Here is a 54,867-nt window from a genome sequence, read left to right as displayed (position 1 = left end):
ACGGTTGACCTGACCCAATCGACCGGCGACGCCGCGTTCCGCATGCCGGAAATGTCCGCTACCAGCTTCCACAAGGAAAAACGGCTCACCATCCGGGAGCGGTGCGAACTGGCCGCGCAGCTTGTCGACCACGACAAGCCTGCAACAGTCTGGTGTGAGACCAACGACGAAAGCGCGATGCTCGCCAAGATGATCCCGGGATCGGTGGAGGTCCGAGGCGACATGAAGCCGGAGGTCAAAGAAGCGGCTTTGCTCGGGTTCGCGGATGGCGATTTCCGCGTCATGGTCACGAAGCCGACGCTCGCCGGGTTCGGGCTGAACTGGCAACATTGCGCGCACGTCGTGTTCGCCTCAATCAGCTTTTCCTACGAGCAATTCTATCAGGCGCAGCGCCGGTCGCATCGGTTTGGCCAGACGGAACGTGTCGTGACTGACGTGGTGATCGCCGAGACCGAGGGCACGATCTGGCGGACCATCGCCGAGAAGGCCGCCAAGCATGACGACATGAAGCGACAGATGGCGGCGGCGATGAACCGCGCGCAACGGACGGCGCGGACGCGTATCAAGTACGACCGTCCGCTGGACCTGGCATTTCCAACATGGATCAAGGGAGGCAGCAATGAAGCAGCCTGAATACAAGGGCGCCGGATGGGCGATCCACGCTGAAACCGATTGCGTCGAAGGCATGTGGGCGATGCCTGAAAACAGCGTCGATTGCGTCATCACGTCGGTGCCGTTTGGTGACCTGTTCGTCTACTCGGACAGCGAGCGCGACCTCGGCAACGCGGGCGAGGGTGAGGCATTCGCCAAGCAATACCGCTTCTTCGCAGAGGCGCTGACGCGCATTTTGCGCCCGGGCCGCATAGCCTGCATCCACTGCACCGACCTGCCGATGCGCAAGGGAAAGCACGGGGCAATCGGCCTGCAAGATTTCTCTGGCGATCTGGTGCGGGCGCATACCGCCGCCGGGCTGGTCTACCATGGCCGCGCGACGATCTGGAAAAACCCTGTCGTGGAAATGCAGCGCACGAAGGCGGTCGGCCTGCTGCACAAGCAGATCAAGAAAGACAGCGCGATGTGCCGCGTAGGCATGCCGGACTACATGCTGTTTTTCCGCAAGGATGCGCCGAACGAAAAGCCTATCCAGCACGCCTATGCTGGCGACGGCGACCCGGTGGCAATCGTCCGCGCATGGATGGAGGAATTGCGCGGACAAGGGCTTCTGCGGTCGGTTCCGGACGATGCTGCGATTGCCGCGTTCATGGCCGAAGCTGAATTCAGCATCGACGAATGGCAGGCGCTGGCGTCACCCGTCTGGATGGACATTGACCAGGGCGAGGTTCTCAAGAACTTCCGCGACGCGCGCGACGATGAGGATGAAAAGCACGTCTGCCCGCTCCAGCTTGGCGTGATCCGGAAGTGTCTCCGGCTCTACAGCCGCCCGGGCGATGTGGTGCTGGACCCGTTCAACGGGATCGGCAGCACTGGCTACGAGGCTGTGAAGTCTCACCGCCGGTATCTCGGGTTCGAGCTGAAGGCGAAATACGCCGCCATGGCAAACCGCAATCTGCAAGAGGCCGAACTCGCCTCGCAGGACATTTTCAGCCGGTTCGCGGAGGACGCAGCATGACCGCGCAAGACATTGACCGCATCGTGGCCGAGGCCTTCGCCCGCGTGATGGAGCGCTATGACAGGAGCCGGGCCAATGGTTGACCTTCTCGCAATCTTCCGCGCGGCCCGTGTCATGCGCTGGCACACCAATCCAGCCCTAGCGCACACCAACGACCGCCTAGATGCGCATCAAGGGAGAGTGGCGCGCATCATCCTTGCGCTTCACCCGTCGCCGTCTGTGGCACTTCTCCGGGCCGCACTGACGCATGACGACGGTGAGCACGCTGTTGGCGACGTGAAGGCCCCGGCAAAGGACATGTTCCCCGGACTGCGTGAATGGCTGGACGGCGCAGAAAAGCGCGCACGCGAAAGCCTGTGGGGGCCTGACCCGGACCTGACAGCAGAGGAACGCAAGTGGCTGCACTATGCCGACCGAATGGATGCGATGATGTGGTGCGAGGTCCACGCGCCGAATGAGTTGACCGGCGACGGATGGCCTGAGGCGCGGCGTGATCTGCAAATGATGGCTTGGGAGTTGGGGATAGGCGTTCCGCAGGCAAACACTGACCGTGCACAGGTCGCAGCGCTGGGGGCGAAGTCATGAGCCTGTACCATAGACGCATCCACCGCGACGAGCATGGCATGTCTGACGTTTACGACGTCCTGCGCGCGTATGGCGTCGCCGATCCCGCCGTTGCCCACGCGATCAAGAAACTGCTGGTGCCGGGCGCGCGGTCAGGCGGCAAATCCGCAGCACAAGACCTGCGCGAGGCCGCGTGGAGCATCACAAACGCAATCGCCGCTTTGGAGGGTGACAATGCAACTCCGTGATTACCAATCCGAAGCCGTGGATGCGACATTCGACTGGTTCGCCGCGGGCAAGGGCAATCCGCTCATCGTTGCGCCCACCGGTGCGGGCAAGTCCGTCATCCTGGCCGAACTGATCCGCCGTGCCTGCACAGGCTGGCCCGGCACCCGGATCATGATGGTGACGCACGTCAAGGAGCTGATCGCCCAGAACTGCGCCGCCACAACCCGCCTATGGCCGGAATGCCCTGCCGGTATCTACTCCGCCGGACTTGGGCGCAAGCAGGCGGGCCGTGCCGTCACCTTCGCGGGCATCCAGTCCGTGGCGAAGAAGGCCGCGCAATTCGGCTTTGTGGACTTGCTGATCGTAGATGAGGCTCACCTTATCCCGCGATCTGGGGCGACGCAGTATCAGGCGCTCATCGCCGGTTTGCAGGAAGCCAATCCCGCGCTCAAGGTCATCGGCCTGACCGCGACGCCGTTCCGTCTCGACAGCGGGCGGCTGGACGCCGGGCCGGGCGCGATCTTCGACGGCATCGCGTACAATATCCCGATCCCGATGCTGGTGGAGCGCGGCTATCTCGCACCGCTGGTCAGCAAGTCGCCGTCCTTCGTGTTCGACACCAAGGGTCTGCACACCCGCGCGGGCGACTTCGTGGAAAAGGAGATGGACGCGCGCTTCAACACGGAGGCCGTAACGCGCGAGGCGGTGCAGGAAATCATCGCGCTCGGGCGGGACCGGAAAAGCTGGCTGCTGTTCTGCATTTCCGTCGACCACGCCACGGCGGTTCGGGACGAGCTGCGGCGGCAAGGCATCACGGCAGAAGTCGTCACCGGGGCCACGGATGCGGGCGAGCGGGCGCGCATTCTGTCGGACTTCAAGGCCGGACGCGTGCGGGCGATCACCAACGTGAACGTCCTGACAACCGGCTTCGACGCCCCGGCAACGGATCTTCTCGCCTTCCTGCGTCCGACGCAATCGCTCGGGCTGTACATGCAGATGGCGGGCCGGGCGATGCGCATCGCGGACGGCAAGACCAACGGTCTCGTGCTCGACTACGCGGGCAATGTCCTGCGCCATGGGCCGGTGGATGCGGTCAACGTGCAGGACGCGCCGGGGCGGGCAAAAGACCCTGACGCGGAAAAGGGCGAGGTTCCGGCGAAGACATGCCCGGAATGCCAAAGCATCCTGTTCATTGCGCAGATGCAGTGCCCGGATTGCGGCTTCGAATTCCCGGAGCCGGAACCGAAGATCGAGCGGCGGGCCAGCACCGCGGCGATCATGAATATGACTGCCGAGGACGATTGGCGCGTGGTGACGGACTTCGCGCTGCGACGGCACAAGAAATTCGGCGGCGACCATCCGGTGATCTTTGCGGACTACCTGATCGACGGTCGCGTGGTTTCCGAGGTCGTGTGCATCGAGCACAGCGGTTTCCCGCGCCAGAAGGCCGTCCAGTGGTGGACTGCCATGGCCGGGACAACGCCGCCCGCGACGGTGGACGAGGCGCTGGCGCGGCAGGGTGAAATCAGGAGGCCCGGTGAAGCCGTGATCCGGCGCGAGGGCAAATATGACCGCATCGCCCGGGTGCGCGGCCATCAGGTGCGGGAGGCGGCGGAATGACGGCGCTACAGAAATTCCGCATCGTGAGCGTGCCGCGCCCGCGTGATGAGCAGCTTCTGGGTTGGCTCAGGATGCGATCCGATGGCGTTCCGGCAAACGCGATTGCCCGGCGGTATGGCGTCAATTCCGGCGTCGTCATCATCGCGACGAATAACGTCATGCAGGACGATCTTTGGCTTGCGGAGGAACCGGAAAGCCTCGTCCGGAGGGCGTACTGGTGACGTGCCTTCCCGGATACCCATGCCCGATCTGCCGCCGCCCCGGCGGCTGGGCGACCATCAACATGACCGGCGCGCCGCTGGCAGGCGTGTGCAGCCCGCAATGCGCCGAAATCTGGATCAAGCGAAAGGGGCAACCCAACGTGGAGCAGTTCGAGAGAGAGGCCGTGATGGCAGGCGGCGCAAAGGCCGGTGCGTATCTCGACAGCATCGGCAAGAGCGACCTCGGGACCATGACGCGCGAGGAATGGGCGACGTTCTGCGAGACGCTGTGGCTGGAAACCTGCGACGTGCTGCGCAAGCGCGCCGATGACGACATTCCGTTCTGAGGTGGTGTGATGAAACTCAAGGTTCTGATCGGCTGCGAACAGTCGGGCGTGGTCCGCGACGCCTTCAACGCGCTGGGACACGACGCCTGGTCCTGCGACCTTCTCCCGGCAGAAACCCCGACCAATCGCCACATCGTCGGAGACGTGCGCGACGTGATGATGGCCGATGAATGGGACGTTCTGGCAGTGATGCATCCGCCCTGCACAAGGCTGTGCAATTCCGGCGTGCGTTGGCTGACCAAGGCCCCGCCGGGTCGCACGCTGGACGACATGTGGGCCGAACTGGACGAGGGCGCGGCGCTGTTCTCGGCAGTCTGGAACGTGCCGCACATCCCCTGCGTGGCCGTCGAAAACCCCGTGATGCACAAGCACGCGAAAGAGCGTATCGAGAATTTCCGCCCCGCTACGCAGTCATTCCAGCCGTGGCAATTCGGGACTGACGAGAACGGCCCGGACAACGAGCGCAAGCGGACTTGCCTCTGGCTGCGCAACCTACCCGCCCTCAAGCCGACCGGGACACTGGACGGGAACACGGCGCGCAACAGCGTCCACATCGCCAGCCCCGGCGCGGATCGGTGGCGGGAGCGGTCCCGGTTCTTTCCCGGCGTGGCTGCGGCGATGGCGAGACAGTGGGGCGATGCAGCCGCCCTAAAGATAGGGGCGCGCATTGCATGCTGACCACATCCGCACCATATGCCGCGGTAGCGGCAAGCTATCGAGAGCAGGGCTATCACGTCATGCCTGTCGGGCCGGGAACCAAGGTGCCGGGCAAATACCAGGGTGGGATTTGGAACCCGATGCCCGGCTGGCAGAAGTATTGCCGCGACATGGCGCCGGAATTCGTACACTCCACATGGGAGCGATGGCCGGACGCCGGGGTATGCGTTGCGCATGGGGCGGTGATCGGGCTGGACCTGGACACCGATCGCCGCGACGTGGCCGAGGCGCTGCACAAGGCCGTGACACCGCCAACCGTGCGCCGCCGCGGGCAGAAAGGCTGGCTTGGGTACTACCGACCCGGCGCCGGGCTGGATGGCCTTGTCGCGCGCGTCAGGTGGTACGATCCGAAAGAGGACGGCAAGCGGCCTGTGGTGGAATTGCTGCTGGAGGGAACGCAATCCGTTCTGCCGCCGACGATCCACCCCGGCACCGGGCGGCCTTACACATGGCTGACGCCTGACACGCTGGAGGATACCGAGATCGGAGACCTGCCGATCTTCACCGGTGACGACCTTGCCGCGCTGGACCGTGAATTTTCCGCAATCGGATTGACGAGACAGGCACCGCGCCGGGTGACGCAGGCGGACTATGACCGACCAGCCGCGACCGATCACGACCTTGAGAAGCCGTTCGGGCGCAGCCTGAATGACCGCGCGATGGAGGCGATCGATCAATGGTGGCCTGCGCTGGACATGCCAAAAAGCCGTCAACGGGGCTTCGGGGCATGGGAGGCGGTGCCGTTCTGGCGATCCTCGGGCAGCGGGCGGCCCATCACTGAGCGCAACCCCAACCTTCGGGCGACGCCGCGCGGTATCGTGGACTTCGGCGCTGACCGGTCATACACGCCCGTCGATGTGGTCATGGCGGCACGGGATTGCAGCTTCACCAGTGCGGCGGAATGGCTGCAACAGTTCGTCAGGCCGGAAGTCGGCGGCGTGGGTGAAATGCCGTTGCCGATCCCTAATCCGATGGTGTCGGAAATCCCGACACCATCGCCGAGCCGACCGGAAATTCCGGAGCGTTGGGAGCCGATGCCGGTATTCGCCGGGACGCGCAGCTTCCATGTCATCAAGCCTGTCGCCATGCCGTCAGACGCGGCGTGGGAGGCGATGGTGCCGCGCGAGGCGCCGCCGTTCCCCATTCAGGACTTCGGCATCTGTGACGGGCTTCTCGGGGCTGTGGCGAGCCATATCGACGCCGCATCCGCAACCGCCACCGAGGCGGGCGCGCTGGCCGTGGCCTTGCCGCTGTTAGGTGCGATCTTCGGGCGGGCCTATGCGACCCCCACCAACCTGCGGACCAACGTCTACACGGTAGCGCTCGGGGGATCGGGAACCGGCAAGACGACGCTGGTATCTCCGGCCAAGGAATTGCTGATTACCGCGCAGGCGCGCGACGTGATGGGCGAGGATCGGTTTGCGTCCGGGTCCGGCGTGCTGACCATGCTGCGCCAAGGGCCGCGCCGGGTGTCGTTTCTGGACGAGTTTGGGCACATGCTGCAACAGATCGGCAGTCCGGGCGCGGGTGCGCATTACCGGCAGATCGTGACCGAGTTCACCGCGCTATATTCGGCGGCCAACACTGTTTTCGCCGGGACAGCCTACGCGGACGGTCGGGACACGAGCATCGACTATCCACACCTGTGCCTTTTCGGCATGGCGACGCCTGAGCAGTTCTGGCGGGCCTTCGGGTCATCCAGCCTGGAGGACGGCAGCATCGCGCGCTATCTGGTGTTTCCGCTCGGAGAGACCGGCGCAAAGGAACCGGACGCGAGCGGGATATCGGCGGTCTCGGAGGCGATCCGGGAGGCGCAGAAGGCCATGGCAGCGCGCGTGACCGGCAACCTCGGCGTGGTCGGTATCAAGGTCGCGCCGCTGGACGATTACGCGGAAAAGTCCCGTGCCGCGCTCAAGGAAAAGGAACAGGCTTTCGCGCTCTACGCCGAGAAGAACGGCGTCAGGGGCGGCCCGGCGATCCTGCGGCGGGTGACGGAAAACGCGCTCAAGATCGCGCTGATATCCGCCGTGGGGCGCAACCCGTCCGAGCCGGAAATCGACTCACGCGACATGCAGATCGGTCACGCGCTGGCGTGGTGGTCCGCTTGCGTGATGATCCGAAACATCGCGTCGCACGTCGCAGACAACCAGCTTGAGCGGGACGTGAACGATGTGGAGCGCAAGATTATGGCGGCGGGGTCAGAAGGGATCATGAAAGGCAAGCTCAAGGATCGGTGCAGAAACATCGGCAAACGTGCCTTCGATGAGATTGTGGAGGGCCTGGTCGAGGCTGGAGCGGTACGTCTGGATAAGGTCCAGACAAAGACCAAAATCGGATGGAAGCTAACTTACACAGGAGAGATCGATGAAGGATAAGACATGCGCGCAGTGCCGATTTTTTGCAGAATTGAACCCCACATCCAATATAGGCCATTGCCACAGATATGCGCCGAGATGGGGGCAAGGCGGCAGGGTGGCGGTGGATGATTGGTTCCCGAGCGTCCCTCAGTGGACGTTCTGCGGAGAATTCCAGGCGTCCGAATAATCGGACGGAGCCGCCGAATAATCGGAAATAATCGGAAATAATCGGAATAATCGGAAACCAGAAGGCCCCGGAGCGCAAGCGAAGGGGCCTTTTCGTCGAATAATCGTACGACTATTAAACACATTCACGATTATTTATGTACATGTAAATAAAGGAAAAATATGGAATAATCGAATAATCGGAATAATCGTATCGACCTCTACAAGATCAAGATAATCTGACACCCCCCCTATACGCGTAGATTTTACGATCATTCACCACAACCCGTCGAAGGCCAGTCTACATCTTGCGCCGCCTGCGGCGGGTGTGGCATGATGTGGGTGCCAAACCCCGAGCGCGGTTCCAAATGCGGGATCGAGCTTTGACCTACCACATCGGACAGATCGTGCGGCATGAGCCGCGCATCACTGCGCTCACTGGCCACAAGCTGGATGAGCCGGTTTGGCACATCCTCGGCGTCATGTCCGGGCAGGAGGAACGGCAGGCGGATCGTCTCGCCCTCGCTGGTGTCCACACGGCATACCCGACACGCGAGGTCACATGGCGCGATGCGCGGGGCCAGACGGTCACTCAGGTTCGTGCCGACGTGCCGGGCTGGGTGTTCGCCAAGTTCCGCCATGCGCCAAACTGGCACGAGATGCGGGCGCGGCGGATCATCTGCCGATTGGTTTGCAAGCAGACGCAATTCGGCCCGGTGCCATACGCCGCCAGCGAGGATGATGTTCGGGTGTTCATGGGGCTTCCGACCGTGGCGGAGGAAATCGAGGCGGCACGACGCGAGGCGTTGCGCGTGAAGCCGGGGGATCAGGCTCGAGTGGTCGTCGGGGAAAACCTGTCGCTTGTCGTCACCGTGCGCGACGTGATCGGTGGCCGGGTGTTCTGGGACCATGGCGCGATGAAGGGCGACACGGCAGAAGCGCGTTGCGAGCGGATAGCATGTTGACCGGCTTTGCAACCTGTGGCATCGTCCGCGTCAAAGACCGTGGCCTACATATCGCCACGAAGGGGAAGCCCCGCGGCCTGAACCAAGTTGATGGCGTTGCGGACAGATCGCCCGAAAAGGATCGTGCACGGACCCACGGCGCAGGCCGGATGCAGGGTCGGCACAGCGAAGCTATGGAAACGTCAAGCCCGCCAACTCCCGCCGCCATTCGCACGGCGGAACCTCTCGACATGCTGGAAACAGTCAACCGCTCGGCGGGCACCCATCGAGGTACGTCCTGGGCGGAATGCGGGACGTGCGAAGCAAATACCCATGGGACAGTGGAGAAGGTCGGACAGGCAAATATGCCGTCCGACCGCATTTGCGATGAAAGGAAAACGATATGAGCCGGGATGAAGCAACCGGGCGCTTCCTTCCGGGCAATCGGTTCTGGGAGGCGCGATCCAGCGCAGGGCCGAAGCCGAAGTTTGATAATGGGGACGCCTTGTGGTCTGCATGTCTCGAATACTTCGCATGGTGCCACGACAACCCTCTGTACGAGGACAAGCTGGTTACGTTCCAGGGCATGGCGACACATGAGCCGGTCGCAAAAATGCGGGCCATGACCATCGCAGGGCTGTGCCTGTTTCTGGATGTGACCCAAAAGCAGTGGATCGAATGGCGGGAAAAGCGCGCCGATTTAAGTGAAGTCATCGCGCAAGCTGAGGCGGTGATATACCAGCAGAAATTCGCAGGAGCCGCTGCGGACCTGCTGAATGCGAACATCATCGCCCGTGATTTGGGCCTTGCCGACAAGCAGGACCACCAGTCCACCGACGGCAGCATGACGCCGCAAGTCATCACCCGCCGCGTTGTTGACCTCAAGGGCGATGCTGATTGAGTTGGACATTCCCACCCCCCGGTGGGCTGTTCCTCTGAAAACCGACACCATGCCGGACGGAACGCCGGTGCGGTACAAGGGGGCATGGGGCGGGCGCGGTTCTGGCAAGTCGCACGAAATGGCGGGCGATGTGGTTGAGGCTATGATCGTCAACCCGGATTGCAGCGTGGTCTGCATCCGCGAAATTCAGAAATCCTTGGCCCTCTCGGCAAAGAAGTTGATCGAGGCCAAGATCGAGGCTTTCGGCGTGTCGCATCTGTTCGAGGTGCTGCGCGGGGAAATCAGAAGGATCGGCGGGACCGGGCTTTGCATCTTTCAGGGGATGCAGGACCACACAGCGGACAGCGTGAAGTCGCTCGAAGGCTTCGACATTGCATGGGTGGAAGAGGCGCAAAGCCTGTCGCAGCGGTCCCTTGATCTGCTGCGCCCGACCATCCGCAAGGAAGGCTCGCAGATTTGGTTCTCCTGGAACCCCCGGCGACGGGGTGATCCGGTAGAGAAGCTGCTACGCGGGGCAACGCCTCGGGATGACGCAATCGTGGTCCGGGCGAACTACACCGACAACCCTTTCCTCCCTGACACGCTCAGGAAGGAAGCGGAGAGCGACAAGGCGCTGAACCCTGACGGCTTCGGCCACACATGGCTTGGCGAATACGAGAACGTCAGCAGCAAGGTTGTCATCCCCTCGGCTTGGGTGCGATCTGCAATCGGCCTTGCCGAAAGGCTGGGGCTGGATATCGACGGCAAGACCTTCGCCGCGCTGGACGTTGCCGGGGCGGAAGAAGGCGGAGACGAGAACGCCTTTGCAGTGCGCAAGGGCATCCAGATTCTAAGCGTCGAAACGTGGAATGGGCTGGACACGGCCATTACGACACAGAAGGCCGCGCGAATCGCAGCGACAGTGGGCGCGGCAGAGACATACTACGACAGCGTGGGCGTGGGCGAGGGCGTCACGGGTGAGTGGGCCAGCATGGGGCGGCGGAATGAGCAGCCCAATGGCATCACGTTTCACCCATGGAACGGCGGTGCCGGGGTGCTGAACCCTGACGAGAGGGTGGACAAGACCAACCCCCAGAGCCCGCTGAACAAGGACCAGTACGACAACCTCAAGGCGCAGGCGTGGTTCGGACTGCGGCGGCGCTTCGAGAACGCGCACAAGGCGGCAAAGGGCCTGCCATACGACGCGGACAACCTAATCAGCATCCCCGCCGATCTGCCGGGGCTGGTGCAGTTGGAAGACGAATTGAGCCAGCCGCAGCACAAGGCCAGCGGCAGAGGCAAGACGATGGTGGACAAGCAGCCTGACGGCGCGAAGTCCCCGAACATGGCTGACGCGGTGGTGATGGCATTCTTCCCGGCGAAGCACGAGGTGGCCGTCCAAATGTTCCTGAGGAAGAAACGCGCATGACCAAGATTACGACCGCGCGGGAGTTCCTCGCGAACGCCGTGCGCCGGAACCTGGCAGCCATGTTCCCGGGGCACTTCGATGGGGCCAAGCATAACCACTACGCCGATTATGGCTGGCCGACCTCGGTGACATTCCAGCAGCTCTACGCGATGTACGAGCGCAACAGCGTGGCGACAGCGGCGGTGAACAAGACCGCCCGCAAGGTGTGGGAAACCATCCCGGCGGTGCGTCACGCCGAACAGGGCGACGATGAGACCCCGGCGGAAAAGGAAATCCGTCAGCGGTTCGACGACCTCGGGGTCTGGCGCGCGCTGGCAGAGTGCCACCGCCGCAGCATGGTCGGGCGCTACGCCGGGGCGATCCTGCGCATCGGTGACGGCAAGCAACTGCGCGAGCCCGTGGACAGTGTGACGGGTGGTCTCGACGCGCTGGTCGAAGTCATCCCGGCGTGGGAAGGCCAGTTGACCGTTGCGGAGTGGGACACCGACGAGGCCAGCCCGACCTACGGGAAGCCGCTGATGTTCCGGTTCAACGAAACGGCCATCGGGGAATCCAAGATCGGCCGCATGGCCAGCATCCACCCCGACCGGGTGGTGATCTGGTCGCAGGATGGCACCGTCAATGCACGGTCCCTGCTCATGGCCGGTTACAACGACCTGATCGACATGGAGAAGATCAAGGGCGCCGGGGGTGAGGGATTCTGGAAGAACGCCAAGGGCGCGCCGGTGCTCGAGGTGGACAAGGAAGCCCGCCTCGCCGAGATGGCACAAGCCATGGGCGTTCAGGCCGACGCGCTGCTCGAGGCGATGAATGATCAGGTCGAGGACTGGCAGAAGGGCTTCGACAAGCTGCTGATGATGCAGGGCATGACCGCCAAAACCCTGCCGACCGTTTTGCCCGACCCGGAACCGTTTTTCGGCGTCTCCCTGCAATCCTTCGCGGCCTCGGTCGAGATCCCGGTGAAGGTGCTGGTGGGGATGCAGACAGGCGAGCGTGCCAGCCAGGAGGACGCGGACGAGTGGGCGCGGACCTGCATGGGGCGGCGCTCGGATTCAGTGGTCCCCGCGATCATGGAGATGATCAACCGGCTGGAAGCGTGGGGCATCATTCCCGCCGCTGACTGGTGGCTGGATTGGGAAGACCTGACCGAGGCCGGGATGCCAGAGCGCATGGACCGGGCCGCCAAGATGGCCGCGATCAACGCGCAGGCCTACGACTACACCGAAGGCGGGATCGTCTTCACCGACGACGAAATCAGGGACGTGGTGGGCATGGAGCCTCTGGCTGATGCGGGGATGGCCCGCGAGGACGACACGCCGCCCGAAGATGAGGAATCCGAGATATGACCAAGCGCGTCCGCGTGAACATCCGCACCGCCGCGAACACCGCCAAGGTGCGCCGCGAGAAGCGCAACGGTCGCGACGTGGTGATCGTGCCGTCCGCGACCCTGCCGGACGGGATCGTGATGAACGGGATCCGCTACCCGGCGGATGAGATCGAGAAAAGCTACCTCTCGCTGAACCGTACCCCGGCACCGGCAGGGCATCCCACCATCAACGGGCGGTTTGTCAGCGCATCCGACCCGGAAGGTATCAACATCGGCTGGTTCGGGGCGTGGAATGAGAACGTCCGACGCGAGGGCGGGCGGGTGTTTCTCGACAAGGTGATCGACGTGGCCCGCGCCAACGAATCCGAGACGGGCCGGGCGATCCTGAACGCGATCGACAAGGGCGAGCCGATTCACACCTCCACCGGGCTCTACTGCAACCTCGACGCCTGCAATGATGGCGAGGCCGAACACATCGCCCGCAACATCGTGTTCGATCACGACGCGGTGCTGCTGAACGAGGAAGGCGCTGCCACACCGGAACAGGGCGTCGGGATGCTGGTCAACGCCAAGGGCGAGGCCGAGGAAATCGAGGTCATCAATTCCGTTTGGGAAGACGCCGAACGGGAACTGGAATGGGCCGCCGACATGGCGGTTCGTGCGGTTGATCGCATGGAGCGCGCCTCCATCGTTGACCGTCTCAAGACCGCCATCATGGAAGCGCTCAGGCCTTCCGAGCGGGAAACCTCCACAAACGAAAAGGAGATCGACATGGCTGTTTCTGACGAGCAGTTCAAGACGCTTTCCGACGAGGTGAAGACCCTCTCGGACAGCATGGGGAAGATCGGCGAGACCATCGCCAACGCTGTGACCGAGGCGGTGAAGCCTCTGGCCGACCACGTGGCCGAGGTCCAGGCCAACGCCAAGGCCGCGCAGGACGCGGAGAAGGCGGAACTGGTCGGCAAGATCGTCAAGGCGAACGTTCTGACCGAAGCCGTCGCCAACACCCTCAGCGTTGACGCCCTGAAGGAGCTGGCCGCCAAGGCGCAGCCCAAGGGTGCCGCACCGCTGTCCAACGCCTTCGGCGGCGCGACCAATGAACCGGCATTCAAACTGCCGAAAGCGGAGGCCTGATCCATGGCACGTTTTAACAAGGTTTTCCTCGGTCCTGTCACCGAGGCGTTGCCGCAGGTTCGTGAGGCGCTTGCCTCCGTCGCGGTCACCCCCGGCACGCTGGTCGTGGTCACCTCGGGCGAGTTCGCCCTTGCCGGTGCCGCGACCGTTGGCAAGGTCTGGATCGCCCAGGACAACTACCTGGCGATGAATGGCGTCGATACCGCGTGGGATGCTGGCGACACCATGATCGGCATGGAGCTGCTGCCCAACATGCTCTACGCGGGCCGCATCGCCGATGGCGTGACCGTCGCTGTCGGCACCGCGCTCACCCCGGCGGCAAACGGCCTTCTGGCCGTCGCCAGCACGTCCGACAAGGTGATCGGCTACGCCGAGGAGGCCTACGCCAACGCCACGGGCACCACCCAACTCATCAAGTTCCGTCCGGGTCAGGGCTACCTGACGGCGGCGGCATAAGGAGGCGACCAGATGCGCTATTTCGATGAACAACTGGTCGCGAACTCGCGACCGCACGCCGCATGGTGGGCTGAGGTCTCCGCTGACCGCCAGTGGTTCCACAACACCGAGACCGCCATCGCCCAGGTGCAGAACGCGGCGTCCATCCTTCCACGCGATGCGTGGCTGGATCTGGACGGCATCACGCGCCGCGTCATGCGTGACGACGAGGGGCAGGCCTTCATGGCCGACCTGATGCCGCTGGCCAAGCCGGTCAACATCGGCAAGCTGGTCCACATGAACCGCGTGTCCTCGGATGCCGGGTCGGTGACGCGCTCCATGTCCGGTCAGGTTCCGGTTGGCATGGACAAGGTGACCTACGACTATCGCGGGAACCCGGTGCCGATCTTCGCGACCGGCTACGGGCGCGAGTGGCGCGAGTGGAACACCCTCCAGTCGGAGAACTTCGACGCGCTGGCCGACGACCAGGAAGCCCACACCGCCAAGCTGCGCTCCGACATGGCCGATTACGCCCTGACCGGTGACGAGAACATCGTCGTGCAGGGCTACGGCGCGTTCGGCATCATGAACCACCCGCTGTCCAAGACGATCAACCTCGGCACGGCAGGCGGTGGTGCCAACATCGACCTCACCTCGGCGTCCGTGACCGCCGACCAGATCGACGCATTCTTCACCGGCCCCTTCGGCGCCATGCTGGATGCGAACCTGGTGGCGTCCCCGGTCAACCTGTACATCTCGCCCGAGATCGCGCGGAACTGGGATCGCCCGTATTCCGGCGCGGCAGGCCTGAAGGACGGCACGATCATGGATCATGTCGCCAAGAACCGCCGCATCCGCAAGGTCGTGCCCACGTTCAAGCTGACCGGCAACGCCTTCTTCGGCTTCGTGCCTTCGGCTGACTACATCCGCCCACTGATCGGCATGGCAGTGAATACCACCGCCAAAGCTCGGCAGAACCCGACCGACAACTACCAGTTCCTGGTCATGGGCGCGATGGGTATCGAGGTCCGCGCTGACTTCAATGGCAAGTCCGGCGTGTTCTACTCGACCGACATTGACACCTGACAGGTGACGTGAGCGGTGGGCCGTGACAATGCGGCCCACTTCATGACGACACCGAAACCCACGAGGCAAACCATGAAGATCAAGATCACGAAACCCGGCATCTACGGTGCTGAAGGTGAAATCCCCGTCGGCACCACCATGTCGGTCAAAGATGCACCGAAAGGCTGGGCAGGGCGCTACGAAGAGGTGTCGCTCACCGAAACCTTCACCGCGCCCGCCGTGATTGATGATGCGCGTGCTGAGTTGCTGGCCGCCGCTGCGATGGAGATCGCCGCCGACGCCTTCAACGCGGAAGGTGTCCCGGATGTGCGCGCGCTGAACGCCGAGCTGACCGAGGATGCACCGAAGTTCACCGCCGCCGAGCGTGATGCCCTGTGGCCGGGCGTGGCCGCCGAAGTGACGCTGGCGCGGGGCTGACATGACCGCGAGTGTCGCCGATTGGATCAGCTACGCCCAGGCGCGCGGGACCACCGTGGCCAATGACGCCGCCAGTGCGGCCGCACTGATCCGGGCTGGTGACTACATCGCGCGGTTCTACACCAACCGCCTGACTGTGACGGCCCCGGAATCGGTGATCGACGCCGCGACCTACGAGGCAGCGGCGCTGGAACTGGCCACGCCGGGGTTCTTCTCCAAGACCTTCACCGCGGCGGAACAGAAGGTGCTGACAGGCGTCGGGGATCTGCGCTGGACCGTGCGCGGTGATGCAGCCGGGGCCGACGCCGCGACTCCGATCAGCACCACCATCGAGGCGCTGTTCTACCCGTACATGCAGCGGCGTGACGGTGGCGCGTCCATGCTGCTGACGGTCGGGCGGTCGAGTGGCCTATGACCGGTTCGGATATCGCCCGTGAGGTTGCCGCCGCCATGGCTGAAGCATCCGCCGAGGTCGGGACCGGCTCGCCCCTCACCGCGACCATCACGCGGCGCGCCGAGGGCGACGAGACGACATACCCGCCGGTTCAAGGTGTGCTGACTGACTACACCACGAACGCTCTGGTAAGCAGCTACAGCGCGCGGGACCGGCAGGGCACCAACATCAGCGACCGCGACTTGAAGGTAATGCTGGCCGTGCCGCTGGTGGACAGCTTGGGCAACGAGACCGCGCCCCTCATCGGCGACACTCTGGCCCTGTCCGATGGGCGTGCGCTGCGGGTGGTCAACGTGACCGCGCTCCAACCGGGCGGGGTGGCGATCTACTGGACTTGTCAGGCGCGGGCAGGGGAGTAACCCATGGCCCGCAAGGACAACCGCGCCCGCTTTCTCAAGGCGCTGAAAGAGCATGACCGCGCGATCTACCGGGCGTTCATGAGGGCGACCAACGACGCGGCGAACGCGGCCAGCGGGTTCAAGGTCAACGAGGCGCTGCGCAAGGCGCTGCAAAATGGCTTCTTCACCGAGTCCGATCTTGACGAGGTGATGCGCGCACTGGGCCTTGGTCCCGAAATGTTCGATGGCGTCCAGAAGGCCGTCGAGGACGCATTCCGGGGCGGGGCGGCATACCACATCGCCAGCGCACCGAAGGCGTTGCAGGGCGGTTTGGAACTGGCCTTCCAAGGCTACCATCCGCGTATCATCGAGTGGCTGGGCGAGAACGCAGCGCGTCGAGTGGCCGAGGTTTCCGAGCCGATGCGCGAGGCGGTTCGAACCACCATCACGCGCGGGATGGAGCAACAGCGGGGCTACGCCAAGATCAAGCTGGATCTGGTGGGGCGCATGGACGGCAACCGCCGCGTCGGCGGGGTCATAGGCCTGCTGGATCGTGAGGCCGGGTATGTGGCCGATTTCCGTGATGCACTTTCCGGGCTTCACGTGGGCGTCACGTCGAAGGGCGTCAAGAAGTTCTGGATCAAGGAGGACGGCACGCTCGGGACCGTCTACAGCGACACGACCCGCGACCGGCGCTTTGACCGCACTATCGTCAAGGCCATTCGCGAGGGGAAACCGCTCCCGGCTGAGACCATCGAGAACGCGGCGTCTCGCTATTCGGCGGGGCTGTTGCGCGAGCGTGGTCGCAGGATCGCCCGCACCGAGGGCAACCGAGCCATGGCGGCGGGCAGGGCGGAACATATCGCCCAGATGATTGATCGGGGTGAAGCGGAGGCCGGGGATATCACCAAGACATGGCGCCACACCGCACGCCCTGGTCAGCGCGACAACCATGCCGCCATGAGCGGAGAAAGCAGGCCTTGGGGTGAGCGCTATAGCAACGGCATGATGCGACCGCATGAGGAAGGTGCGCCCGCGTCGGAAGTCGTGAATTGCGCGTGCGTAGAAATCACGTCGACCGACTGGGTGGCCGTCGCGAAGCGGCGCGGGACGTTCTAACCGAAATCTTCGTCTACGATCAGCGCCGCCATGGCTTTCCCGTGGGCCTTGTGGATCGCCTCGAACAACATCTGCGCGTATGCGGTCTGGCAGGTAATGCCAAGGCCTTCCGCCTGCCACTTGGCCAGCAGTTCAAACAGTTCCTCGTCTGAAAGCGGCGGCTTTGGCGGGGTCATGGTGCAGCATAGTGCCAGAGAGGTTACCGGATGGCTACCTTCAAACTGACCGGCGCAACGCTGAAAGGCTGGACCGATCGCCAGCTTCGCAACGCCGACCTGATCGCAGCGGGGGCGGCGACCGACACCTGCAACGACATGCGTCAGGGCGCAGCTGGTGTATCCAAGGGCGGCAGCGTTCAACAGGGCAAGGTTCCCGTGGCCGATGGCGAGCTGATCGGCAGCTACGGCGAAACCATGTCCCCGGAAGCCTTCCGTATGGGTGACACGATGACGGCAGGTTTCAGCGCGCCTCATGGGCCGAGAAAAAATTACGGTTTCAGTGGCACAGATGCTGCGGGCCGCACTTACAATGAGCCGGGCTGGCATTTCCGCGAACAGGCGGTTTCGAACTGGCCCGGCAACGTCGCCAAGAACGCGGCCAAGTTCAAATGAGGTCGGGCATGGCTCAGAAGGTCACGGTGCAGTTTACGGTCTCGCGCATCCGTGCGCGCATCGGGGCAGCTCTGGTGTTCGCGGTGGGCACTCTCGTCGAGGCTGGTTTGCTGCGCTACGAGACTGCCGAAAGGCTGGTGGAGCGGCTGGCAACGTGGGTCGCACACAGCGTTCGGATCGTTAAATGACCACTTCCACCGCCTTTCAGGCCATGGTCCTGCACCTGCTGCAACTTGATACCGACGCAGAGTTCATGATCCCCGGCGGGACCGCCAAGAGCCTGCCGCGCTACTGGGCGCAGAACGCAGGGGCAGGGGTCCGCACCTTCGACCTGGGCGGCGCCGTACAGGCCGATGTGGCCCTTCAGGTATCCGTTGAGACCGATGCCAGCGACGACGCCACGCAGAACGAGGCCATGGTTGCGGCGCTGGAATCGCACTTCCGCCCCGGCACGCGCTTTGGCGGCGTGACCATCATCGAGCCGCCGAGCCCACGCCCCGCCATCCTGGACGGTGGCGTCTACTCCGTCCCGGTCATCATCCGGGGCCGAACCGTCTTCTGAGGAGACCACCATGAGCGACAACCCCACCACCGCCCCGGCGGAACCCGAAGCTGTGACCGAAAAGCCGAAAGCGCCCAAGGCACCGCGCCGCGTGACGCTGACCCACCCCAAGATGAAGGGCGAGGCCAACCCCATGTCCGACGCTCTGGAGCCGTGGTTCGCCGCTGGCTGGGTCCGCAAGTAATCCCACGCCCGCCGGGTTGCGCGGGCACCATCAACGCCCGATGAGGGCCAATTACGGAGGCCAATCACATGGCAACGAAGAACCACATCGGGAAGACGCTCTACGTCGCGCAGGCTCTCCCCGCCACCAACAACGCGGCAGGCTTCGAGGCGCTGACCTGGGTGCAGGTCAAGGGCATCCAGACCCTTCCCGTCCTGGGCGTGACCCACGCGACCATCGACGTGCCGGATCTGGCCACGGGCTTCACCATCGCCGTCAAAGGTGCGGCGTCCGGTCAGGACACCCCGTTCACCTTCCGCGATCTCGGCACCGGCACCCTCGACGCGGGCCAGGCGGACGCCATCGAACAGGCCAACGACGCACAGGGCCTGATGTCCGTGAAGATCGTGACCGGCAGCGGCACCGACAGCGGCGACGGCCCGGCGCCCGTGACCGGCGATCCGGTCGAGTACGCACAGGGCTTCGCCCACAGCTACGTTCCGAACACCGGCGACACCAGCGGGCACGAGGGCGGCTCCGTCACCTTCCGCCAGAACAACTTCACCGTTTCGGCCACCGAGCCGGCGTAATCCCGCGCGGGATAGGGGCGGGATGCGTTCGTGGTCGCGCCCGCCCCACTTCATCACCACGACCCACGACCACCACAATCACGAGGAAAGACCACGATGGATTTTGGACAATTCGACCAGCGCGCAAAGGCCGAGGCTGGCGTCATGGTGCAGCTGCACCAGCCCTACGACAAGACCGCCAAGATCGAGGACGAGAACGGGCCCTGCGGATTCATGGTTCGCGGTGTCGCCGCCAAGTCGGTGCAGGAGCGCCTTGCTGCCCTGCAAAAGAAGGCTGGCAAGGCCAAGGACGGCGAGGATGAACAGGCCGTTCTGGAGCGCATCCACGAGAGCCAGATCGAAGCGGCGATGGGCTACATCATCGAGGCGGTGAACATCTCGATTGCTGGAAAGCCGGTCGCGACCGCAGAGGGCATCCGCGCTGTTCTCGGCATGACATTCCCCGACCTTCGCCTGGTGCAGGATGAGAACGGAAAGCAGATCTACCAGTCGGTGAAGAACGACGATGGCGAGTGGGTGGGCGTGCCCAAGTTCGAAGTGGCCAACGACACCTTCGCGATGCAGGTCATAAAGGCCGCCGAGGATGGTGCACGTTTTTTCGGGAAAACCTCGGCAGCCTGACGCTCTGGGCCGAGCAGCTCGGGTTCCTGCGGGCACCCATCAAGGAGAAGTCAGGCGACAAGACCGTCTGGAAGCCGTCGCGAGCCGATGGCTTCCTTGACCGCAAGACCCCGGTGCCATTGCCTCTACCGCCGATTCCAGACGGCGGCGGCTACCTGATCGACGCGCTTCTCGCCCTCGGCCCGACCCGCTCGGAACCCATGGGCGGGGCGCGACCCACTGACTGGCCGGAGATTGCGCCATTCATGCAGGCAACACGGCGCATCACTGAGCCGTGGGAGGCCGAGGTTCTCCGGGATATGTGCGAGGCTTTCTGCGCGGGGCTGAGTGCCGGGGAAAGCCCCTTCGCGGATTATCCGTGGGATGGTTAGCGCTTCCACACCGGGCGCAGCGCCCAGGTCAGGGCGAGGACGACGAAAAGCGGGATGAAGGCGACCGGAATACGGCGTGAGAGTTCACCGCGAAGCGCAGCGCCGAAATAGTCCGCGCCCCAATCAGCGCGCATCAGGTCGGTGATGAAGCCGAAGAAAAACCAAGCCGCCCACAGTCCGGCCAACCCGATCAGCAGCGCCATCACTCGGCCTGTCACCGTTCCCAACATCTTCAACCTCCTGAGGTACGCCGATGGATATAGCACGCTTAGGTATCAGGATCGACAGCAGCGGCGCAAGAACCGCTGAACGCGATCTTGACCGTTTCGCGCAAGCGGGCGGGCGGGCCGAGAAGGCCGCGCTCGGGATCGGGGCGGCGATGCGCAACGCTATGGGTATGGCGGCGGCGGCATTCGCTGGGGTCAACGTGGTTTCGACTATCCGCGATTTCGAAGCGGGCATGGCACAGGTCAAGGCGATCAGCGGGGCGACTGAGGCGCAGTTCAAGAGCCTGCGCGACATGGCAAAAGACCTTGGGGCTACCACGGAATTCACCGCCACCCAGGTAGCCGGTGGGATGAAGTTTCTCGGGCAAGCTGGCTTCGACGCGGCAGAGACCCTGACGGCCATCCCGACCGTGCTGGACCTTGCCACGGCTTCGGCGGTGGATATGGCGACGGCGGCGGACATCGCGTCAAACATCCTTGGCGGCTTCGGGATGGAGGCGAAAGACCTCACCAGCGTCGCCGACAAGCTGGCGAAGACCACCAGCACCAGCAACACGGACCTCGTGCAGCTTGGGCAGGCGCTTTCCTATGCCGCGCCCCTCGCATCGGCGGCGGGCGTCAGCATCGAGGAAAGCGCGGCGGCAATCGGCAAGCTGTCCGACGCAGGTATCCAAGGCTCCCGCGCCGGCACGTCGCTTTCCGGGGTCATCCGTCGCCTGCAAAATCCATCCAAGGGCGCGGCGGATGCGATCCGCGAAATGGGCTTGACCATGGAGCAGGTTGACCTCAACGGCGAAAGCCTTGCCGAGGTCATGGCGCTATTTGCCGAAAAGGGTTTGGACGCGGCGACGGCGGCAACGATCTTCGAGGCGGAGGCCGCACCGGGCGCGCTGGTCATGGCGAAAAACGCCAAGGCCATCGGTGAAATGGCTGCAGGGCTTGGGAGCGCGGACGGCGCGTTGTCTGCGATGACCAAGACCATGCGTGGCACCATCGACGGCAGCTTCAAGGGGCTGGGTTCGGCGGTTGAGGGCCTGATCATCGCTCTCGGGGACGCAGGGCTTACCTCGGCGATCAAGGGCACGGTGGAGGCGTTCACGTTGCTGATCCGTGGCGTCACGCAAATGCCTGACCTCGGCGCTGTTGCCACAGGATTCGGGCTTGTCGCCGCTGGCGCTCTGGCCATGGCATCCCCGCTTGTTGCGGCATCAGCTGCGATCACCGGACTCGCGGCTGGGGTGGCTTTCCTTTACCAGAATTGGGATACATTCGCCGCATCTTTCCCCGGCATCGCTGGCGCGATCTCCGGCGCGGTGGACGGCATTCGTTCGGCATTCTCCTACATCGGCGAGCGCGCACGCGAAGCCATGGCCGGGATAAACGCGGCGTTCGGCGGTGACGACGGCGCGGCGTTGAAGCTGTACCTTCAGGCGCTGGCGCTGGATGCGAAGGCGTTCGGCGCTGATCTGGTGGCATCTATGCTGGAGACCGGGCAGAGCCTCGGCGAGGCCATCGGTACGTGGTTCGCCGGGATTGACTTCGAGCAGGCGGCCATCGACGGCCTGACGGGCGTACGCGACCTGATCAACGACCTGACCGGGATCAACGTCGCGAGCGATGGCGAGATTGCAGGTTTCGTCTCTGATGTCGCTGACGCGGTGAACAAGGTCGGCACGGGCGCAGGGGCCGCGATGACGGCCCTCGGGGCTGGCCTGAGCGGGTTCCTGAACGCATTCGACGGTGCGTCGGTATCCCGTGACCTGATGAACAGCATCGCGGGCGGCGTGTCGGCACTCGGCTCGGCCATGCAGGGCGTGAACGCGCTGGTCGGGATGAAGCTCGCCAGCATCGGGGCCGGGCTGAAACTCCTGTTCTCGGCCTTCACGGGCAATGGTGACCCCGACGCATTCGGCAGGTGGGTGGCGGGCCTCAGCGAGGCAACGCTGATCGGGATGGGCACGGCGTTTGAGGGGTTCGCCAAGGGCCTGAACGTGGTGGTTCAGGCGGTCAACGGTTTCGCAGGCGGCGATTGGGATGGGTTCAAGGTGGCTCGGAAAGAGTTCTCCGAGTTCCTGTCGATGGACGGCGAGAACCTGATGCGCATCAGCGCCGCGCAGGCCGCAGCCTTGACCGGCAACCTCAAGGGCGCGCTTGAAATCCTTCAGGGCATCAAGGAAACCGCCCCGATCACCGCACAGGAAATGTCGGCTGCGGCTGACAAGGTGCTGGCGGAGATGAAGCCGGGACTCGGGGCCTACGCCGATTTGCAGAAGGCCCTCTCGGACTACGAGCAGGGTGTCACCGACCTTGAAGCTCTGAAATCCCGCGTGGAGACCTTGCAGTCGGACAACGGCGGGATCGCCAATTCCTTCATGCAGAGCGTGACCAGCGACAACGCCTCACAGTCGATCAACGATGTGCTGGACCTGATCAACCGGGTGGACGAGACCGCGACCACGGCTGCGGCGTCCATGCAGAACATCACCGGGGATGCAGCGGCCCAAGTGGCCAGTGTCTCCGAGTCCGTCGCGAACATCGGCACCGCAGCCGAGACGGCGAAGGCGAACCTTTCGGCGCTGGAATCTGCGGCACAGCCGATTGCGACGGCGGTGCAGAATGTCACCACCACGGCGAACGCCTCGCTCGATACCCTTGTCACCGACATGGGTGTCAAGGGCACGGCTGGCATCACAGCCCTTGCCACTGGGATCTCTGGCGGTGCTGGTGCGGTCGTCTCTGGGGTCGAGGGCGTCACGCAAGCGGCACTGGCAGCGCTGGCCGGGTTCGCCTCGCAGATGGAGACGGCGGGACGGCAGGCGATGGACGGCCTCGCGGCTGGTATCGTGGCTGGTGCGGAGTCCGCGGCGAAGGCTGCGGCGGATGCAGCAGCTGGCGTGATCAAGGCAACGAAGGACGCGCTGGATATCCGCAGCCCGTCGCGGGTCATGGCAGAGCAGGGCCGGTACGCGGCGGAAGGTCTCGCGCAAGGCATCGAGGAGGGTTCCGGCGGTGTCATCGCGGCGACACGCAAGATCGCCCAGGCGGCGCGTGACGAGGCGGCTACCCTGCGTCTGGCTGCTGACACACGAATCGCCCTTGCCACCACGCAGACCACCGCCACGGCTGCGATCAATGCCGGGACCACGGCCATGACGAAGGCTGCGCAGGCGGCTTCATCCCACGCGGCGGCGGTCACGGCATCGGTGGGTGCATCCAGCAAGGCAGCAGCGGCCAAGGCCAAGGAGGCAGCTGCAACTCAATCCGCCATTGCCGGCCTGATCCAGCAGACGGAGCGTGAACGGGCGCTTATCGGTCTCGGGCAGGAGGCGCAGCGCGAGCTTCAGGCCCGCTGGCGCATCGAGGACGCGCTGAACGCCGACAAGCTGAAATGGAGCGAGCAGCAGAAGCAGGGCCTCGTTGACCAGATCACCCTGACGCAGCGTCTCGGCGAGGAAGCCAAGGCCGCAGCGGCGGCGCAGAAGGCGGGCGTCCAAGGTCTCACCGGCCCGATCTTCTCGGGGCTGCAAAACGGCGACCTGACCAACGTCGGCTCGCAGATCATGGGCAACGCGCGGTCCAGCTTCTTCTCGGGCGTCCAGAACTGGATGAACACCGGCAAGGGCGGCTTCCTCGGGCTGGGCACGGCGTTCAAGTCGATCGGTTCCGGGACGCTGGGCGGAATCGTGTCCGGCATCATGCCGATTGCCGGTCTGATTTCCACGGCGGTGAACTTCTTCAAGACGACGAAAGAGACCTTGGACCAGGGCGTCAAGCTGACCGTCTCGGGGATAAACGCCAGCCTGGAAAGCTGGGAGACCGTCCGCAAGACGCGGTTCATGGGCCTGTCGTCCAAGGTGTCGACGCACTACGACCCCTATGTCGGTGACACCACCGGCCTGCGTCTCGCGGTCAAGGGTATCCAAGACGGCGTGATCGACGCGGCCGAGGCGCTGGGGATCGGGGCGGAAGCCTTCGACGGTTTCGCGTACAGCGCCAAGGCCAGCGCCAAGGGCGGCGATGCTGCGGCTGCGCTGGAAGCCGAGCTAGAAAACATGGCCGATAAATTCGCTGCCATGACCCCCGGCCTGTCCAAATTCGTGCGCGCTGGCGAGGGTGCTGCCGATGCAATCGAGGCGATGGCGGGGAGCCTGAACGCCTTCAACGCGGTCATGGACACCCTCGGTCTTCAGGTCGCGGATGCAACGCTGGCCTCTGGCGACATGGCGCGGGCGATCGGTGAAGCGATGGGCGGTATGGAGGCCTTCGCCGACGCCGCCAACTTCTACTTCGACCGGTTCTACTCGGACGCCGAGAAAATGGTGGTCTCGGTTGAGAGCCTGACCAGCATCCTGACCGACGCGGGCGTGACGGCGATTCCGCGTACCGTCGCGCAGTTCCGCGAGTTGGTTTCGGCCATGTCCGACGCGGGCTTGCACGAGGCCGTTGCCGCGCTGATCTCGGCGGCCCCGGCGTTCTCGGACGTGACGGATGGCATCGAGGCGACCTACAACGCCACGGCCAAGATCATCGATAACACCTTGCGCGACGTGGAGCGTGCGCTGTCACGGCTGGATCGGCAGGGAGAGGCCAGCGCGCAGGCGTTCGCTCGCTCTCTGGCATTCCTCAGAGCCGGGGATACCTCCGACGCTGACGCGCTGGGGCGCGCCCTGGACGGCATCAGCGCCCTGTCCGAGGACATGTTCGGCAGCGCGGCAGACTACCGCCACGCGCAGAACGCCAGCCGCGCCGCGCTCGAAAACATCCAGTCCGGCGGGGAAACCCAGCTGGACCAGCTGAAGGCCATGGTGGACGGCCTGTGGTCTGTCGACGAGGGCGTAACCTCGGTCGCGCAGGGCATCGCCCTCCTGACCGCGCAGATCGCGTCAATCGGCGACGGGACGTTCGACGTCAACGGGGCCGTGGCCTCGGCAGGTGTCATGGCGCAGATCAACGCGGCACAGCGCGAGCTTGCGACCTTGATGGGGCAGGTGGCGCCCAGCCTCTTGGACGTGAACCACGTCAACGACTCCGGCGGCAAGGAGCATGCCCTCGAGTTCTCGGACGGCTCCCGGCTGCTGGTGACGTCTGGCAGCAAGCGCAACGACACGCAGGTTCTGAACGACGAAGCGGGGACCATCGCGGCCTACATCGCCACATGGCAGACGACCCGTGACGCGCAGGCCGCGGCTCTGCGGGCACAGATCGAGGCCCTTGGCGGTATCCCGGCCTATGCCGTGGGGACCGACTTCCACCCCGGCGGTCGGGCTCTGGTCCACCGTAACGAGGTGATCGATCTGCCGCGCGGATCCCGTGTCCATCCCGCCCGCTACACCCCCGACCTTATGGGCGGAAGCGACGATGTGGTGGCCGAGCTGCGGGCGCTTCGCCGTGAAATGCAGGACGCGGACAAGGAACACCGCCGAGTCCAGTCGGCCATGTTGCGGCGCATCGAACAGCTCGCCCGCGTGCAGGACGAGTGGGACCAGATCGGCCTTCCGGCAGAGAGGACAGAAGCGTGAAGATCATACCGCTCTATCCGCTGATCGACAGCGACGTGACCGCGACCAGCATCGCAGAGGATGACGCGCCGGAATGGGATGTGGGCACTACCTACGACGCAGACGAGGACGTCATCAGCGCCTCGACGCATTGGGTCTACCGATCCGTGCAGACGGCGAACACCGGCAACGACCCAGAGACCGATGACGGGACGTGGTGGACGCCTGTCGTCAAGACCGCGCCCTATCGCCCCTTCGATGGCGTTATCTCCTCGTCCGTGTCCTTCGCCGGGCCGGTGACGATGACCATAACCCCGCGCAGCGTGATTTCAGCCTTGGCCGTGTTTAACATGGGCGCGTCTTGCGTGACGCTCGAAGTCGCCACACCCGTGCCGACTTCGGGTTACAGTTGGTACGACTTCTATTTCTCCGAGCCTGACGGGCGCGAGACCTTCTCGCAGACCGTCGAGATGATCGACATCGGCGCCCATGTTTACGACTACTGGACGTATTTCTTCGGGGACTTGAGCGCGACGACGACGCGCGAGGCGCTGATTACCGGATTCACCGCGTTCCCAGGGCAAGAAATCCGCCTGACCTTCGGTCGCGAGGGGGAAACCGTCGAGATTGGCGAAATCAAGATGGGCGTCCCCCGGTCCCTCGGCACCACCATCACCGGGACCGAAAGCGAAATCCGCAGCTACACCCGCGAGACGGTCGATGACTTCGGCGGCGTGTCCCTGCTGAAACGAGCGCCCGCCCGTCCGATCACCTTCGAATTCGCCTTTCCCTTCGAGCGCGAGGGCGATGTGCTGGGCCTTCTCACGCGCATGGAGGGGCAGCTTGCCCTGTTCTACGCCGACGACGACCTCGTGGGGCGCGGCCTCATGACCCTCGGATATTACACCGAATTCCGCCTCCCGCATGAGGCGGCGGGCGTCACGAAAACAGCCCTGACAGTAAAGGCCGTGGTATGACTCTTGACCTCTCATCCGTCCCCGTCACCGATCCGCCGGACCCCAACGACCGCGACGGCTTCCAGGCTGCGGCAAGCGCGTATTTTCTGAGCTTGATTGCGAGGATTGAGTTTCTTGCCGCCGCGACGGGCGAGGACTGGCTTGACGGCATGGTGGGCAGCGAAGGCGGTGTGCAGGGCTTCAATGCCAACCTTGCCGCGCTGGCGGCCCTGACGCTCGCTGCGGACAAAATACTCGGGACAGACAGCAGCGGGAATCCCGCGCAATTCGATGTAACCCCGTTCTCCAAGACCCTCCTTGACGATGCGGACGCGGGTGAAGCGCTGACCACGCTTGGGGTTTCGACGTTTGCCAAGACCCTCCTTGACGACGCGGATGCTTCCACCGCGCGGGCCACGCTCGGGGCGGGACCCCAGCCGACTACTTCGAGCAGCGTAGGGCAGATCATCAACATCAACACGACCGGCGTTGATTACAGCCTGCCTGCGGGAGGGACGTGGTTCTACAGCTACACGGGCTACACACCTGCGGGGGCGGCTTACACCCAGGATACGAGCATCGTCGCGGGCGGCACCGTGATTTTCCCCGGCGCGGGAAACACCAACGTCGCGCGCGGTTTCGCGCTGCGCACCAATTGAACGACCACCCTAAAAAATTGAATTGAGGTAGACCATGGCACTCAAGCCCACCCTCACCACGCCACCGACTCCTCCGAGCCTTGAGGATTCGGCGGCTGTTTTCCGCACCCGCGCCTCTGCATTTGTCGACTGGCAAGTGGAGCACGCCGGGGAAATGCAGGAGGCCGTTGACTACATCGAGGCGGCGTCCGACGCCGTCGAAACCCAAGCGCAGGAAGTCGCCGACACCGTAGCTGCGGTTGGTGACCTTGGCGCGGCTGTAACCGCCGCAGCGGGGTCAGCAGAGGCTGCGGCGGGCAGCGCCACGACTGCCGGGGAGGCGGCAACAGCAGCGGGTGAAGAGCGCGCCCTCGCACAAACTGCCGCCGCGAACGCGCAATCATCCTCCCGTGCTTGTGCGTTGTGGACCACGTTGCAGGGCTTCACTGGCACTGTGAACGGCGAGGGCGCGACCGTCCTTGACACCGACACCGGGACGCATTCGGCAGCATCGGCCACCGGGTACGATGGGGCGACGGTGGACAATGCGGGGCGGTATTCGTGGAACGCCACTTGGTCGCGCTGGGTGCGGATCGGGGATAACGCCACCGTGTCTCTGGACGACGCCGCCCTGACCGGGTCCAGCACGGCGGAGGATTTTGCGGTTTCCGGTAATTTGACCGTTGACCAATACAACATCAGTTGGCGGGCTAAACGAGACGCCTACTTGCAGACGGCGCGGGAGTCCCGCGTGTCACTTCCCAAGGCTGCTGTTGTGCTGCTTGTTGGACAGAGCCTCAACGCTGGCCGTGGCGGGTCTATCGTCAAGACCTCATGCAGCGTCAATGCGCTCATGTTGAACGGCGGCGCGCATGTGTCCGCCATGGATTTTTGGCCTACCAATGTGCAGCATTGCATGGACTGGAACGAGACCACCAGCGCCGTGACGCTGGCAGAAGGCGGGGAGGGCCAATCCCCCTGCGTCGGCATCGCCTCTACGCTTCTCGGCGGGCGGTTCGAAAAGGTCTATATTTGCTCTGTGGCTGTTGGCGCACGGTCTGTTGCAACCCTGTCTGCGGGTGGTCCGCTGGCAAATGCAGACGCGGCATTCACCCGGCTTGTTGCACTGGCAGTTGCAGACGGCTACGACCCTGAGTGTTTCGTATATTGGGCGCATGGTGAAGCGGATGCGGCGGCATCTACGGCTGAAAGCACGTATGTCACCCGCGCGGTATCTCTATTGACAACATACCAGATGTTTGCCCGCCGCGCGATGGGAAAGCCTCACGCCGCTGTTCCTGTAGCTATTACCTACCCGGCAGAACACCAGTATGGTGACGATGAAACGGCCATCAAGGACGCGCTGCGGAGTGTCGCCAAGCGTGTTCCCGACTGCATTGATCTTGGCTCTATCTATCAATGGCCCATGGAAACTGACCTCGTGCATCCGACGCCTGCGGGATATGTGATGCGTGGGGAAATGGTTGGGCGGGCATTCCGTGATGGTGCGCAACGGGCGCTTGAAATCACGGATGCAACATGGGACGGCGCGACGACTGCTGTCATCACCTTCAACCAACCGATCACGCGGGACGCGACCTTGGGCAAGGGTAGCGCTCTGAATGGAGTGGATGGGTTCCGGTGGTTCGACAACGGTACCGAGGTTACGATTTCCGGCGTGGCGTTCTCGGGCTGGCAGGCCACGCTGACGCTATCGACCACACCAATCGGTACCACGGCACAACAGGTCATCACCATCGCTTGTCAGGACAACACGCCCAACGGCACAGTGCCGGCTAATATTTCCGGCTCCAACGTCCGCGCGGCTGTCGATGGCTGGGTGAGCCTCTACGATCCGACGTATACCAACTATCCTTACGCCTCCCCCGGCTCTTTCGAGGTACGTGACGCATGACACCTGAGATTTTTGATATCCCAAACTACCGCGCGGGGTTCCGTTTCTCTGATGAGAGCGAGGACTATTACAACGGCTCGGACACATTCCACGATCTGGCGGGGTATGGCCCTTTTGCGGCGCTGGAAATTACCGCCGGAACGCCTGCTTTCGTCACCGACGCCAGCGGGCAGCGCGGCATGACGCTGGACAATACGTGTCAGGGCCAGTTTCGCCAGCCCATCGCTTGGGAAGGCACGATCATTGCCATCATGAAGGCGTCAATGGGGACAAATGGTTTTCTCTATCCGCTAATTTTTGGCGGGTCTGGACCAATTGTTAACAACGGACGGCTGCAAGTGCAGCGGATTAACTCGGCATCGTACCGATACCAGTTTTCATCGGCAAGCGCCTCACAATTCGGTGGGGTGAATACAGCGGACAGCAACGTGATTGCGGTAGCCCTTGGTCTGTCGCAGGAGACCCGAGAGGGATACGGCACAGAGGATGGCACGACCATCACAACGACAACGGCTATCGCAGACGATAACTTTGGCAACAAGGTGTCGCCAGCGTTTTACACCGGGCCAACGTTTGATGGTCATTTTGTGCGCTTCGGGAACCTGTCCGGAACGTTGGCCGATACCGTCGCCACGTCAAACACCATGACGATTTTCGAGGCGCATTTCTTCGGCGGCAATCCGATCATCGACAGTCCAACCGAGGTGCAGGCCGCGCTGGCGGCGCTTCGGGCGCGGTATGGGGTGGCGTGATGGGGCAGACCCGCGCTGTGTGTATCATCCTATCCGGCACGTCAGAGCATCTACGGCGGGGAGATACGATCGTCTCGACAGAGCCGCCCAAAATCTGAAGCGCCACCGACGCGGGCGGCAACCCGCGCCGATGGCTACCACATCACGCCAACAGGGGGCGCAACATGGTTAACGAGGTAATGGCCGGGGATTCCGGCGAATTTTGGGCGGTGCCGCCGCCGCGAAAGAATAAGGAGGCCCGCGTGCCATATTCCCGCAAGTCGATGCACAAGGATCGTCGCATCGAGTGGTGGTTTGCCACAATCACCAACCTGTTCGGTTGCTTCCTGCTGGTCCCTGCGGTGAGCATGGACGCCAAGGCCTTCGAGGCGCTGATCTCATGGATGCCAGAGGCGGCTTGGGGGTTCTTCTTCCTCGCAACCGGAGCGATCCACGTCATCGCGCTGAATATCAATGGGCGGGCGTGGTGGACGCCTTTGACGCGGACGCTGATGGTGGCACTGAACACCTTCATCTACGCCGCTTTCGGGGTCGGAATCTGGGTAGCCGATCCATGGTCGACCGGGGTGTTTACCTACCTGGTCGGGATCTGCGGCGCGGCCTCGATCTGTTTTTATGGTGCGGTAAGGGACAGCGTGCATGCGCTGGCGGTGCGGAATGCAGCTTCCTGATCCAGATACTATCAATGCACTCGGGGTCGCAGTCCCTGCTGTCATCACGGCACTTCTGGGTGGTCTCGCCGCGCTGGCTGTAAAGCGACAGAAACGCGAGGACTCCGGCGGTGTCACTCGGGAGCCGACCGCGACGGAAGTGCTGGCCGAGTTGCGGCGGGGCTTCGACGCCAACGACCGCCACCATGCTGAGCGCGAGTCAGAGGCTGACAGAACTCACGAACTGCTTATCCGCATGGATGAGCGCACCATCCCGCCGGGGCGGCGCTGACCATGCGCCCGGTCCATTGCATCGAGGCGGCCAGCATGGCGGCGATGTACGTCGGGTCGGGCGGGATGCTCCAAATCAGTCTCTGCGCGTGCGCTTGGCTGATGCAATGGCGGATGTGGATCGCGGTCTTCGACCTCGCGTGCCGCCCTTACGAACCACACCACACCAGGGCCAGCTTTGCCCGGTGCTTTCCTCCTGACACCTGAGAGGTGATGACATGCGACTGATCAAGAACGCGCGGGCCGTGGCCCTGCGCGCCTTTTCCATGTGGTGCAACTATCTGGGCATCCTCGCCCTGATCGCGCCCGAGCTGATCTTCTACACGACCGGGCGTGATACCAATCCGCACCTCTGGTGGTGGCTCGGCCTCGCGCTGATCGTGGCTGGCATCGTCGGGCGTTTGCTGGATCAAGGCGGGCTGGACGGCGATCCGAGCACGCGCTGGACATCGCCCATCGCTGTGATCGCTGCTTTGGCGCTCATGGGCCAGTGGGGGCAGGCGGTGGACAGCACGCCCGCGATTCCGGCCGATCCGCCAGTGGTGCAGCTGGTCGGCCCGCCGTCCGACGCCGCTTTCCTCGCTGTCGCGGTGCCCCTGGTGGGCAAGTGGGAGGGTCTGCGGCTGGAGCCTTACCGCGATATCGTCAACGTTCTGACGTGGTGCTACGGCGAGACGCAGGGGACGCCCAAGGCCAGTTACACCAAGGCCGAATGCGATGCCATGCTTGGGAAGCGCATCCTTCAGTATCGCGCCGGGATGCACAAGCGCTACACGCCCGAAACGCTGGCCCGCCGCCTGACCGCTCAACGGGACGCTGCGCTGTCCTCGGTGGCCTACAACGTCGGTGTTGCCGGGTTTGGCGGATCGACCTCGGTGAAGCGGCTGAACGCGGGTGATATTGCCGGATCATGCGAGGCGCTGACCTGGTGGAATAAAGCGGGCGGGCGCGTCGTGCGCGGCCTCGTGAACCGGCGAGCGGAGGAATACGACCTCTGCATGTTCGGGGTCAGAGGGTGACCCGTGCCGCGCCCTACCTGATCGGCGGCCTGTTCATCGCGGGCCTGATCCTCGCGCTGGTCCAGTCTGTAGAGCGCCGGACGCGCGCCGAGATCGACGCGGAAGGCGCCGAGGGGCGCGTCACCAATATCGAGGCTGCACAGGAGATGCGCCATGAGACCGACGATCTGGCGGCTGATCCTGCCGCTCTTGGCGCTGAGTTGCGTCGCAGGCTGCAAGTGGAAGATCCCGGCCCCCGCTGACGACGCGCTGTTCCGGGACGTGTCCCGCCGCCCACCTGACGCTGCACCGGCCACCATCGAGGCGCTGACCGCAGATCCCGCGTTCGGTGCTTGGGTGGTCTACCAGGACCGCGCCTGCGACCGCTGGGGCTGCGCGCAGTAGCCCGCCCCCCGCCGCACGACAAAGCCCGCCTCGGTTCGCGCCGGGGCGGGCTTTTTGTGTTTCAGGGGTCGGGTTACTGGATTCAGGCTACAGGCTCAGTCTCCCGCGCCAGAACGAGGCGCGCGAGTTCCTTGATCCTGCCTTCGTTGATCGGCGTGGCCTCTCCCATTCCACCATATGGATTCAGGATACCATGGCTCTGAGAGGCCTTTAGGCCCAGCGTTGCCATGATCGCCGGATCGGAGCCGCCGTCCGTGTGTAGATAGTGGGCTGTGACAGGTCGCCCTTGCCCACGGCGATGCAAGCGTCCGGTAAACTGCGTGTGGACCTGGGGCGACCAATCCAACTCGGCGTATACGATGTGCGCTGCGCGCTGCTGTAGGCCGTCCAGACCGGCCCCCGCGCGCAGCGACATGAGCATGACGTTAGTCTCACCGCAGACGAACGACGCTTTTGACGCCTTCTTTGCAGCCGCGCTCTCGCTTCCAGTGAACATGACAGGTTTCAGGTCCGCCAGTCGTTCATTCAGGATGCGATAGACCTCTCGGTGCCAAGCGCCTACCAGGACAGCCTCCCCTGCCTCCGCCAAGGTGCGGACGTACGCGGCCACGGACCGTGCCTTGGCGATGCCAGTCTCTTGGCGCATCAGCATGTCCAATTCGCGGGCGGCTTGACCGCGATCATGGAACCCGCCGGACAATACACGCTGCGCCAGCCGACGCTGTAGATCCCGGTCGGACATCACAGCACCATCGTCCCACTCGACTTCAATCACGGTTTTAGAAAGCGCGGGCAGCGTCGCGGCGACCTCGGCGTCCTCGTGTGTGCGGCGCAGGGTGATACCTTCTTCTTGCAGGTATGCGCCCAAGGCCTCGGGGTCTTTCACGATCCAATGGGTGCCGTGCGTCGTGCACCAATTGATCTGAAATTCCATCCACGACCCAAGTGCGCCTGGGGCGATGCACTCGACAACGTTGAATATTTCAGACCCGTAATTGTAGATTGGGGTAGCAGTCAGCCCCATCCGGTTCTCTACTGCCTCGCAAATCGAGGCAGCGGCGCGGCCCTTATCCGTGGCTTGCCCGTGCCGCAGCTCTTGAATTTCATCGAAGATCACCGTCTTGATTCCCATCGGTTCGATCATGTCCACCCACGCGCTGATGTTGCTGTACCGGAAGACGTAGATGTCTGCGGGCGGCAGCCGTCTCGCGTTCCGGTCCTTGACCTCGACCGCCCTAAGGTGGGTGAACCTTTCGATGTAGTCGATCACCCACTGTGCAGACAGATGAGGCTGAACCACCACGGCGGCGGGCAGCCCCCAGCCGTCAGAAATAGACGCCAGAGCAGATACGGTCTTGCCCAGCCCGACATCATCAAGAAGAAGTAGCCGACCGGTAGCGCGCAACATCTCGGCAGCGCGCCGCTGATAGGGAAGGGCAGACTCACCATCCTTGAAACCCGAGCGCACGGGGGGCGAGTAGGTTTCATCTCGCAACGCCTCGATTTGCGCCTGACCGCGCCGGTATTCCCGCAAGCTGGTATTCAGACGACACTCGGTCTCGTGATCCATCGACAGCGGGAACCGCTGCATGAACCATTCAAGATCAGCCGCGATGTCGGGCCGGTCCCGCAGATGGAAGGGCGGCACTGTTCCGGTAGGGATGCCTTTGAACACGTCCTTGAACCGGATCGACACGTGCGGTTTCAGGTCCGCAACTACCCAGCCCGTTGTGGTGCGTATCAACCGTCCGTTGCTCATAGCCATCCCCGCGACAAATCGACGATCGTTAGCGGCTTTCCTCCGACCTCTTTGATGTCAGGGAAAGCTGTCCCGGTGACCAGCACTAAGGCCGCAATTTCCGGCAGAGAGGAGTACCGTTCCAGTTGCCGCCATATATCGCGGCGGCTGTGCCCCACCTTGACCTCGACGCCCACAGATCCGCTTAGGATGTCGATGCGCTCGGATGCGGTTAGCCTCGCCTCGTTCACATGCTCGATACCGGCAGCGGTTAGGGCGGCGCTGATCGCACGATGCGCCGCACCCTCAGTCGTTACGTTCACACGGGTGCGACTGATCGTTGTGGCGATGCAGCGTGCAAGGATCGCAGGTTCTGTCATTTGCGCTCCGGTGGCGGTTGTTGGATTCAGGCGGCTTTCGCCGCGTCGATGTTCTCGCGTGCCACAGTGAAGGTGTAGGCCGCGACGTGCGGGTTCACGTCCCAGCCATAGCCGCGCTCTGCGTTCAATCCGTCCCACAGCGTGCGGAACCAGTCTCGCGGGTTCGCTCCGTCCGCCATGTTGGCGTGCGGGCATCCTTCGGACATGGCGTCGCCGCGGCTGATGTCCTGGAGCCACTGCACCCGTACCTCGGTCACGGTCAGCGTCAGCCGCGAGTAGGCGCGCGGCATGTGGATGGAGGGCTTGAAGGTGTCCACGAAGGCATCGCAGGCCCTGCAGTTTCTGGGCAGGTTGATGAGTTCCTTGTGGTTCACGCAGCCGCATTCCGGGCAGTAGCCGAAGGTCTCCCGAACCCAAAGGCGGTCCCCGCGCCGAAACCTCGGCGCCTCGAACGCATCGCCCTTGGGCTTCAGCACGCGCCTGGTCTGGGTCTTCAGATCGTAGAAGATCGCGCGCACCATGGGGCCGCTGAACAGGATCGGTTTGTCGGGCATAGAGGCTTCCTCGGCGGTTGTTGGACTGGTGGCCGTCTCTCCGGCCTGTCACGGTCATGCGTCCGACGCCACCGTCGCTGCGCTCCCCGGGCCGCATTCCCGCGAAGGCCTGCGCCGTGGGATGGGATCAGGCCGCCAGCTGGTCGCGCAGGCGGAACCCGAGAAACGGCCACAGCTTTTCGCGGGCGTTGGTGCGCGCGATCTTCTTGCCGATCTCGGCGTCGAAGTTCTCTGGGCTGGCGCAGGCGCTCTCGCCGGTCACGGTGAACCCGTTGCGCAGCGTCAGGCAGCAGACCGTCAGGCATGATCCCGGGAAGACATGGTAATCCTCGGCAACGATCTCGGCGTCCAGGTCGGCGGGCGTGATGCGCGGCGCTGTCAGGCCCTTCTCTTTGATTTCGGCCTCGATGGCCGCTTCGTCTTTGCTCATGGGTATCTCCTTTCTGAGCCTGTTGATTGTTTCCGGAGGTCCGAGCGCATCATCCTCGGCGCTGCATATCGGGCAGAAGCCTGCACATTCTGGGTGGTGGCACGCCATCGGTGCTTCCTCGGCGGTTGTTGGATCAGAAGTCCGGTCCGGTGTCTTCCGGCATCGGGAACGTGCGGTGGAACATCCGCGCGGCTTCGGTGCGCGCTTCCTCCACGTCGCTGAAGGCGCGGACGTAGAGGGCGGTGTGGCAGTGTTCCGCAACCAGCACCGCGCCACCGTCTTTCATTTCGTCCAGGTGAACACGGCTCGGGTGGACGGTCTCGGGTTCGGACATGGGGTCTCCGTTTCGCTGATGCTTTCTTATCGAATACAGAAAGCATATTCCGTTGACCGCTGCAAACCCTTTCTGTACGGATACAGAAAAGCGACAGAAAGCGGGACGGCATGGGCGACGGTAAGGAAGCGGAGCACTTCAACGGCAAATGGGCGGTCGTGACCGTCAACGAGCGGCTTCCGTCGAAGGGTGAGCAAGTTGCCCGCGCCCGCGCCTGGGGCGTGAACGAAAGCATGATGGGGCCCCACGACATCAGCGCCCTGATCCTCGATGACGTGACCGGCGTGCGCACGACCAACTGGCCGTCCAAGCTGCCAGAGCGGGAGCGGTTCCTCGAGGTTATGGGCGAACTGCTGCCCTCCGGGGATCAAGTGTTTTTCGCCACGCCGCTGTGCATCGGATTCAGCCAGGATCACGCGCGACAGGTGATCGAACGGCTGTGGTCCTGTGGTATGCTGGTCTACGTCCACACGGTGCGCGGCAACGGCCAGGCGCTCTATGCCGAGGGCGACGACATCACGGAGCTGCTGGAAATGGTGGCGCAGGAGCAGAACAAGGCCTCGGTGAAGAAATACCGCGCCGCCAAAGTCCAGTAAGGGAGGCCCATCTGATGAAATGCACCGGATCGCCGGACCATTATGCCAAGTACACCAGTCCGCTCGGTACGGTGCATGAGTTTTGGGGGCCGGATTGCTGGCAGCGCGCCGTGGCCTTCAAGGCCGATCTGGAGGCGGCGCTGCAGTCGGCCACCACATCGACACCTGCCGACCGTTCCACAGGGTGACCGTCACCCGCTCCAACTCTTGTTCTCTGTACGTTCGCATGGCATCGGTATCGCTGATTCCAGTTGAGACGAGGTGAACATGCCCTGGCCTTCTATCGTACCACCTGACCTTCGCCGCGCCCTTGCCGACCTCGAGGGGATGCGCGATCCCGCAACGTCACAGGACCGATGGCAGGTTGTCAAAGAGTGGTTGGAGCGGCACCAGATCACTGCGCCGGACGGGCTTCCAATGGAGGTGGAGCGGCGACCGGATATGGATCAGTGAGGAGCAGAAAACGGTTCCCAGATTCCCGGTCTGTTCCGGCCTTTTGCGGGCCTATCCGCGAAATCGTTGGGAACACACTTTAACTGAATATCATATGCTTAGCCTATATGTGGCTTCGTTTACACCGAAGATGTCGGGGGTTCGAGTCCCTCACCACCCACCATTCCACCTGCATATGATGTCTTTTTCTGGCCACGTCGTCCGGGCGCCCTTGCGCGTTGCGGCAGCCTGTCGTCAGAGTAGGGCGGCGCGTGACTGTGAGGGGTGTCAATGGGTTACGAGGTGGCTGAGAGCGCGGTGCGCTGGAAGGGCAAGGCGGTGAAGGGCGCGGATGCGGCGTCGTTTGTCGTGCTGTCCGACAGTCTGGCACGCGATGCGCGCACGGTCTGGATGTCGGGCCGCGCGGTCAAGGCGGATGCTGCCAGTTTCGAAGTGCTGTCAGAGACTTACGCGCGGGATCGCGACGCGGTCTATTGCATCATGGCGTCGAAGCTGAAGCCCCTGCCCAGGGCGGACAGCGCCAGTTTCGAAGCGGTTGGCGCGCAGTTCGGGCGCGATGCGGGACAGGCGTTCTTTCGCGACAAGGGATTGCGGTTGTCGAAGGGCGGGGCCTTGGCACGGTTGCGGTCTCTGGGCCACGTCTATGCGACGGACGGCGCGGTTTTGTTCTTTACCACCAAGGCGGTGCAGCCCCCGGTCGCGGATGTTGACTGGGCTTTGGCCGGGCTGAAATGGCTGGAAGAGGATGGGTATGACATCAACCTTCCGCCACTGATCCTTGGGGATGGGGCGCGGGTGTGGTTTCACTCAGGGATCGGGACAGGGGCCGGGGAGTGGGCGGCCTTGGAGGGGGCGTCTTTCGAGGCGGTGGAGCCTGTGCCGGGGGTGCCACCGGGCGATGCGGCGTTTCTGCGGGACGAGGCGCAAGTCTGGTTCCGCGACGGGACGCGTTTCGATGGGGCCGATCCCCGGCAGGTGACCCAGTTGGGCAGCGTGATGCTGCGCCAGTGCGACCGGATGTGGGTCGGGGCAAGAGCGCTGGATCTGGAACCGGACAAGGTGCGCTGGATCATGGCCCATGGCACGGGATCGCCCGAGTATTATCGCGGGGATCTTGTGCATCTGGGCGACCGGGTGGCGGTGCTGGATCCGTCGAAGGGGATGCTGGAGATCGCGCGGGCGCAGCCGGAGGCGGGGACGCTGGACGAGATCGCGGGGCTGGCCTTGCGCCCGTTGCTGGCGCGTCTGGTCACGGCCTTGCAGAGGTTTCTGCCGATCATCACCGCCCCGGGGGACATGGCCGAGCCGCTGGCGGGGGACCTTGCCGAGGTGCCCGGTTTCGATCTGCGGATCGAAGGGCGCGAGGTCGTGTTGGCGCTGGGGGATGGCACGGTGCTGCGCCAGCCGGTGACGTGCTGGTACACGCTGGGCTGCCATCTGTGGTGTCATATGCACGGGTTGGAGGCGCAGGTGGTGCCCTTCACCGCGGCGGGGATCGTGCTGCCGCGCGGGACCGAGATGGCGCATATGCTGCTGCATCCGGTGCGGCTGGAGATGTGGCGGCTTGCGGCAGCCTTGTTCCGCGGCGGAGTCGGGGCCGGGGCCAAGGATGAGGCGCATCTGCTGGCGCATGACCTTCTATTCCGCGAGACGGGGCCGCACGCATTGGCGCGGCACCCAGAGTTGGTGGCGGCGCTGGCCGGTTTGCCGGGGGCGCTGGCCGAGGAGGTGCGGTTCAGGCCACCCCGGCACGGGTTCGACGTGACGACGAACCTTGCCGTGGCGCGGCTGATCTTGCGCGACGGCTGGCTGGAGGCCGAGGACCCGCGCGACCGTTTGGACGTGGCGGGCGTGCTGCATGGGGCGCTGATCGCCACGGACAAGCGGGCCGTGTTCCTGACAGAGATCCTGCCTGCGGTGATGGCGCGCTTTGCGGTGGAGCCCGTGGCAATGGTGCGCGAGCATCTGGGTTTCGTGCTGGAGGCGGCCTGTATCGGGGGACAGGTCGATTTGGAGGTAAGCCGGATCTGTCACGGCGCGCCGCTGTTGGAGGTAATCGACTTTTGCCGGACGCACGGTCTTCACACGCGGTTCAACGACGCGCGGCGGGTGGAAGTCTTGTGGTCGATGGACCGCGTCGCAGAGGGCGATGCGGCGGCGGAGGCCCTGGTCGCGCGGTATGGCGATGCGGTGGCCTGGCCCGGTGTCTACGCGCATCGGATCGGCTGGCGGACGACGCGGCTTTGGCTGCTGGGCGCGCGGACGCGGGTGAACTGGCGGCCATCGGGCTGCGCGGATCGGGCCGAGGGGCTGGCGGTGCATGGCGCGCGGTTGGAGGCGATGGGGACGACACTGGCCGCGCTGATGGCGGAGTATGGGCCGCAGGCCGAGGCGTGGGACGAGGTCGTGTATCTGCGCGAGGAGATGGCCCGTTACGCGGCGGCGCTGGAAGCCTCGTGACGGCTACAGCCCGTCGCGGAGCGTGACGAAGTAGCTGTCCGATCCGACCTGACCGCCTTTCAGCGCGATCTCGAAGGGCGCGGTCCGGTCGCGGTGGGCGCGGCAGACCGGGGAGCCGGGGGTCTCGGGCAGCGGGCGGCGGAGCGTCAGGGCGTAGGTGTCGAGTTCCGACAGCGCATGGCTGGAGGTGTCGCCACCGGCCACGACAACGCGGCGCAGGGGATGGGTGGCCATGAGGTCATTCAACAGCTTGCCCAGCGCGCGGCCGACTCGGTCGTTGGCGGCGTCGGAGAGCGTGGCGGTGCTGTGGCCCTTGGCGGTATAGACCAGCGGGCTGGTGCCCGCGCGCAGGGCGGTGGAGGCCTGTTCGAAGGCGTCGGACAGCAGGCTTTCGGCGCCCTGACCGCTGGCAAGCGCCGTGTAATCCAACGCGATGCCGGTGAAGCCATGGGCCAGCGCGGTCTCGATCTGCCGCCCGGTGGTGGGCGAGCAACTGCCGGAGACGACGGCGATGGCGTGTTCCGGACCCAGCGGTTCCGGCGCGGGCGGCGTGGGTAGGCGGCCCGTGGCGCGCCATGCCTGGATCAGGGCGTATTCCACGCCGGAGGACCCGACGATGAAGGGGCCGGTGTCGGACAGGGCGTCCTCGACCAGATGCCCGGCGCGGGTTTGCGAGGCCGCGTCCCAGACGTCGATCAGGGTCAGCACGTCCCCGGCCGCGCGGCGGGCGTGCAGGGCGTCGAGGGGTGTCGCAGCGAGCAGAGTGTCGGGGTTCAGCGTGCCGGTTTGCAGCGCGGTCTGCGCGGCGAGGTGGCGGCAGACGTCGGCCTCGGCCATGGGGGTGGCGGGGTGGCGCGACATGACCGGGTGACGGTCGATGCGGTAGGTGTCGGTCTGGTAGCTGGCAAAGAGCGTGCCGAACATCGTGTAGCGGCGCAGTTGCGGCGCGCCGACGACGATATGGGCGTGCGTCTGGTCGAAGGCGGCAAGGCCCAGTTCCGTGGCGCGGCCGATGTTGCCGATGTGGGGCGCGGAATCGAATGTCGAACAGGTCTTGTAGTGGCAATGCCGCGCGCCCAGCCCGCGCAGCCATGCGTAGATCGCGGGGAGGTTCGCGCCCATCCAGTCGGGCGACTGGCTGCGGCTGGTGCCTGCGAGGCCCACGGCGCGAGCGTCGGGGAAGGCGGCGCGCTGCGCCTCGGTCGGCAAGCGGGTGAAGAGGACGGTGGGCAGACCGTTGGAAGACAGCGCCTCCATCACGTCGGTGGAGCCGGTGAAATCGTCGCCGTAGAAGCTGAGGTCGAGGGTCATCTCAGTCGCTTACCAAAGGCGGCGAGGGCGGCGGCCAGTTCCGGGTGGTCGCGGGCGTGGTCGGGCAGGGAGCGACCTGCGCGGGTGGCCTCGGCGGCCTGACGCATGGCGGTGACGCCACCTGCAACGCCCATGGGGTGGCCGATGATGCCGCCTCCTGCGCAGATCAGCACGTCCTCGGACCCGGCGGCGGCGAGGGTGCCGGGGATCTGAAGCGGCGTCTGGCCGGAGGAAAACACCGGCATGGCCTGCATGGGGGCATCGTCCCACAAGGGCGTCAGCACGGCGCGGGCCGAGGCGGCGACCGAGGCGTCGGGTTCCGAGAACTTGTTGGCCAATCCGTTGACGTGCAGGTGATCGGCCCCCGCCAGCCGCCAGACCTGCTGCCAGACGGTGTAGTCGATGCCCATGTCGGGCGAGCGTTGATACAGCCCCCAGCCCGCGCGGTGCGCGTGGATCGGCAGGTCGGAATGGCGGCGCAGCGCCACCATCCCGGCAAGGCCCACGCAATGCATCGACACCATGACACAGGTGCCGCCCGCCGCATCGCGCACCAGATCGTGGCCGCGCCGCATCTGGTCCAGATCGCCGGTGATGTTGAAGGCCACCATGGGTTTCTTGCCGGTTCGGTCGGCGTAGGCGTTGACCACCTGCATCACGGCGCGGACCCGGTCGGCCAGCGGGCATGCGGGGCCATCGGCCTGAAGCTCGTCATCCTTGATGAAGTCGATGCCGCCCTCGATCAGGTCGCTCACCAGCGCGGCGGTGGCCTCGGGCGTGAGACCTACGGAGGGTTTGATGATGGTGCCAATCAGCGGGCCTTGGGGAACGTTGGTCAGGGCACGCGTGCCGGTGGTGCCGAAGGCGGGGCCGGGGTTGGCCCGCGCGAATTCCGGCGGGAGCGAGAGGCCGGTGAGGCGCAGGGCCGAAACCTCGGCCAGCTCGAACAGGTTGCCAGCGATGGTCGCCAGCAGGTTCGGCAGCGAGGGGCCGAGGTTGGCGAGCGGCCACGAAATGCGGATGGTGCCGCGTTCGTACCGGGTGGAGGACAGGCGGCAGGGCAGGGACGGCGTGCCGCGCACCTCTTCGACCGTGACGCTTTCGACCATCGCACCGGAGCGGGCGCGCAGGTCGTCGGTTTCACCGGGAAGGCGCAGGAAGGTGCCGGAGGACTGCTCTCCGGCGATGACCTCGGCGGCCTTGGCCAGCGGGACCGGGCTTTCGAGCGTGTAGTCGGCGGTGATGCGGGACATGGGGCCTCTGACTTATCATCTTGTCATACAAGTTGATAAGGTGATACGTGAGAGGAAATCAATTCCCATTCGGAGTGACGGCATGAAAATCGCGCTGATCGGTGCTGGCGGCAAGATGGGGGTGCGGCTGTCGCTGAACCTCGCGAAATCGGATCACGAGGTGGCCCATGTGGAGGTCAGCGAGGCCGGTCAGGCGCGGCTGCGCGAAGCGGTGGGCGCGGACTGCGTGCCGCTGGCCGAGGCGCTGAGCGGCGCGCAGGCGGTGGTTCTGGCGGTGCCGGACACGCTGATCGGCAAGGTGGCGCAGGGGGTGGTGCAGGACCTCGACCCGGGCACCATCGTCATCATCCTTGATGCGGCGGCGCCCTATGCGGGGCACCTGCCCAAGCGCGAGGATATAACGTATTTCGTCACGCATCCCTGCCACCCGCCGATCTTCAGCGACGAAGAACGCGAGGACCGCAAGGACTACTTTGGCGGGATCAGCGCAAGGCAATCCATCGTCAGCGCCCTGATGCAGGGGCCGGAGGAACATTACGCGGCGGGCGAAGAGATCGCTCGGGTCATCTGGGCGCCGATCCTGCGGTCGCACCGGGTGACAGTCGAGCAGATGGCCCTGCTGGAGCCGGGCCTGTCGGAAACCATGTGCGCCACGCTGCTCAAGGCGATGAAGGACGGTCTGGACGAGGTGGTGCGCCGCGGCGTCGACCCGGTGGCGGCGCGGGACTTCCTGCTGGGGCATATGACCATTCTTGCGGCAGTCACCATGAACGAGATCGACGGAGTCTTTTCCGATGCCTGCAACAAGGCTATCGAGAACGGGTATCCGCAGATCCTGCGCGATGACTGGCTGAAGATCTTCGAACCCGAGGAAATCGCCGAGAGCATCCGCCGGATCACCTGAGACCTTTTGGGGAGGGGCCGCCATGGATCTGGCCGATCGCACGCAGAACACCCGTATCGTCCGGCAAAAGCTGTCGGATCAGGTGTTGGAGCGGTTGCAGGAACGCATCGCCTCGGGGCTGCTGGCTCCGGGCGACCAGATGCCGTCCGAACGCGAGGTCATGGAGGAATTCGGCGTCGGGCGGCCCGCCGTGCGCGAGGCCATGCAACGGCTGAGCGATGCGGGGCTGATTACGGTGGCGCAGGGCGGGCGCGCGCGGGTCAACGCGATTGCCGCCGATACGGCGGTGCGCAGCATGGACACGGTGGCGCGGCTGCTGATCGCGGAATCGCCCGAATACCTCGAGCACCTCAAGGAGGCGCGCATCCGCTTCGAGATCGGCATGGTGGAGACCGCAGCCGAGCGTGCGGGGCCGGAGGATGTGGCGGCCCTGCGCGAGTTGATCGTGGCGCAGAGGGCGCGGCTGGAGGCCGGGGACGCGCAGGGATTCATCTACGCGGACATCGACTTTCACCGCCAGATCGCCGAGATTTCCGGCAACCCGATCTACGTGGCGTTGAGCGAGGCGATGCTGAACTGGCTGTGCGCCTATCACACGCATCTCCTGCGCTGGACGGGCAATGAGCAGACCACCTTGCAAGAGCACGAGCGCATCGTGGAGGCCATCGGGTCCGGTGCGCCCAAACAGGCGCGCGCGGCGATGCAAGCGCATCTGGAGCGCTCGGCGCCGTTCTTCAGTCACGAGGGGTAGGGGCGCTCATTCTGCCGCGAGGGGCGGTGCCTGTCGGGCGAGGATCGCCTGAGCTGTCGCATTCGCCATGTCGTGCGCGTTGACCAGACCCTGAACGAAGGGGTGGCGGCGCAGCAGGACTGGCAGGGCAAGGCAATGGACCCTGCCGCGCGTTTGCTCGGCCAAGGGCAGGATGTAGGTTTCGAATCGCAGCGGGGCCTTCAGGCGACTGTTGGTAAGCGCGGGAAAGCCCAAGGTCCCGAGGCCGTGGGCCCGCTGCCCGCGTGCGTCGATCACCGCGTCGAAGCGGCGGGGCGGTGTGGTGTCCAGCGTGATCTCTTGCCCTTCGGAGCGCAGCGCCGCATCCGCGCCGGTGGCGACCACGTCTAGGTGCCCGGCTCGGTGCAGCGCCAGAAGACGGCGGATCGAGGTATGGGGCACGCAGGCATAGCAATCGGCAAAGACCGGGCGCAGGGTGGCGTGGAAACGGTCGAGGTCGGCCTCGGTGAGGCGCGGGAGGATGTCCTCGAACAGTTCGTGGGCGCGCAGAAGGGCGGAACGCCAAGGTGTAGCGCGGCGGGATTCGAGTGTGGCCTCGGCCTCTGTCAGGTTCCGTGCCGCATGGTCGAAAGGGTCCGCGCCGAGGCGCGGGGCGTAGTAGGCGGCGGCGAAGTTTGTCAGTGGTAGGGGCAGGCCGAGGGTGGCGGCGTAGGTGGCGTCGGCCTCTGCCAGGTCCGCCGTGAAGGCCGCGTAGGCTGCGTCCAGATTGACGTTCGCCCCCTTGGTCAGCGCGGCGAGGCGGGGCAGGTCGGGCAGGGGGAGGTCGTACCAGTAGTCGGCCTCGGGCAGGAGGCCCTTGCGCGAGATCAGCGTGATGTGCAGCGGGTCGGCACCGGGCCGGGGTGCGGCGGTGTAGACGGTCTGGTCGTCGGAGAAGATCCCCCGGGCCGAAGCGATGGCCACCGCCACGTCGATGGCCGACAGAGACGACCCCAGCACGCCGATGCCGTCATGCGGCAGGCGGGCGATCTTTTCGGCGGGCCAGGGAGAGAGCAGCGGCACCTCGTCCGCGCCGTCCTCGGAGCGGTCGGGCCAGACGTGGCCGGTGGCGAGGACGACCTCGTCGAAAAGGGCGCTGTCCGACCGGTCTGGCGAATCCCAGTGCAGGCGGATGCCCTCGGGCTGCGGGGAGACGTCGGTGACGCGGTGGCGCAGGCGGGCCTCGATCCGGTGGCCGCGCCGGCGGCCCTGCGCGATCAGTTCGGCCATCTGGGCGGTAAACCATGCACCGATCACCACGCGCGGGTGAAAGGCGTCCTCGTCCTGCGGATCGGCGGCGAGGTGCAGCGCCGCAAGCTGGTCGACCGGCAGGTCCGAAAGCCAGCCGTGCAGGCTGTCGATCAGGGGCGGCAGTTCGCGCGAGGCGATGTTGGACAGCATGGCCGGGTCGTTCATGGCCGCATTGTACGGCATCCCCGGCCCCATCTGGCGACCCTGTTCGAAGATCGTGATGTCGAGCGCCACGGGTGCGTCGATCAGCGCAGCGAGCGTATAGGCCGAGGTTGGCCCGGCACCGACAAGCGCGATGCGCGGCAGGGCGGGGGATATCGGGGAAAGCATCTGTACTGGCATGGGGTATCCCTCGCTGGCTGTCAGCCAAACGCCGCCAGCGGGGAAACGTTCCGCGTTTTCCGGCGTGTCTGAGCGTGGCGGCGCGCATGGCGGCGCAGGCATGGAGAAGTGGACTTGGCGCAGGGCGGAGGGGCGGCTATGACGGCCTTCCCTGACCAAGGAGACCTGACCCGTGACCCAGACCGCCGCCCCCTCTGCGACGCAGGTTGCCGACCGCATCGCCCGCACCATCGCCACCGAGATCGCCGCCGCGCCCAAGCAGGTCGTGGCCGCGGTGGAGCTGTTGGACGGCGGCGCAACGGTGCCCTTCATCGCACGCTACCGCAAGGAAGTGACCGGGGGGCTGGACGATACGCAGCTGCGCACGCTGGGCGACCGGCTGGTCTACCTGCGCGACATGGAGGCGCGGCGCAAGACGATCGTCGATTCGATCACGTCGCAGGGCAAGATGACCGATGCGCTGGCGCGCTCCATCGCGCAGGCGGACACCAAGGCCGTGCTGGAAGACCTGTATCTGCCCTACAAGCCCAAGCGCCGCACCAAGGCGATGATCGCGCGGGAGAACGGGCTGGAGCCGCTTCTTGTGCAGATCAAGGAGTATCGCGGCAAGGACCCGGCGGCGCTGGCCGAGGCCTTTGTGTCCGAGAACGTCGCCACGGCGAAGGATGCGCTGAACGGCGCGCGGGACATCCTGGCAGAAGAACTGACCGAGAACGCGGCGCTCTTGGGCGGTTTGCGTGACTTCATGATGCGCGAGGCGCGGATCACGGCGAAGGTCGTGCCGGGCAAAGAGGTCGAGGGGGCTAAGTTCTCGGACTACTTCGCGCACGAGGAAGCCTGGGCGACGATTCCCTCGCACCGTGCGCTGGCGATCCTGCGCGCCGCCAAGGAAGAGGTCGTGACCATCGAGATCGCGCCGGAGCCGGAGACCGGCCAGCAGCGTGCCATGGACATGGTCGCGGCGGCGGTGGGCGTGCCGGGTAATGCGCCGGGGGACAACTGGCTGCGCGAGGCTGCGGGCTGGACCTGGCGGGTGAAGCTGTCGCTGTCGATGTACGTGGACCTTCTGTCGGACCTGCGCCGCCGCGCGCATGAGGAGGCCATCGCGGTGTTTGCCCGCAACCTGAAGGACTTGCTGCTCGCCGCGCCTGCGGGGGCGAAGGCGACGCTGGGTCTGGACCCGGGCATTCGCACCGGGGTGAAGGCGGCGGTGGTGGATGCTACGGGCAAGCTGCTGGAAACCGCGACGCTGTACCCCTTCCAGCCGAAGATGGACCTGCGCGGCGCACAGGCCAAGATCGTCGAGATGGTCAAGAAGCACGGCGTGCAGCTGATCGCCATCGGCAATGGCACCGCCTCGCGCGAGACAGAACGCATGGTGGCCGAGACGCTGAAGATGATGCCGGGTTCGGGCGAGAAGCCGACGAAGGTGGTCGTTTCCGAGGCCGGGGCGTCGGTCTACAGCGCCTCGGAACTGGCGGCGAAGGAATTTCCCGATCTGGACGTCAGCTTGCGCGGGGCGGTGTCCATCGCGCGGCGCTTGCAGGACCCGCTGGCGGAACTGGTGAAGATCACCCCCGAAAGCATCGGCGTCGGCCAGTACCAGCACGACGTGGACCAGCGGCAGTTGGCCAAGGCGCTGGAAGGCGTGGTCGAGGATGCGGTGAACGCCGTGGGTGTCGATCTGAACATGGCCTCGGCGCCGCTGCTCGCGCATGTGGCGGGGCTGTCGCAGACCCTCGCGCAGTCCATCGTGACGCATCGCGACATTCACGGGGCGTTTGATTCCCGCAAGGCGTTGCTGAAGGTCTCGGGCCTTGGGCCGAAGGCTTTCGAGCAATGCGCGGGCTTCCTGCGCATCCGCGAGGGCAAGGAGCCGCTGGATGCGTCCTCGGTCCACCCCGAAGCCTATGACGTGGCGCGCAAGATCGTGCAGGCCTGCGGGCGTGACATTCGCCAGATCATGGGCCAGCCCGAGGCGCTGAAGGGCCTGCGGGCGGAGCAATTCGTGGACGACCGGTTTGGCCTGCCGACGGTGCGCGATATCCTTGGCGAACTGGAGAAGCCCGGGCGCGACCCGCGTCCCTCGTTCAAGACCGCGACCTTCACGGATGGGGTGGAGGACATCAAGGATTTGCGGCCGGGGATGGTGCTGGAGGGGACGGTGACCAACGTGGCGGCCTTTGGCGCCTTTGTCGACATCGGCGTGCATCAGGACGGGTTGGTACATGTCAGCCAGCTGGCGGACCGTTTCGTCAAGGACCCGCATGAGGTGGTCAAGGCGGGCGACGTGGTGAAGGTCACGGTGACCGAGGTGGACGTGCCGCGCAAGCGTATCGGCCTGACCATGAAGAAGGACGGCGGTGCCTCGGCCAAGGCGGATCGGGATGCACGTGGGGGCCGCAATGAGGGGCCGCGCGGCGGTGGTCCCCGTGGCGGTGGTCCGCGTGGGCCCCAAGGCGGCGGGCGTCCGCCGCGTGGTCCTGCGCCGCAGGGTGGTGCCTCGGGGGGCGGCGGCAACGGCGCGCTGGGCGATGCGCTGATGGCGGCGATGAAGAAACGCTGAGTCGAACGCGACTCGGGACTGGGGAAAGGCGGGCCGGGTGCCCGCCTTTTTTGTTGCACCGGCGACGGGATGATCGGTCGTCGCATGCCACCTTTGGCAGGCTGCCTCATCGGCGCCACAGTGGCGACGCGGGGTGGTCATGGCGGGGTCTGATGGCCTCATACCTTGGTATGACGGGGCTCAATCCCTTGGTCGTAAAGGGTTTCATACACCCCATGGCGGATAGGCCGGGGCGGGGTTTGGCGGCAGGGTCGATGGTGTTCGCCGGTGGTGAGAGGCCGGTGTCGACAAGTGTCGGAGACAGAGAGACCCCGGCACGTGCAACCCGAAAAGAGAGAGACCAAACCATGATCCTGATTGCAAAAGCCCTTGGTAAAGCCCGCCGCTTCTGGGGCAACGAAAGCGGTGCGACCGCCATCGAATACGGCCTGTTCGCCGCCCTCGTGGGTGCGGTGATCGTCGGCACCGTCGCCACGCTGGGTGGGCAGACGAACTCTGGCTTCCAGAAGATGAGCACGGCCATGTCCGACAATGGCGTGACCGCACCGGCAGCGGGCAGCGCAGATCCAGGCACCTGATCCGCCTGAACCTTGGGTCGGGGGCAACCCCGGCCCGACATCTGGCTCAAAATTTGGCCCGACATCTGGCCCGACATCCGGCCTCAAAACTTTGGCCGGACCGCCGGTCCCGCTGCCGACCCGCCTGCAAGCCTTCTCCCTTCATGTCCTGTCCCGGAGCTACCGCCATGTCCCTCCTTCCCAAGACCCGGCCCGTGGCCGGCGCTGAAACGCCCGCTTGGGCCGCCTATGTCTGTACCGATCAGGGGGCCGAACTGGCCCGCGCGGTGTTTGACCGCATGGGGCAGGGCGACGGCACCCTGCGCGGCGGCGGCCTGTCCGGCGCGGCGCGGGTCAGCGGGGACGGCCCAGTGGCGCGGCGCGTGCTGGCCGAGATGGGCAACCTGCCGGTCGAGGCCGCCTGCGAGGGCGTGGCCGAGATCCGTGGCAGCGGGGCGGAGGTGATCGTTCTGGGCCATGCCTCGGACCTTGGCACCTACCGCGCGCTGCGGCAGGCGGGAGCGCTGGAGTATTTCGCCTTCCCGGTGAGCGCGGAAGAGATCGCAGCGTTGCGCATGGGGGCGGTGAACGACACGGTGCCCGTGAGCCGCGCGCCGGTGATTGGTGTGCTGGGCAGCAACGGCGGCGTCGGCGCAAGCCTTCTCGCGCAGAATCTGGCGTTTCACGGCGCGCGGGTCGGACAGCGCGTGGCGCTGGTGGATGGCGATCTGCGCTTTGGCAGTCAGGCGCTGGACCTGGACGTTCTGGAAACACCGGGTCTGGTGGAGGCGCTGGCTGCGCCCGACCGGGTGGATGGCACCTTCCTCGACGCCACGATGATTTCCCTGTCCGAGCAGCTGTCACTCTATGCCTGCCACGCGGCGGGCGAGGATGTGACGGCGCTGGAGGCGGCCTTTCCCCGGCTGATGACGCCGCTCAGGGCGCAGTTCGGCGCGGTGGTGCTGGATCTGCCGCGCGCCACGGTTCTGGCGCGGCCCGAGATCGCCGAGGCGCTGGACGTGCTGGTGATGGTGGTGCCCGCTGGCTATGCCGGGGTGAGCGCCGCCAGCCGGTTGCGTGCGCGTCTGCAAGCTGCGGCCCCCGATTTGCGCCTGTTGCCCGTCCTGTCAGAGCTGCGTCGCGACGCGGGCCTGTCGCGCCGGGACATGGAACACGGGCTGGAGATGCCTCTGGCCGCTGTCTTGCCGCGCAGCGAGGCGGCGCTGGGACGCGCGCATCGCGCTGGGCGATCCCTGGTCGAAATGCAGCCCCGCGCGCCCTACGCGCGGGCGGTCTCGGCGCTTTGGGCGCAGGTCACGGGGGCCGAGGCAGCGCGTCGCCGGAGGCTGCTGGGATGAACGCCCATGTCGGTCAGCCTTCGTTGAGGGCGGCGCTGGACGAGGTGCTGGACCTCGCGCGCCGCATCGACGGCGAGGGGATGACGCACGAGGACCGGGCCAATACGGCGGTGTCGCTGGTGCTGGAACGCGCCGCGAAGGATTGGCCGCTGGCCTTTCAGAGGCAGGTGATGGCCGAAGCCGCGCGCCAGTTGGCCGCGACGGATACCGGGCGCGCGGTTGCGGTCGTGGCGGCGAAGCCCGCGCCGGAGCCGGGTGCCGATCTGCAACAACTCTCGCGCGAGATCATCCGGGCGCTGTCCGAGGATCTGGATTTTGCCGGGTTGGCAGACCTGCCGCGCCCGGCGCAGGAGGCGCTGATCCGCGAGGCGATCCAGAGCCATGGCACGGAGCAGAAACTGCGGGTGAACGGGCGCGAGGTGGCCTCGCTGGTCGAGATCGTGCTGGCCGATATGATGGGGCTGGGGCCTTTGGAGGCGCTGCTGGCGGACGAGAGTGTCACCGACATCATGGTGAACGGCGCGCGCGACGTCTGGGTCGAACGTGGTGGCAAGCTGGTGCGCGCACCGGTGCGATTCCGCGACAACGCGCATGTCATGGCGGTCGCCGCGCGCATCGTCGGCGCGGTGGGGCGCAGGATCGACGAAAGCCAGCCGCTGGTGGATGCGCGCCTGAAGGACGGCAGCCGCGTCAACGTTGCCGTGCCTCCGCTGGCCATCGACGGGCCCTCCATCACCATCCGCAAGTTCCCCGGAGAGCCGGTGAAGCTGGACCGGCTGGTGCAGGGCGGCAGCCTGACGGCACATATGGCGGCCTTCCTTGGCCTCGCCGCTTACCTGCGGCTGAACATACTGATTTCCGGCGGCACCGGGTCTGGCAAGACCACACTGATGAACGCCATGTCGCAATATATCCCCGAGGGCGAGCGCATCGTTACCATCGAGGACGCCGCCGAACTGCGCTTTCAGCAAGGCCACGTTGTGCGTTTTGAAACCCGCCCGCCGAACGTCGAGGGCACCGGAGAGGTGACCATCCGTACCTTGGTCAAGAACGCGCTCCGGATGCGCCCGGACCGCATCGTCATCGGCGAGATCCGCGGCGACGAGGTGCTGGACCTGTTGCAGGCGATGAACACCGGGCATGACGGCTCCATGTCGACGCTGCACGCCAATTCCCCGCGCGAGGCGCTGACGCGGGTCGAAAGCATGGCGGCGCTGGCGGGCTCCGATCCCTCCACCGGGATCGTGCGGCGGCAGTTGGCGGATGCGGTGCACCTGATCGTGCAGGTCTCGCGGATGCGGGACGGCAAGCGGCGCGTGACCTCGATTTCCGAGATCGCCGGGATCGCCGGGGATGCGGTGACCCTGCAGGAGCTGTTCGCCTACCAGGTCGATCCCGACAGCCCGCGCACCGAGGTGCGTGGCCGGTTCGTCACCACCGGCTACCGTCCGAAGTTCGCGCAGCGGGCGGCGGAATACGGCGTGGGCGACGACCTCGACGCGATCCTGAGGGGGGTGTGATGTCCCTGACCGTTCTGGTGTTCGTCCTCGGATTCCTGGTTACGGCGGCGCTGGCCCTGCTGGCGCTGATCCTCGCCGACCGGCACCGTCGTCGTCACCTGGCGCGCATGGCGCGGGCGCGGCAGGAGGTTGCGCGGGAAGAGGTCGCCGCCCTGCCGAAACGTCGCCGCGTGCGGGCGCATTGGCTGCTGCGCTGGGAGCGGCAGCTGGCGCAGGCGGGTCTACGGGTGTCGGTGGGGCGGCTGGTGGCCGGGGCGTCTCTGGCGGTGCTTGGCCTGTATGCCCTGTTGTTGCTGACGCCGCTGCACCCGGCCCTTGGTGCGTTGGTTGCGCTGGCCCTGCCGGGGCTGGGAGTCACGGCATGGGTGGCGCAGGCGCGGGCGCGCTACCGCATGGCCTTTACCAACGGTCTGCCCGAGGCGCTGGACGTCTTTGCCCGTGGTCTGCGCGCGGGGCGGCCCGTGGCGGACAGCCTTGCCATCGTGGTGGAGAACGCCGAAGGCCCAGTGGCCCGCGAATTCACCCGCTGCCGCGACGAGATGCGGCTGGGCACCACGCTGGCCGACACTCTGGCGCGGCTGAACGCGCGGATGCCCACGGCGGAGGTGAGCTTTTTCGCGGTGGCGACGGCGCTTCAGGCGGAGACCGGCGGCAACCTGATCGAGACCATGGAGAACCTCGCCATCCAGCTGCGCGAGCGGCGCAAGCTGCGGCGCAAGGCGCGCGCCCTGTCCTCCGAGGCGCGGGCCAGCGCGGGCATCCTCGCGTCCTTGCCCTTCGCCGTGGCGGGGCTGCTGCTGTACCTGAATGCGGGATACCTGTCGCCACTGTGGACCGATCCGCGCGGGCAGGCGATGAGCGCGCTCGCGGTGCTCAGCATCGGCGCGGGGATCGCCCTGATGATGCGGATGGGGAAGCTGAATGTTTGAGGCCGCGACCATAGGCTGGGCGCTGGCCCTGGGCTTTGGGCTGAGCCTGTCGCTGGCGGCCATGGGGCTGCTGGTGCAGGCAGAACGCGCCCGGCAGCGGCGGTTGGCCCGGATGGGCCGGGCGCGGGGCCTGCGCGAGGTGGCAGAGGTCGTGGAGCGCGGCGAACCCCGCCATCCGCTGCGCCGCATGGCCCGGCTGACGGGTGAGCGGCTGGCGGCGATGCTGGGCGGCGAGGCGCGCGAGACGGCGGCGGAACTGGCCTCGGCAGGCTATCGCGGGCGTGACGCGCTGCTGGTCTATGCCTTTGCCAAGACGGTGCTGCCGCTGGCGGCGCTGGTCGCCGGGCTGATGCGGGTCTGGGCCGTCTACCCCGTGGGCGTCGCGATGATCCTGCCCGTGGCGCTGGTGCTGGCCGCCGCGCTGGCGCTGTCCAAGGGGGTCGACATCTGGGTCGACCAGGCGCGGCGGCGGCGGCTGGCGGGCATCCGGGCGGGCTTTCCCGACCTGCTGGAACTGCTCGTCATCACGTCCGAGGCAGGGCTTGGCCCGCAACCGGCGCTGCATCGGGTGGCACGCGAGATGGCGCTGAGCAACCCTGCGCTGGCGGCAGAAGTGCTTGAGATGGTGTCGGAAATGCGCCTGACCAACGACCGGCGGCAGGCTTATGCGCGGCTCAACGCCCGCGTGCCGCTGCCCGAGATCGGCGTGTTCACCCAGACGCTGGACCAGTCCGACACCTATGGCACGCCGTTTTCCCGCGCCATGCGCACCCTGATCGGAGAGGCCCGCGCCAACCGCCTGATGCAGGTCGAAGAGCAAGCCGCCCGCCTGCCGGTCCTCATGACGCTGCCGCTGATCTTCTGCATCATGCCTGCCGTTTTCGTCGTGCTGATCGGCCCGGCGGCGCTGAGCGTGCTCGACAACATCCTGGCCGGAGGCTGACATGGGTCTGAAACGGTTTCTTATGCGCGAGGAAGGCGCGGTGGCGATCGAATTCGTGCTGATCGCGCCGCTACTGCTGACGCTGCTCTTTGGCACCATCGTGGTGGGCTACTACATGGGCCTCAGCCATTCGGTGCACCAACTGGCGGCGAGCGCGGCTCGGGCCTCGGTGCCGGGGCTGGACGCCGAGGAGCGCCGCGATCTGGCCGAGGCCTACCTGTCCAACGCGGGCCAGCACTACCCGTTGCTTGTGCCCTCGGCGGTCACGCCCACGGTCACGATGGAGGACGCGCCGGGCATGACGGTTCAGGTGGTCTATGCGCTGGACGGTGGGATTTTGGACATCGCCAATGGCTTTCTGAAGCTGGGGATCGAGGACATCCGGGGGCAAGCCTATGTCGCGTATTGATTTTTGGCAGGACGAAAGCGGCAATGTCGCCGTCATGGTGGCGCTCACGCTGACGGTGCTCATGGGGTTTGTCGCACTTGGGGTGGACGGCGGGTCGATGTACCGCGCCCGCGCGCAGGTGCAGGCGGTCAGCGACCTCGTCGCGGTCTCCGCCATGCGGGACACGGAGACGGCGCAGGTCAGGGCGGACGAGGTGGCCCGCGCCAATGCCCTGCCGGAAGCCGTCCAGAGCGTCGAGGTGGGGCGCTATCGCCGCAATCCGGCGCTGCTGCCCGAGGCTCGGTTCGAGGTGCTGGAGCCGGGGATACCCGGTGCCAATGCGGTGCGCGTGACCCTGACGGACGATACGCCGCTGCATTTCGCGCAGGTCATCAGTGACCGGTCCTCGGTGCGGCTCACGACCTCCGCCATGGCGGCGCGGACCGGGGCGGCGCGGTTTTCGCTGACCTCGCATCTGGCGCGGCTGGACGGTGCGAAGTTGAACGCCGCGCTGAGTGCGGGGCTTGGCGTGACCGTGGCGCTGAGCGCGGGCGAGATCGACGCTCTGGCCGCGACGCGGCTGTCGCTGGGCGAGGTGCTGGCGGTACTGGGCCAACAGACCGGGCTGGCAGAGCGTAACCCGGCGGCGATCCTCGACAAGGTGACGACTGCGGGAGCCTTGGCGCGCGCGGCGCGGGAGCTTGCGCCCGAAGCGTCGGGGTTGGACGTGGCGCTTGGGTCAGCGGTGACGTTGCCTTTGGCGGAGCTTGTGGCTGGCGCGGATACTTCGCTGGGCCTGACGGTGTCCGAGGCGCTGGCCGGGGCAGAGATTTCGGCGCTGGACCTGTTGCGCGCCATGGCGGCGGTGGGCCTGTCCGATCACGGGGTCGAGGTGGACACAGCCGCCGACATTCCCGGCCTGACGGACGTGTCGGCGCGGGTGCAACTGGCTGACAAGCCTGCGGTTTCCGGCTGGATGATGCTGGGCGAAGAGGGGGTGACACTGCACCGCCCTGCGGCCCGCGTTTTTGCCTCGCTCGACGTGGCACCCGCCCTGCTGGGCGCTCTGGCCTCGGGTGTGACGGTGACGAAGGTGAACCTGCCCGTAACGGTCGAGCTGGCGGGGGCAACCGCCACGCTGGACGAGATCACCTGCGATGCACCCGATCCCGCGACCGAGGTGGCGCGTTTC

At 65.4% G+C, this 54,867-nt stretch carries 59 protein-coding genes and 1 tRNA gene (2 of these 60 running past the window's edge); 50 read left to right on the top strand and 10 right to left on the bottom strand.

The window, feature by feature from the left end; genetic code table 11:
• The 20 genes from ACP16H_RS02565 to ACP16H_RS02470 form a co-directional block, all read left to right on the top strand.
• Positions 1-633: the 3' end of a helicase-related protein gene (locus tag ACP16H_RS02565; RefSeq protein WP_425070667.1), read on the top strand. The gene continues 705 nt to the left of window position 1, outside the view; the window shows 633 of its 1,338 coding nt (coding positions 706-1,338); the start codon falls outside the window, past its left edge; the stop codon is at positions 631-633.
• Complete coding sequence (locus tag ACP16H_RS02560; protein WP_425070666.1) at positions 620-1,630, top strand: DNA-methyltransferase; 1,011 nt, start codon at positions 620-622, stop codon at positions 1,628-1,630. Before ACP16H_RS02565 ends, ACP16H_RS02560 begins: the two co-directional genes overlap by 14 nt.
• Before the next feature lie 75 nt (positions 1,631-1,705).
• Positions 1,706-2,215: a hypothetical protein gene (locus tag ACP16H_RS02555; RefSeq protein WP_425070665.1), complete on the top strand. Its 510-nt coding sequence runs from the start codon at positions 1,706-1,708 to the stop codon at positions 2,213-2,215.
• Entirely contained in the window at positions 2,212-2,442 is a 231-nt protein-coding gene (locus tag ACP16H_RS02550) for a hypothetical protein (protein ID WP_425070664.1), read from the top strand. The genes ACP16H_RS02555 and ACP16H_RS02550 overlap by 4 nt, the downstream gene beginning before the upstream one ends.
• The gene (locus tag ACP16H_RS02545; protein ID WP_425070663.1) at positions 2,429-4,042 is read left to right on the top strand and encodes a DEAD/DEAH box helicase family protein; all 1,614 of its coding nucleotides are present in this window, start codon (positions 2,429-2,431) and stop codon (positions 4,040-4,042) included. The genes ACP16H_RS02550 and ACP16H_RS02545 overlap by 14 nt, the downstream gene beginning before the upstream one ends.
• Complete coding sequence (locus ACP16H_RS02540) at positions 4,039-4,263, top strand: hypothetical protein (RefSeq protein WP_425070662.1); 225 nt, start codon at positions 4,039-4,041, stop codon at positions 4,261-4,263. Before ACP16H_RS02545 ends, ACP16H_RS02540 begins: the two co-directional genes overlap by 4 nt.
• Positions 4,260-4,589: a DUF6511 domain-containing protein gene (locus tag ACP16H_RS02535; RefSeq protein WP_425070661.1), complete on the top strand. Its 330-nt coding sequence runs from the start codon at positions 4,260-4,262 to the stop codon at positions 4,587-4,589. The genes ACP16H_RS02540 and ACP16H_RS02535 overlap by 4 nt, the downstream gene beginning before the upstream one ends.
• Before the next feature lie 9 nt (positions 4,590-4,598).
• Complete coding sequence (locus tag ACP16H_RS02530; protein ID WP_425070660.1) at positions 4,599-5,267, top strand: hypothetical protein; 669 nt, start codon at positions 4,599-4,601, stop codon at positions 5,265-5,267.
• Positions 5,261-7,681: a bifunctional DNA primase/polymerase gene (locus ACP16H_RS02525; RefSeq protein WP_425070659.1), complete on the top strand. Its 2,421-nt coding sequence runs from the start codon at positions 5,261-5,263 to the stop codon at positions 7,679-7,681. The genes ACP16H_RS02530 and ACP16H_RS02525 overlap by 7 nt, the downstream gene beginning before the upstream one ends.
• A gap of 530 nt (positions 7,682-8,211) precedes the next feature.
• Positions 8,212-8,793 (top strand): transcription termination/antitermination protein NusG, encoded by a 582-nt coding sequence (gene nusG, locus ACP16H_RS02520; protein WP_425070658.1) that lies wholly within the window; start codon positions 8,212-8,214, stop codon positions 8,791-8,793.
• A gap of 382 nt (positions 8,794-9,175) precedes the next feature.
• Entirely contained in the window at positions 9,176-9,673 is a 498-nt protein-coding gene (locus ACP16H_RS02515) for a terminase small subunit (protein WP_425070657.1), read from the top strand.
• A 49-nt stretch (positions 9,674-9,722) separates the two neighbouring features.
• Positions 9,723-11,081, top strand: coding sequence for a PBSX family phage terminase large subunit (locus tag ACP16H_RS02510; RefSeq protein ID WP_425070656.1), 1,359 nt, complete (start codon positions 9,723-9,725; stop codon positions 11,079-11,081).
• Positions 11,078-12,427 (top strand): anti-CBASS protein Acb1 family protein, encoded by a 1,350-nt coding sequence (locus ACP16H_RS02505; RefSeq protein ID WP_425070655.1) that lies wholly within the window; start codon positions 11,078-11,080, stop codon positions 12,425-12,427. Before ACP16H_RS02510 ends, ACP16H_RS02505 begins: the two co-directional genes overlap by 4 nt.
• On the top strand, positions 12,424-13,542 hold the full coding sequence (locus ACP16H_RS02500; RefSeq protein ID WP_425070654.1) for a hypothetical protein: 1,119 nt from the start codon (positions 12,424-12,426) through the stop codon (positions 13,540-13,542). Before ACP16H_RS02505 ends, ACP16H_RS02500 begins: the two co-directional genes overlap by 4 nt.
• 3 nt (positions 13,543-13,545) lie before the next feature.
• On the top strand, positions 13,546-13,998 hold the full coding sequence (locus tag ACP16H_RS02495; protein WP_425070653.1) for a hypothetical protein: 453 nt from the start codon (positions 13,546-13,548) through the stop codon (positions 13,996-13,998).
• Positions 13,999-14,010: 12 nt separating this feature from the next.
• Entirely contained in the window at positions 14,011-15,063 is a 1,053-nt protein-coding gene (locus ACP16H_RS02490; protein ID WP_425070652.1) for a major capsid protein, read from the top strand.
• Between the two features lie 72 nt (positions 15,064-15,135).
• Positions 15,136-15,480: a hypothetical protein gene (locus ACP16H_RS02485; RefSeq protein ID WP_425070651.1), complete on the top strand. Its 345-nt coding sequence runs from the start codon at positions 15,136-15,138 to the stop codon at positions 15,478-15,480.
• A gap of 1 nt (position 15,481) precedes the next feature.
• Positions 15,482-15,895, top strand: a complete 414-nt coding sequence (locus ACP16H_RS02480; RefSeq protein ID WP_425070650.1) for a hypothetical protein — start codon at positions 15,482-15,484, stop codon at positions 15,893-15,895.
• 35 nt (positions 15,896-15,930) lie between these two features.
• Positions 15,931-16,293 carry a hypothetical protein gene (locus ACP16H_RS02475; protein ID WP_425070649.1) on the top strand — a complete coding sequence of 121 codons (363 nt, stop codon included), beginning with the start codon at positions 15,931-15,933 and terminating at the stop codon, positions 16,291-16,293.
• A 3-nt stretch (positions 16,294-16,296) separates the two neighbouring features.
• Entirely contained in the window at positions 16,297-17,391 is a 1,095-nt protein-coding gene (locus ACP16H_RS02470) for a hypothetical protein (protein ID WP_425070648.1), read from the top strand.
• Here ACP16H_RS02470 and ACP16H_RS02465 read toward each other — a convergent pair.
• The gene (locus ACP16H_RS02465; RefSeq protein WP_425070647.1) at positions 17,388-17,567 is read right to left on the bottom strand and encodes a hypothetical protein; all 180 of its coding nucleotides are present in this window, start codon (positions 17,565-17,567) and stop codon (positions 17,388-17,390) included. The genes ACP16H_RS02470 and ACP16H_RS02465 overlap by 4 nt on opposite strands.
• Before the next feature lie 30 nt (positions 17,568-17,597).
• Here ACP16H_RS02465 and ACP16H_RS02460 point away from each other — a divergent pair, with 30 nt between their 5' ends.
• From ACP16H_RS02460 to ACP16H_RS02430, 7 genes are all read left to right on the top strand, one after another.
• Entirely contained in the window at positions 17,598-18,002 is a 405-nt protein-coding gene (locus ACP16H_RS02460) for a hypothetical protein (RefSeq protein ID WP_425070646.1), read from the top strand.
• An 8-nt stretch (positions 18,003-18,010) separates the two neighbouring features.
• Positions 18,011-18,190, top strand: a complete 180-nt coding sequence (locus ACP16H_RS02455; RefSeq protein WP_425070645.1) for a hypothetical protein — start codon at positions 18,011-18,013, stop codon at positions 18,188-18,190.
• A complete protein-coding gene (locus ACP16H_RS02450) occupies positions 18,187-18,564 on the top strand; it encodes a hypothetical protein (RefSeq protein ID WP_425070644.1) in 378 nt (125 codons plus the stop codon). The genes ACP16H_RS02455 and ACP16H_RS02450 overlap by 4 nt, the downstream gene beginning before the upstream one ends.
• A 10-nt stretch (positions 18,565-18,574) precedes the next feature.
• Positions 18,575-18,748: a hypothetical protein gene (locus ACP16H_RS02445; protein WP_425070643.1), complete on the top strand. Its 174-nt coding sequence runs from the start codon at positions 18,575-18,577 to the stop codon at positions 18,746-18,748.
• A 68-nt stretch (positions 18,749-18,816) separates the two neighbouring features.
• Complete coding sequence (locus ACP16H_RS02440) at positions 18,817-19,317, top strand: hypothetical protein (RefSeq protein ID WP_425070642.1); 501 nt, start codon at positions 18,817-18,819, stop codon at positions 19,315-19,317.
• A 96-nt stretch (positions 19,318-19,413) separates the two neighbouring features.
• Positions 19,414-19,938: a hypothetical protein gene (locus tag ACP16H_RS02435; RefSeq protein WP_425070641.1), complete on the top strand. Its 525-nt coding sequence runs from the start codon at positions 19,414-19,416 to the stop codon at positions 19,936-19,938.
• Between the two features lie 113 nt (positions 19,939-20,051).
• Entirely contained in the window at positions 20,052-20,309 is a 258-nt protein-coding gene (locus ACP16H_RS02430; RefSeq protein ID WP_425070640.1) for a hypothetical protein, read from the top strand.
• Here ACP16H_RS02430 and ACP16H_RS02425 read toward each other — a convergent pair.
• Positions 20,306-20,539 carry a hypothetical protein gene (locus ACP16H_RS02425; protein ID WP_425070639.1) on the bottom strand — a complete coding sequence of 78 codons (234 nt, stop codon included), beginning with the start codon at positions 20,537-20,539 and terminating at the stop codon, positions 20,306-20,308. The genes ACP16H_RS02430 and ACP16H_RS02425 overlap by 4 nt on opposite strands.
• A 23-nt stretch (positions 20,540-20,562) precedes the next feature.
• Here ACP16H_RS02425 and ACP16H_RS02420 point away from each other — a divergent pair, with 23 nt between their 5' ends.
• The 9 genes from ACP16H_RS02420 (at position 20,563) to ACP16H_RS02380 (ending at position 32,639) form a co-directional block, all read left to right on the top strand.
• Positions 20,563-26,055 carry a phage tail tape measure protein gene (locus ACP16H_RS02420; RefSeq protein ID WP_425070638.1) on the top strand — a complete coding sequence of 1,831 codons (5,493 nt, stop codon included), beginning with the start codon at positions 20,563-20,565 and terminating at the stop codon, positions 26,053-26,055.
• The gene (locus ACP16H_RS02415) at positions 26,052-27,011 is read left to right on the top strand and encodes a hypothetical protein (protein WP_425070637.1); all 960 of its coding nucleotides are present in this window, start codon (positions 26,052-26,054) and stop codon (positions 27,009-27,011) included. Before ACP16H_RS02420 ends, ACP16H_RS02415 begins: the two co-directional genes overlap by 4 nt.
• On the top strand, positions 27,008-27,649 hold the full coding sequence (locus ACP16H_RS02410) for a hypothetical protein (protein ID WP_425070636.1): 642 nt from the start codon (positions 27,008-27,010) through the stop codon (positions 27,647-27,649). The genes ACP16H_RS02415 and ACP16H_RS02410 overlap by 4 nt, the downstream gene beginning before the upstream one ends.
• A 34-nt stretch (positions 27,650-27,683) precedes the next feature.
• On the top strand, positions 27,684-29,543 hold the full coding sequence (locus ACP16H_RS02405) for a hypothetical protein (protein ID WP_425070635.1): 1,860 nt from the start codon (positions 27,684-27,686) through the stop codon (positions 29,541-29,543).
• Positions 29,540-30,295, top strand: coding sequence for a hypothetical protein (locus ACP16H_RS02400; protein WP_425070634.1), 756 nt, complete (start codon positions 29,540-29,542; stop codon positions 30,293-30,295). Before ACP16H_RS02405 ends, ACP16H_RS02400 begins: the two co-directional genes overlap by 4 nt.
• A 242-nt stretch (positions 30,296-30,537) precedes the next feature.
• Entirely contained in the window at positions 30,538-30,966 is a 429-nt protein-coding gene (locus tag ACP16H_RS02395; RefSeq protein WP_425070633.1) for a hypothetical protein, read from the top strand.
• Complete coding sequence (locus ACP16H_RS02390; protein ID WP_425070632.1) at positions 30,953-31,237, top strand: hypothetical protein; 285 nt, start codon at positions 30,953-30,955, stop codon at positions 31,235-31,237. The genes ACP16H_RS02395 and ACP16H_RS02390 overlap by 14 nt, the downstream gene beginning before the upstream one ends.
• 217 nt (positions 31,238-31,454) lie before the next feature.
• Complete coding sequence (locus ACP16H_RS02385; protein ID WP_425070631.1) at positions 31,455-32,255, top strand: lysozyme; 801 nt, start codon at positions 31,455-31,457, stop codon at positions 32,253-32,255.
• 153 nt (positions 32,256-32,408) lie between these two features.
• The gene (locus tag ACP16H_RS02380) at positions 32,409-32,639 is read left to right on the top strand and encodes a hypothetical protein (protein WP_425070630.1); all 231 of its coding nucleotides are present in this window, start codon (positions 32,409-32,411) and stop codon (positions 32,637-32,639) included.
• A gap of 82 nt (positions 32,640-32,721) precedes the next feature.
• Here ACP16H_RS02380 and ACP16H_RS02375 read toward each other — a convergent pair whose 3' ends face one another.
• The 5 genes from ACP16H_RS02375 to ACP16H_RS02355 form a co-directional block, all read right to left on the bottom strand.
• Positions 32,722-34,398 (bottom strand): SNF2-related protein, encoded by a 1,677-nt coding sequence (locus tag ACP16H_RS02375; RefSeq protein ID WP_425070629.1) that lies wholly within the window; start codon positions 34,396-34,398, stop codon positions 32,722-32,724.
• On the bottom strand, positions 34,395-34,757 hold the full coding sequence (locus ACP16H_RS02370; protein ID WP_425070628.1) for a hypothetical protein: 363 nt from the start codon (positions 34,755-34,757) through the stop codon (positions 34,395-34,397). The genes ACP16H_RS02375 and ACP16H_RS02370 overlap by 4 nt, the downstream gene beginning before the upstream one ends.
• A gap of 26 nt (positions 34,758-34,783) precedes the next feature.
• Positions 34,784-35,311, bottom strand: coding sequence for a hypothetical protein (locus ACP16H_RS02365; RefSeq protein WP_425070627.1), 528 nt, complete (start codon positions 35,309-35,311; stop codon positions 34,784-34,786).
• 127 nt (positions 35,312-35,438) lie between these two features.
• Positions 35,439-35,741 (bottom strand): Gp49 family protein, encoded by a 303-nt coding sequence (locus ACP16H_RS02360; RefSeq protein ID WP_425070626.1) that lies wholly within the window; start codon positions 35,739-35,741, stop codon positions 35,439-35,441.
• Between the two features lie 133 nt (positions 35,742-35,874).
• Positions 35,875-36,075, bottom strand: a complete 201-nt coding sequence (locus tag ACP16H_RS02355; RefSeq protein ID WP_425070625.1) for a hypothetical protein — start codon at positions 36,073-36,075, stop codon at positions 35,875-35,877.
• Between the two features lie 110 nt (positions 36,076-36,185).
• Here ACP16H_RS02355 and ACP16H_RS02350 point away from each other — a divergent pair, with 110 nt between their 5' ends.
• The 4 genes from ACP16H_RS02350 to ACP16H_RS02335 all read left to right on the top strand — a co-directional run bounded on the left by ACP16H_RS02350 (position 36,186) and on the right by ACP16H_RS02335 (position 39,584).
• Complete coding sequence (locus tag ACP16H_RS02350) at positions 36,186-36,671, top strand: hypothetical protein (RefSeq protein WP_425070624.1); 486 nt, start codon at positions 36,186-36,188, stop codon at positions 36,669-36,671.
• A 14-nt stretch (positions 36,672-36,685) separates the two neighbouring features.
• On the top strand, positions 36,686-36,859 hold the full coding sequence (locus tag ACP16H_RS02345; RefSeq protein WP_425070623.1) for a hypothetical protein: 174 nt from the start codon (positions 36,686-36,688) through the stop codon (positions 36,857-36,859).
• Positions 36,860-37,192: 333 nt separating this feature from the next.
• Positions 37,193-37,287 (top strand) — tRNA-Val (locus tag ACP16H_RS02340).
• Positions 37,288-37,394: 107 nt separating this feature from the next.
• Positions 37,395-39,584 carry a DKNYY domain-containing protein gene (locus ACP16H_RS02335; protein WP_425070622.1) on the top strand — a complete coding sequence of 730 codons (2,190 nt, stop codon included), beginning with the start codon at positions 37,395-37,397 and terminating at the stop codon, positions 39,582-39,584.
• 3 nt (positions 39,585-39,587) lie between these two features.
• Here the strand turns inward: ACP16H_RS02335 and ACP16H_RS02330 are convergent, their stop codons facing one another.
• Together ACP16H_RS02330 and ACP16H_RS02325 are read right to left on the bottom strand one after the other, a co-directional pair.
• Positions 39,588-40,895 (bottom strand): four-carbon acid sugar kinase family protein, encoded by a 1,308-nt coding sequence (locus tag ACP16H_RS02330; protein ID WP_425070621.1) that lies wholly within the window; start codon positions 40,893-40,895, stop codon positions 39,588-39,590.
• Positions 40,892-42,148 (bottom strand): ribulose-bisphosphate carboxylase large subunit family protein, encoded by a 1,257-nt coding sequence (locus ACP16H_RS02325; RefSeq protein ID WP_425070620.1) that lies wholly within the window; start codon positions 42,146-42,148, stop codon positions 40,892-40,894. Before ACP16H_RS02325 ends, ACP16H_RS02330 begins: the two co-directional genes overlap by 4 nt.
• Here ACP16H_RS02325 and ACP16H_RS02320 point away from each other — a divergent pair.
• Both ACP16H_RS02320 and nanR read left to right on the top strand, forming a co-directional pair.
• The gene (locus ACP16H_RS02320) at positions 42,138-43,052 is read left to right on the top strand and encodes a phosphogluconate dehydrogenase C-terminal domain-containing protein (protein ID WP_425070619.1); all 915 of its coding nucleotides are present in this window, start codon (positions 42,138-42,140) and stop codon (positions 43,050-43,052) included. The genes ACP16H_RS02325 and ACP16H_RS02320 overlap by 11 nt on opposite strands.
• Before the next feature lie 22 nt (positions 43,053-43,074).
• Positions 43,075-43,803 carry a transcriptional regulator NanR gene (gene nanR, locus ACP16H_RS02315; protein WP_425070618.1) on the top strand — a complete coding sequence of 243 codons (729 nt, stop codon included), beginning with the start codon at positions 43,075-43,077 and terminating at the stop codon, positions 43,801-43,803.
• A gap of 6 nt (positions 43,804-43,809) precedes the next feature.
• On the opposite strand, the gene ACP16H_RS02310 is transcribed toward nanR, so the two are convergent.
• The gene (locus ACP16H_RS02310) at positions 43,810-45,414 is read right to left on the bottom strand and encodes an FAD/NAD(P)-binding protein (protein WP_425070617.1); all 1,605 of its coding nucleotides are present in this window, start codon (positions 45,412-45,414) and stop codon (positions 43,810-43,812) included.
• A 172-nt stretch (positions 45,415-45,586) separates the two neighbouring features.
• Between ACP16H_RS02310 and ACP16H_RS02305 the strand changes: the two genes are divergently transcribed.
• From ACP16H_RS02305 to ACP16H_RS02270, 8 genes are all read left to right on the top strand, one after another.
• Positions 45,587-47,980 (top strand): Tex family protein, encoded by a 2,394-nt coding sequence (locus tag ACP16H_RS02305; RefSeq protein ID WP_425070616.1) that lies wholly within the window; start codon positions 45,587-45,589, stop codon positions 47,978-47,980.
• A gap of 347 nt (positions 47,981-48,327) precedes the next feature.
• On the top strand, positions 48,328-48,558 hold the full coding sequence (locus tag ACP16H_RS02300; protein ID WP_425070615.1) for a Flp family type IVb pilin: 231 nt from the start codon (positions 48,328-48,330) through the stop codon (positions 48,556-48,558).
• Positions 48,559-48,725: 167 nt separating this feature from the next.
• On the top strand, positions 48,726-49,895 hold the full coding sequence (locus ACP16H_RS02295) for an AAA family ATPase (protein WP_425070614.1): 1,170 nt from the start codon (positions 48,726-48,728) through the stop codon (positions 49,893-49,895).
• Positions 49,892-51,415, top strand: coding sequence for a CpaF family protein (locus ACP16H_RS02290; protein WP_425070613.1), 1,524 nt, complete (start codon positions 49,892-49,894; stop codon positions 51,413-51,415). Before ACP16H_RS02295 ends, ACP16H_RS02290 begins: the two co-directional genes overlap by 4 nt.
• Positions 51,415-52,344: a type II secretion system F family protein gene (locus ACP16H_RS02285; RefSeq protein ID WP_425070612.1), complete on the top strand. Its 930-nt coding sequence runs from the start codon at positions 51,415-51,417 to the stop codon at positions 52,342-52,344. The genes ACP16H_RS02290 and ACP16H_RS02285 overlap by 1 nt, the downstream gene beginning before the upstream one ends.
• The gene (locus ACP16H_RS02280; RefSeq protein WP_425070611.1) at positions 52,337-53,287 is read left to right on the top strand and encodes a type II secretion system F family protein; all 951 of its coding nucleotides are present in this window, start codon (positions 52,337-52,339) and stop codon (positions 53,285-53,287) included. Before ACP16H_RS02285 ends, ACP16H_RS02280 begins: the two co-directional genes overlap by 8 nt.
• Before the next feature lies 1 nt (position 53,288).
• On the top strand, positions 53,289-53,696 hold the full coding sequence (locus ACP16H_RS02275) for a TadE/TadG family type IV pilus assembly protein (RefSeq protein ID WP_425070610.1): 408 nt from the start codon (positions 53,289-53,291) through the stop codon (positions 53,694-53,696).
• On the top strand, positions 53,683-54,867 hold the 5' portion of the coding sequence (locus ACP16H_RS02270) for a pilus assembly protein TadG-related protein (RefSeq protein ID WP_425070609.1). It continues 567 nt past the right edge of the window; the window shows 1,185 of its 1,752 coding nt (coding positions 1-1,185); it begins with the start codon at positions 53,683-53,685; its stop codon lies off the right edge, out of view. Before ACP16H_RS02275 ends, ACP16H_RS02270 begins: the two co-directional genes overlap by 14 nt.

It is taken from the genome of Sagittula sp. S175, assembly GCF_049800975.1.
GTDB lineage: Bacteria > Pseudomonadota > Alphaproteobacteria > Rhodobacterales > Rhodobacteraceae > Sagittula.
This window is presented reverse-complemented; position numbering and strand designations above follow the sequence as displayed.

Excerpts from the sequence above, each read along its gene's own strand:
- ACP16H_RS02560 (WP_425070666.1), top strand. The coding sequence starts at position 620 with ATGAAGCAGCCTGAATACAAGGGCGCCGGATGGGCGATCCACGCTGAA.
- ACP16H_RS02555 (WP_425070665.1), top strand. The coding sequence starts at position 1,706 with ATGGTTGACCTTCTCGCAATCTTCCGCGCGGCCCGTGTCATGCGCTGG.
- ACP16H_RS02550 (WP_425070664.1), top strand. The coding sequence starts at position 2,212 with ATGAGCCTGTACCATAGACGCATCCACCGCGACGAGCATGGCATGTCT.
- ACP16H_RS02545 (WP_425070663.1), top strand. The coding sequence starts at position 2,429 with ATGCAACTCCGTGATTACCAATCCGAAGCCGTGGATGCGACATTCGAC.
- ACP16H_RS02540 (WP_425070662.1), top strand. The coding sequence starts at position 4,039 with ATGACGGCGCTACAGAAATTCCGCATCGTGAGCGTGCCGCGCCCGCGT.
- ACP16H_RS02530 (WP_425070660.1), top strand. The coding sequence starts at position 4,599 with ATGAAACTCAAGGTTCTGATCGGCTGCGAACAGTCGGGCGTGGTCCGC.
- ACP16H_RS02525 (WP_425070659.1), top strand. The coding sequence starts at position 5,261 with ATGCTGACCACATCCGCACCATATGCCGCGGTAGCGGCAAGCTATCGA.
- ACP16H_RS02515 (WP_425070657.1), top strand. The coding sequence starts at position 9,176 with ATGAGCCGGGATGAAGCAACCGGGCGCTTCCTTCCGGGCAATCGGTTC.
- ACP16H_RS02510 (WP_425070656.1), top strand. The coding sequence starts at position 9,723 with ATGCCGGACGGAACGCCGGTGCGGTACAAGGGGGCATGGGGCGGGCGC.
- ACP16H_RS02505 (WP_425070655.1), top strand. The coding sequence starts at position 11,078 with ATGACCAAGATTACGACCGCGCGGGAGTTCCTCGCGAACGCCGTGCGC.
- ACP16H_RS02500 (WP_425070654.1), top strand. The coding sequence starts at position 12,424 with ATGACCAAGCGCGTCCGCGTGAACATCCGCACCGCCGCGAACACCGCC.
- ACP16H_RS02495 (WP_425070653.1), top strand. The coding sequence starts at position 13,546 with ATGGCACGTTTTAACAAGGTTTTCCTCGGTCCTGTCACCGAGGCGTTG.
- ACP16H_RS02490 (WP_425070652.1), top strand. The coding sequence starts at position 14,011 with ATGCGCTATTTCGATGAACAACTGGTCGCGAACTCGCGACCGCACGCC.
- ACP16H_RS02485 (WP_425070651.1), top strand. The coding sequence starts at position 15,136 with ATGAAGATCAAGATCACGAAACCCGGCATCTACGGTGCTGAAGGTGAA.
- ACP16H_RS02480 (WP_425070650.1), top strand. The coding sequence starts at position 15,482 with ATGACCGCGAGTGTCGCCGATTGGATCAGCTACGCCCAGGCGCGCGGG.
- ACP16H_RS02475 (WP_425070649.1), top strand. The coding sequence starts at position 15,931 with ATGGCTGAAGCATCCGCCGAGGTCGGGACCGGCTCGCCCCTCACCGCG.
- ACP16H_RS02470 (WP_425070648.1), top strand. The coding sequence starts at position 16,297 with ATGGCCCGCAAGGACAACCGCGCCCGCTTTCTCAAGGCGCTGAAAGAG.
- ACP16H_RS02465 (WP_425070647.1), bottom strand. The coding sequence starts at position 17,567 with ATGACCCCGCCAAAGCCGCCGCTTTCAGACGAGGAACTGTTTGAACTG.
- ACP16H_RS02460 (WP_425070646.1), top strand. The coding sequence starts at position 17,598 with ATGGCTACCTTCAAACTGACCGGCGCAACGCTGAAAGGCTGGACCGAT.
- ACP16H_RS02455 (WP_425070645.1), top strand. The coding sequence starts at position 18,011 with ATGGCTCAGAAGGTCACGGTGCAGTTTACGGTCTCGCGCATCCGTGCG.
- ACP16H_RS02450 (WP_425070644.1), top strand. The coding sequence starts at position 18,187 with ATGACCACTTCCACCGCCTTTCAGGCCATGGTCCTGCACCTGCTGCAA.
- ACP16H_RS02445 (WP_425070643.1), top strand. The coding sequence starts at position 18,575 with ATGAGCGACAACCCCACCACCGCCCCGGCGGAACCCGAAGCTGTGACC.
- ACP16H_RS02440 (WP_425070642.1), top strand. The coding sequence starts at position 18,817 with ATGGCAACGAAGAACCACATCGGGAAGACGCTCTACGTCGCGCAGGCT.
- ACP16H_RS02435 (WP_425070641.1), top strand. The coding sequence starts at position 19,414 with ATGGATTTTGGACAATTCGACCAGCGCGCAAAGGCCGAGGCTGGCGTC.
- ACP16H_RS02425 (WP_425070639.1), bottom strand. The coding sequence starts at position 20,539 with ATGTTGGGAACGGTGACAGGCCGAGTGATGGCGCTGCTGATCGGGTTG.
- ACP16H_RS02420 (WP_425070638.1), top strand. The coding sequence starts at position 20,563 with ATGGATATAGCACGCTTAGGTATCAGGATCGACAGCAGCGGCGCAAGA.
- ACP16H_RS02410 (WP_425070636.1), top strand. The coding sequence starts at position 27,008 with ATGACTCTTGACCTCTCATCCGTCCCCGTCACCGATCCGCCGGACCCC.
- ACP16H_RS02405 (WP_425070635.1), top strand. The coding sequence starts at position 27,684 with ATGGCACTCAAGCCCACCCTCACCACGCCACCGACTCCTCCGAGCCTT.
- ACP16H_RS02400 (WP_425070634.1), top strand. The coding sequence starts at position 29,540 with ATGACACCTGAGATTTTTGATATCCCAAACTACCGCGCGGGGTTCCGT.
- ACP16H_RS02390 (WP_425070632.1), top strand. The coding sequence starts at position 30,953 with ATGCAGCTTCCTGATCCAGATACTATCAATGCACTCGGGGTCGCAGTC.
- ACP16H_RS02385 (WP_425070631.1), top strand. The coding sequence starts at position 31,455 with ATGCGACTGATCAAGAACGCGCGGGCCGTGGCCCTGCGCGCCTTTTCC.
- ACP16H_RS02380 (WP_425070630.1), top strand. The coding sequence starts at position 32,409 with ATGAGACCGACGATCTGGCGGCTGATCCTGCCGCTCTTGGCGCTGAGT.
- ACP16H_RS02375 (WP_425070629.1), bottom strand. The coding sequence starts at position 34,398 with ATGAGCAACGGACGGTTGATACGCACCACAACGGGCTGGGTAGTTGCG.
- ACP16H_RS02370 (WP_425070628.1), bottom strand. The coding sequence starts at position 34,757 with ATGACAGAACCTGCGATCCTTGCACGCTGCATCGCCACAACGATCAGT.
- ACP16H_RS02365 (WP_425070627.1), bottom strand. The coding sequence starts at position 35,311 with ATGCCCGACAAACCGATCCTGTTCAGCGGCCCCATGGTGCGCGCGATC.
- ACP16H_RS02360 (WP_425070626.1), bottom strand. The coding sequence starts at position 35,741 with ATGAGCAAAGACGAAGCGGCCATCGAGGCCGAAATCAAAGAGAAGGGC.
- ACP16H_RS02355 (WP_425070625.1), bottom strand. The coding sequence starts at position 36,075 with ATGTCCGAACCCGAGACCGTCCACCCGAGCCGTGTTCACCTGGACGAA.
- ACP16H_RS02350 (WP_425070624.1), top strand. The coding sequence starts at position 36,186 with ATGGGCGACGGTAAGGAAGCGGAGCACTTCAACGGCAAATGGGCGGTC.
- ACP16H_RS02345 (WP_425070623.1), top strand. The coding sequence starts at position 36,686 with ATGAAATGCACCGGATCGCCGGACCATTATGCCAAGTACACCAGTCCG.
- ACP16H_RS02335 (WP_425070622.1), top strand. The coding sequence starts at position 37,395 with ATGGGTTACGAGGTGGCTGAGAGCGCGGTGCGCTGGAAGGGCAAGGCG.
- ACP16H_RS02330 (WP_425070621.1), bottom strand. The coding sequence starts at position 40,895 with ATGACCCTCGACCTCAGCTTCTACGGCGACGATTTCACCGGCTCCACC.
- ACP16H_RS02320 (WP_425070619.1), top strand. The coding sequence starts at position 42,138 with ATGCGGGACATGGGGCCTCTGACTTATCATCTTGTCATACAAGTTGAT.
- ACP16H_RS02325 (WP_425070620.1), bottom strand. The coding sequence starts at position 42,148 with ATGTCCCGCATCACCGCCGACTACACGCTCGAAAGCCCGGTCCCGCTG.
- nanR (WP_425070618.1), top strand. The coding sequence starts at position 43,075 with ATGGATCTGGCCGATCGCACGCAGAACACCCGTATCGTCCGGCAAAAG.
- ACP16H_RS02310 (WP_425070617.1), bottom strand. The coding sequence starts at position 45,414 with ATGCCAGTACAGATGCTTTCCCCGATATCCCCCGCCCTGCCGCGCATC.
- ACP16H_RS02300 (WP_425070615.1), top strand. The coding sequence starts at position 48,328 with ATGATCCTGATTGCAAAAGCCCTTGGTAAAGCCCGCCGCTTCTGGGGC.
- ACP16H_RS02295 (WP_425070614.1), top strand. The coding sequence starts at position 48,726 with ATGTCCCTCCTTCCCAAGACCCGGCCCGTGGCCGGCGCTGAAACGCCC.
- ACP16H_RS02290 (WP_425070613.1), top strand. The coding sequence starts at position 49,892 with ATGAACGCCCATGTCGGTCAGCCTTCGTTGAGGGCGGCGCTGGACGAG.
- ACP16H_RS02285 (WP_425070612.1), top strand. The coding sequence starts at position 51,415 with ATGTCCCTGACCGTTCTGGTGTTCGTCCTCGGATTCCTGGTTACGGCG.
- ACP16H_RS02280 (WP_425070611.1), top strand. The coding sequence starts at position 52,337 with ATGTTTGAGGCCGCGACCATAGGCTGGGCGCTGGCCCTGGGCTTTGGG.
- ACP16H_RS02275 (WP_425070610.1), top strand. The coding sequence starts at position 53,289 with ATGGGTCTGAAACGGTTTCTTATGCGCGAGGAAGGCGCGGTGGCGATC.